The 57,255-nt window shown below is 43.5% G+C and carries 62 protein-coding genes, 1 tRNA gene, 3 pseudogenes, 2 riboswitches and 1 other annotated feature (1 of these 69 running past the window's edge); of the genes and pseudogenes, 42 read left to right on the top strand and 24 right to left on the bottom strand.

All coding sequences use genetic code 11. The annotated features are described in order from the left end of the window. From MOC09_RS01205 to MOC09_RS01215, 3 genes are all read left to right on the top strand, one after another. Positions 1-298, top strand: partial view of an ABC transporter permease gene (locus MOC09_RS01205; protein ID WP_014113363.1) — the final stretch only. Its footprint begins 653 nt before the window's first position; only the last 298 of its 951 coding nucleotides appear in the window; its start codon lies beyond the left edge, outside the window; it ends in the stop codon at positions 296-298. Between the two features lie 15 nt (positions 299-313). Further along, positions 314-1,228 (top strand): oligopeptide ABC transporter permease, encoded by a 915-nt coding sequence (gene opp4C, locus MOC09_RS01210; RefSeq protein ID WP_268369300.1) that lies wholly within the window; start codon positions 314-316, stop codon positions 1,226-1,228. A 206-nt stretch (positions 1,229-1,434) separates the two neighbouring features. Further along, positions 1,435-2,187: a YjbA family protein gene (locus MOC09_RS01215; RefSeq protein ID WP_268361655.1), complete on the top strand. Its 753-nt coding sequence runs from the start codon at positions 1,435-1,437 to the stop codon at positions 2,185-2,187. A gap of 37 nt (positions 2,188-2,224) precedes the next feature. Here the strand turns inward: MOC09_RS01215 and trpS are convergent, their stop codons facing one another. Further along, entirely contained in the window at positions 2,225-3,217 is a 993-nt protein-coding gene (gene trpS, locus MOC09_RS01220) for a tryptophan--tRNA ligase (protein WP_268362282.1), read from the bottom strand. Positions 3,218-3,275: 58 nt separating this feature from the next. After that, positions 3,276-3,489, bottom strand: a binding site (T-box leader). Positions 3,490-3,960: 471 nt separating this feature from the next. Between trpS and oppA the strand changes: the two genes are divergently transcribed. The 8 genes from oppA to spx all read left to right on the top strand — a co-directional run bounded on the left by oppA (position 3,961) and on the right by spx (position 12,183). Next, the gene (gene oppA, locus MOC09_RS01225) at positions 3,961-5,598 is read left to right on the top strand and encodes an oligopeptide ABC transporter substrate-binding protein OppA (protein WP_268362285.1); all 1,638 of its coding nucleotides are present in this window, start codon (positions 3,961-3,963) and stop codon (positions 5,596-5,598) included. Between the two features lie 107 nt (positions 5,599-5,705). Continuing rightward, complete coding sequence (gene oppB, locus MOC09_RS01230; protein ID WP_268369302.1) at positions 5,706-6,641, top strand: oligopeptide ABC transporter permease OppB; 936 nt, start codon at positions 5,706-5,708, stop codon at positions 6,639-6,641. Between the two features lie 3 nt (positions 6,642-6,644). Continuing rightward, a complete protein-coding gene (gene oppC, locus MOC09_RS01235) occupies positions 6,645-7,562 on the top strand; it encodes an oligopeptide ABC transporter permease OppC (protein ID WP_268362290.1) in 918 nt (305 codons plus the stop codon). A gap of 4 nt (positions 7,563-7,566) precedes the next feature. Next, complete coding sequence (gene oppD, locus MOC09_RS01240) at positions 7,567-8,643, top strand: oligopeptide ABC transporter ATP-binding protein OppD (protein WP_268362293.1); 1,077 nt, start codon at positions 7,567-7,569, stop codon at positions 8,641-8,643. A gap of 1 nt (position 8,644) precedes the next feature. After that, a complete protein-coding gene (gene oppF / locus MOC09_RS01245) occupies positions 8,645-9,562 on the top strand; it encodes an oligopeptide ABC transporter ATP-binding protein OppF (protein WP_003239287.1) in 918 nt (305 codons plus the stop codon). Between the two features lie 105 nt (positions 9,563-9,667). Continuing rightward, on the top strand, positions 9,668-10,882 hold the full coding sequence (locus MOC09_RS01250; protein WP_268369532.1) for an MFS transporter: 1,215 nt from the start codon (positions 9,668-9,670) through the stop codon (positions 10,880-10,882). A 146-nt stretch (positions 10,883-11,028) separates the two neighbouring features. Then, entirely contained in the window at positions 11,029-11,607 is a 579-nt protein-coding gene (locus tag MOC09_RS01255) for a GNAT family N-acetyltransferase (protein WP_003224597.1), read from the top strand. 180 nt (positions 11,608-11,787) lie between these two features. Then, positions 11,788-12,183 (top strand): transcriptional regulator Spx, encoded by a 396-nt coding sequence (gene spx / locus MOC09_RS01260; protein WP_003239281.1) that lies wholly within the window; start codon positions 11,788-11,790, stop codon positions 12,181-12,183. 42 nt (positions 12,184-12,225) lie between these two features. Here spx and MOC09_RS01265 read toward each other — a convergent pair whose 3' ends face one another. Continuing rightward, entirely contained in the window at positions 12,226-12,882 is a 657-nt protein-coding gene (locus tag MOC09_RS01265) for a TerC family protein (RefSeq protein ID WP_268362296.1), read from the bottom strand. A 184-nt stretch (positions 12,883-13,066) separates the two neighbouring features. Here MOC09_RS01265 and MOC09_RS01270 point away from each other — a divergent pair, with 184 nt between their 5' ends. The 4 genes from MOC09_RS01270 (at position 13,067) to pepF (ending at position 17,182) form a co-directional block, all read left to right on the top strand. Continuing rightward, positions 13,067-13,192, top strand: a complete 126-nt coding sequence (locus tag MOC09_RS01270; protein WP_119913679.1) for a hypothetical protein — start codon at positions 13,067-13,069, stop codon at positions 13,190-13,192. Next, entirely contained in the window at positions 13,159-13,815 is a 657-nt protein-coding gene (gene mecA, locus MOC09_RS01275; RefSeq protein ID WP_003239278.1) for an adaptor protein MecA, read from the top strand. Before MOC09_RS01270 ends, mecA begins: the two co-directional genes overlap by 34 nt. Before the next feature lie 156 nt (positions 13,816-13,971). Next, the gene (locus tag MOC09_RS01280; protein WP_268369303.1) at positions 13,972-15,123 is read left to right on the top strand and encodes a competence protein CoiA family protein; all 1,152 of its coding nucleotides are present in this window, start codon (positions 13,972-13,974) and stop codon (positions 15,121-15,123) included. Between the two features lie 229 nt (positions 15,124-15,352). Next, positions 15,353-17,182, top strand: a complete 1,830-nt coding sequence (gene pepF / locus MOC09_RS01285; RefSeq protein ID WP_168780813.1) for an oligoendopeptidase F — start codon at positions 15,353-15,355, stop codon at positions 17,180-17,182. A 37-nt stretch (positions 17,183-17,219) separates the two neighbouring features. Here pepF and MOC09_RS01290 read toward each other — a convergent pair whose 3' ends face one another. From MOC09_RS01290 to MOC09_RS01310, 5 genes are all read right to left on the bottom strand, one after another. Then, complete coding sequence (locus MOC09_RS01290) at positions 17,220-17,387, bottom strand: hypothetical protein (protein ID WP_268359528.1); 168 nt, start codon at positions 17,385-17,387, stop codon at positions 17,220-17,222. Between the two features lie 314 nt (positions 17,388-17,701). Beyond that, entirely contained in the window at positions 17,702-18,601 is a 900-nt protein-coding gene (spxH, locus tag MOC09_RS01295; RefSeq protein WP_268359530.1) for a protease adaptor protein SpxH, read from the bottom strand. Beyond that, complete coding sequence (locus MOC09_RS01300) at positions 18,598-18,996, bottom strand: thiol management oxidoreductase (protein WP_268359533.1); 399 nt, start codon at positions 18,994-18,996, stop codon at positions 18,598-18,600. Before MOC09_RS01300 ends, spxH begins: the two co-directional genes overlap by 4 nt. Positions 18,997-19,250: 254 nt before the next feature. Then, entirely contained in the window at positions 19,251-19,991 is a 741-nt protein-coding gene (locus tag MOC09_RS01305; protein ID WP_268369305.1) for a lytic transglycosylase domain-containing protein, read from the bottom strand. A 14-nt stretch (positions 19,992-20,005) separates the two neighbouring features. Further along, positions 20,006-20,578 (bottom strand): CYTH domain-containing protein, encoded by a 573-nt coding sequence (locus tag MOC09_RS01310; RefSeq protein WP_268369307.1) that lies wholly within the window; start codon positions 20,576-20,578, stop codon positions 20,006-20,008. Positions 20,579-20,701: 123 nt separating this feature from the next. Here MOC09_RS01310 and MOC09_RS01315 point away from each other — a divergent pair, with 123 nt between their 5' ends. The 4 genes from MOC09_RS01315 to MOC09_RS01330 are packed head-to-tail and all read left to right on the top strand — an operon-like array spanning position 20,702 to position 23,467. Further along, positions 20,702-21,070 (top strand): hypothetical protein, encoded by a 369-nt coding sequence (locus MOC09_RS01315; RefSeq protein WP_268369308.1) that lies wholly within the window; start codon positions 20,702-20,704, stop codon positions 21,068-21,070. Between the two features lie 28 nt (positions 21,071-21,098). Beyond that, a complete protein-coding gene (gene yjbM, locus MOC09_RS01320) occupies positions 21,099-21,734 on the top strand; it encodes a GTP diphosphokinase (protein WP_003245294.1) in 636 nt (211 codons plus the stop codon). 18 nt (positions 21,735-21,752) lie between these two features. Continuing rightward, a complete protein-coding gene (locus MOC09_RS01325; protein WP_003224622.1) occupies positions 21,753-22,553 on the top strand; it encodes an NAD kinase in 801 nt (266 codons plus the stop codon). Positions 22,554-22,567: 14 nt separating this feature from the next. Next, complete coding sequence (locus MOC09_RS01330) at positions 22,568-23,467, top strand: RluA family pseudouridine synthase (protein ID WP_268359541.1); 900 nt, start codon at positions 22,568-22,570, stop codon at positions 23,465-23,467. Positions 23,468-23,479: 12 nt separating this feature from the next. On the opposite strand, the gene prpE is transcribed toward MOC09_RS01330, so the two are convergent. Further along, complete coding sequence (gene prpE, locus MOC09_RS01335) at positions 23,480-24,214, bottom strand: bis(5'-nucleosyl)-tetraphosphatase PrpE (RefSeq protein ID WP_268369310.1); 735 nt, start codon at positions 24,212-24,214, stop codon at positions 23,480-23,482. A gap of 231 nt (positions 24,215-24,445) precedes the next feature. Between prpE and MOC09_RS01340 the strand changes: the two genes are divergently transcribed. The 10 genes from MOC09_RS01340 (at position 24,446) to cotO (ending at position 33,449) form a co-directional block, all read left to right on the top strand. Further along, the gene (locus MOC09_RS01340) at positions 24,446-26,290 is read left to right on the top strand and encodes a monovalent cation:proton antiporter family protein (RefSeq protein ID WP_268359546.1); all 1,845 of its coding nucleotides are present in this window, start codon (positions 24,446-24,448) and stop codon (positions 26,288-26,290) included. 61 nt (positions 26,291-26,351) lie between these two features. Continuing rightward, positions 26,352-26,460, top strand: a riboswitch (TPP riboswitch). An 80-nt stretch (positions 26,461-26,540) separates the two neighbouring features. Further along, complete coding sequence (tenA, locus tag MOC09_RS01345) at positions 26,541-27,251, top strand: thiaminase II (protein ID WP_268369312.1); 711 nt, start codon at positions 26,541-26,543, stop codon at positions 27,249-27,251. After that, on the top strand, positions 27,226-27,843 hold the full coding sequence (tenI, locus tag MOC09_RS01350) for a thiazole tautomerase TenI (RefSeq protein ID WP_268359551.1): 618 nt from the start codon (positions 27,226-27,228) through the stop codon (positions 27,841-27,843). Before tenA ends, tenI begins: the two co-directional genes overlap by 26 nt. Further along, the gene (gene thiO / locus MOC09_RS01355) at positions 27,827-28,936 is read left to right on the top strand and encodes a glycine oxidase ThiO (protein WP_268369314.1); all 1,110 of its coding nucleotides are present in this window, start codon (positions 27,827-27,829) and stop codon (positions 28,934-28,936) included. The genes tenI and thiO overlap by 17 nt, the downstream gene beginning before the upstream one ends. Next, a complete protein-coding gene (gene thiS / locus MOC09_RS01360) occupies positions 28,936-29,136 on the top strand; it encodes a sulfur carrier protein ThiS (RefSeq protein WP_268359597.1) in 201 nt (66 codons plus the stop codon). Before thiO ends, thiS begins: the two co-directional genes overlap by 1 nt. After that, positions 29,133-29,903 carry a thiazole synthase gene (thiG, locus tag MOC09_RS01365; RefSeq protein WP_072566102.1) on the top strand — a complete coding sequence of 257 codons (771 nt, stop codon included), beginning with the start codon at positions 29,133-29,135 and terminating at the stop codon, positions 29,901-29,903. The genes thiS and thiG overlap by 4 nt, the downstream gene beginning before the upstream one ends. Then, a complete protein-coding gene (thiF, locus tag MOC09_RS01370) occupies positions 29,900-30,910 on the top strand; it encodes a thiazole biosynthesis adenylyltransferase ThiF (RefSeq protein WP_268369316.1) in 1,011 nt (336 codons plus the stop codon). Before thiG ends, thiF begins: the two co-directional genes overlap by 4 nt. 18 nt (positions 30,911-30,928) lie before the next feature. Then, entirely contained in the window at positions 30,929-31,744 is an 816-nt protein-coding gene (thiD, locus tag MOC09_RS01375) for a bifunctional hydroxymethylpyrimidine kinase/phosphomethylpyrimidine kinase (RefSeq protein WP_268359558.1), read from the top strand. A gap of 135 nt (positions 31,745-31,879) precedes the next feature. Then, a complete protein-coding gene (gene fabI / locus MOC09_RS01380) occupies positions 31,880-32,656 on the top strand; it encodes an enoyl-ACP reductase FabI (RefSeq protein WP_003224643.1) in 777 nt (258 codons plus the stop codon). Between the two features lie 100 nt (positions 32,657-32,756). After that, positions 32,757-33,449 carry a spore coat protein CotO gene (cotO, locus tag MOC09_RS01385; RefSeq protein ID WP_268359560.1) on the top strand — a complete coding sequence of 231 codons (693 nt, stop codon included), beginning with the start codon at positions 32,757-32,759 and terminating at the stop codon, positions 33,447-33,449. A 90-nt stretch (positions 33,450-33,539) separates the two neighbouring features. Here cotO and cotZ read toward each other — a convergent pair whose 3' ends face one another. From cotZ to cotV, 5 genes are all read right to left on the bottom strand, one after another. Continuing rightward, positions 33,540-33,989, bottom strand: a complete 450-nt coding sequence (gene cotZ, locus MOC09_RS01390; protein ID WP_268359562.1) for a spore coat protein CotZ — start codon at positions 33,987-33,989, stop codon at positions 33,540-33,542. A 127-nt stretch (positions 33,990-34,116) separates the two neighbouring features. Then, positions 34,117-34,605: a spore coat protein CotY gene (cotY, locus tag MOC09_RS01395; protein WP_014113395.1), complete on the bottom strand. Its 489-nt coding sequence runs from the start codon at positions 34,603-34,605 to the stop codon at positions 34,117-34,119. A 151-nt stretch (positions 34,606-34,756) separates the two neighbouring features. Further along, positions 34,757-35,272 carry a spore coat protein CotX gene (cotX, locus tag MOC09_RS01400; RefSeq protein WP_268369318.1) on the bottom strand — a complete coding sequence of 172 codons (516 nt, stop codon included), beginning with the start codon at positions 35,270-35,272 and terminating at the stop codon, positions 34,757-34,759. 99 nt (positions 35,273-35,371) lie between these two features. Then, the gene (cotW, locus tag MOC09_RS01405) at positions 35,372-35,686 is read right to left on the bottom strand and encodes a spore coat protein CotW (RefSeq protein ID WP_268369320.1); all 315 of its coding nucleotides are present in this window, start codon (positions 35,684-35,686) and stop codon (positions 35,372-35,374) included. A gap of 39 nt (positions 35,687-35,725) precedes the next feature. Then, positions 35,726-36,112, bottom strand: a complete 387-nt coding sequence (gene cotV / locus MOC09_RS01410; RefSeq protein ID WP_268369321.1) for a spore coat protein CotV — start codon at positions 36,110-36,112, stop codon at positions 35,726-35,728. A gap of 159 nt (positions 36,113-36,271) precedes the next feature. Here cotV and yjcA point away from each other — a divergent pair, with 159 nt between their 5' ends. The 4 genes from yjcA to spoVIF all read left to right on the top strand — a co-directional run bounded on the left by yjcA (position 36,272) and on the right by spoVIF (position 37,736). Then, positions 36,272-36,628, top strand: a complete 357-nt coding sequence (gene yjcA, locus MOC09_RS01415; protein WP_268359570.1) for a sporulation protein YjcA — start codon at positions 36,272-36,274, stop codon at positions 36,626-36,628. 280 nt (positions 36,629-36,908) lie between these two features. Continuing rightward, positions 36,909-37,115: a hypothetical protein gene (locus tag MOC09_RS01420; RefSeq protein WP_268359572.1), complete on the top strand. Its 207-nt coding sequence runs from the start codon at positions 36,909-36,911 to the stop codon at positions 37,113-37,115. Between the two features lie 81 nt (positions 37,116-37,196). Beyond that, complete coding sequence (locus MOC09_RS01425; RefSeq protein WP_268359574.1) at positions 37,197-37,349, top strand: YjcZ family sporulation protein; 153 nt, start codon at positions 37,197-37,199, stop codon at positions 37,347-37,349. Between the two features lie 132 nt (positions 37,350-37,481). Continuing rightward, entirely contained in the window at positions 37,482-37,736 is a 255-nt protein-coding gene (spoVIF, locus tag MOC09_RS01430) for a sporulation-specific transcription regulator SopVIF (protein WP_268359576.1), read from the top strand. A gap of 73 nt (positions 37,737-37,809) precedes the next feature. Here spoVIF and MOC09_RS01435 read toward each other — a convergent pair whose 3' ends face one another. Next, entirely contained in the window at positions 37,810-40,089 is a 2,280-nt protein-coding gene (locus MOC09_RS01435; RefSeq protein ID WP_268369323.1) for an ATP-dependent helicase, read from the bottom strand. A 116-nt stretch (positions 40,090-40,205) separates the two neighbouring features. Here MOC09_RS01435 and MOC09_RS01440 point away from each other — a divergent pair, with 116 nt between their 5' ends. Then, positions 40,206-40,460: a hypothetical protein gene (locus MOC09_RS01440; protein ID WP_268369324.1), complete on the top strand. Its 255-nt coding sequence runs from the start codon at positions 40,206-40,208 to the stop codon at positions 40,458-40,460. Positions 40,461-40,532: 72 nt separating this feature from the next. Here MOC09_RS01440 and MOC09_RS01445 read toward each other — a convergent pair whose 3' ends face one another. From MOC09_RS01445 to MOC09_RS01455, 3 genes are read right to left on the bottom strand one after another with little or no spacing between them, the layout of a single operon-like run. Beyond that, entirely contained in the window at positions 40,533-40,955 is a 423-nt protein-coding gene (locus MOC09_RS01445; protein WP_268369326.1) for a GNAT family N-acetyltransferase, read from the bottom strand. Between the two features lie 5 nt (positions 40,956-40,960). Continuing rightward, positions 40,961-41,476, bottom strand: coding sequence for a YjcG family protein (locus MOC09_RS01450; protein ID WP_084991364.1), 516 nt, complete (start codon positions 41,474-41,476; stop codon positions 40,961-40,963). A 36-nt stretch (positions 41,477-41,512) separates the two neighbouring features. Further along, complete coding sequence (locus MOC09_RS01455; RefSeq protein WP_268359584.1) at positions 41,513-42,235, bottom strand: esterase family protein; 723 nt, start codon at positions 42,233-42,235, stop codon at positions 41,513-41,515. Between the two features lie 167 nt (positions 42,236-42,402). Continuing rightward, positions 42,403-42,525: riboswitch (SAM riboswitch) on the top strand. A 65-nt stretch (positions 42,526-42,590) separates the two neighbouring features. Here MOC09_RS01455 and metI point away from each other — a divergent pair. Both metI and metC read left to right on the top strand, forming a co-directional pair. Continuing rightward, positions 42,591-43,712: a cystathionine gamma-synthase/O-acetylhomoserine thiolyase gene (gene metI / locus MOC09_RS01460; RefSeq protein WP_268369534.1), complete on the top strand. Its 1,122-nt coding sequence runs from the start codon at positions 42,591-42,593 to the stop codon at positions 43,710-43,712. Continuing rightward, positions 43,705-44,877, top strand: coding sequence for a cystathionine beta-lyase (gene metC / locus MOC09_RS01465; protein ID WP_268369327.1), 1,173 nt, complete (start codon positions 43,705-43,707; stop codon positions 44,875-44,877). The genes metI and metC overlap by 8 nt, the downstream gene beginning before the upstream one ends. A 33-nt stretch (positions 44,878-44,910) precedes the next feature. On the opposite strand, the gene MOC09_RS01470 is transcribed toward metC, so the two are convergent. Together MOC09_RS01470 and MOC09_RS01475 are read right to left on the bottom strand one after the other, a co-directional pair. Continuing rightward, a complete protein-coding gene (locus MOC09_RS01470) occupies positions 44,911-45,453 on the bottom strand; it encodes a GNAT family N-acetyltransferase (protein WP_268369328.1) in 543 nt (180 codons plus the stop codon). A 65-nt stretch (positions 45,454-45,518) separates the two neighbouring features. Beyond that, positions 45,519-46,709 carry a DUF819 family protein gene (locus MOC09_RS01475; RefSeq protein ID WP_268369329.1) on the bottom strand — a complete coding sequence of 397 codons (1,191 nt, stop codon included), beginning with the start codon at positions 46,707-46,709 and terminating at the stop codon, positions 45,519-45,521. A gap of 173 nt (positions 46,710-46,882) precedes the next feature. Between MOC09_RS01475 and MOC09_RS01480 the strand changes: the two genes are divergently transcribed. Next, positions 46,883-46,955 (top strand) — tRNA-Val (locus MOC09_RS01480). Positions 46,956-47,233: 278 nt separating this feature from the next. On the opposite strand, the gene MOC09_RS01485 is transcribed toward MOC09_RS01480, so the two are convergent. Together MOC09_RS01485 and MOC09_RS01490 are read right to left on the bottom strand one after the other, a co-directional pair. After that, entirely contained in the window at positions 47,234-48,397 is a 1,164-nt protein-coding gene (locus MOC09_RS01485) for a tetratricopeptide repeat protein (RefSeq protein WP_268367025.1), read from the bottom strand. A 251-nt stretch (positions 48,398-48,648) separates the two neighbouring features. Next, a pseudogene (locus MOC09_RS01490) lies at positions 48,649-48,792 on the bottom strand (hypothetical protein); the annotation flags it as partial. Between the two features lie 371 nt (positions 48,793-49,163). Here MOC09_RS01490 and MOC09_RS01495 point away from each other — a divergent pair. From MOC09_RS01495 to MOC09_RS01510, 4 genes and pseudogenes are all read left to right on the top strand, one after another. Continuing rightward, positions 49,164-51,116 carry a BglG family transcription antiterminator gene (locus MOC09_RS01495; RefSeq protein ID WP_268369330.1) on the top strand — a complete coding sequence of 651 codons (1,953 nt, stop codon included), beginning with the start codon at positions 49,164-49,166 and terminating at the stop codon, positions 51,114-51,116. A gap of 151 nt (positions 51,117-51,267) precedes the next feature. Next, positions 51,268-53,220 (top strand): fructose-specific PTS transporter subunit EIIC, encoded by a 1,953-nt coding sequence (locus tag MOC09_RS01500; protein ID WP_268369332.1) that lies wholly within the window; start codon positions 51,268-51,270, stop codon positions 53,218-53,220. Between the two features lie 15 nt (positions 53,221-53,235). After that, positions 53,236-54,183 carry a mannose-6-phosphate isomerase, class I gene (gene manA, locus MOC09_RS01505; RefSeq protein ID WP_268367028.1) on the top strand — a complete coding sequence of 316 codons (948 nt, stop codon included), beginning with the start codon at positions 53,236-53,238 and terminating at the stop codon, positions 54,181-54,183. A gap of 215 nt (positions 54,184-54,398) precedes the next feature. Next, positions 54,399-54,880, top strand: a pseudogene (locus MOC09_RS01510) (YjdF family protein). A 27-nt stretch (positions 54,881-54,907) separates the two neighbouring features. Here the strand turns inward: MOC09_RS01510 and MOC09_RS01515 are convergent. Continuing rightward, positions 54,908-55,412 (bottom strand): annotated as a pseudogene (locus tag MOC09_RS01515) (GNAT family N-acetyltransferase). Positions 55,413-55,619: 207 nt separating this feature from the next. Then, complete coding sequence (locus MOC09_RS01520) at positions 55,620-56,015, bottom strand: hypothetical protein (RefSeq protein WP_268358854.1); 396 nt, start codon at positions 56,013-56,015, stop codon at positions 55,620-55,622. Positions 56,016-56,281: 266 nt separating this feature from the next. On the opposite strand from MOC09_RS01520, the gene ybaK reads away from it, so the two are divergent. Next, positions 56,282-56,764 carry a Cys-tRNA(Pro) deacylase gene (ybaK, locus tag MOC09_RS01525; RefSeq protein WP_268358853.1) on the top strand — a complete coding sequence of 161 codons (483 nt, stop codon included), beginning with the start codon at positions 56,282-56,284 and terminating at the stop codon, positions 56,762-56,764. A gap of 105 nt (positions 56,765-56,869) precedes the next feature. Here the strand turns inward: ybaK and MOC09_RS01530 are convergent, their stop codons facing one another. Beyond that, on the bottom strand, positions 56,870-57,199 hold the full coding sequence (locus tag MOC09_RS01530; protein WP_268358851.1) for a YjdJ family protein: 330 nt from the start codon (positions 57,197-57,199) through the stop codon (positions 56,870-56,872). Positions 57,200-57,255 lie beyond the last annotated feature (56 nt).

Raw genomic sequence — 57,255 nt, forward strand, 5'->3', positions numbered from 1 at the left:
AGCCCGGGCAAAAGGATTTAAAGAAAATAAAGTGATTTTCAAACATGGTTTGAGAAATGGACTTCTGCCTGTTATTACAATTTTCGGATTAATGATTCCATCATTTATTGGTGGTGCTGTCGTAGTTGAACAGATTTTTACTTGGCCGGGATTAGGAAAGTTATTTATTGATTCGGCATTCTCTCGAGATTATCCGGTTATTATGGCCATGACTGTTATTTCTGCTGTTTTGGTTGTTTTGGGGAACTTGATTGCGGATATTTTGTATGCATTAGTTGATCCGCGTATTGAATATTAAAAGGGGGAGACGCATATGGCACAATCAAACACTGTAGCTCCCTCTAATGAGGTAAAGCTAAAAGAAAATATTAGAAAAAAACCAGAAACAATGACTAGGATCTTTTTTGAGAAGTTCTTCAAAAATAAACTTGCAGTTGTTGGAGGTATCATTTTAACAGTTATCATTTTAATGGCAGTCTTTGCCCCTATTATTGCGCCTTACTCGCCTGAGAGTCAATCTCTTTTAAATAAACTGAAGCCGCCAAGTCCTAAAAATCTAATGGGGACAGATAAGTTTGGGCGCGATATATTTACAAGGGTATTGTACGGGGCTCGTGTGTCTCTATTGGTCGGTTTTGTTTCAGTAATTGGTGCCATCACTATAGGCACCGTTGTTGGCGCCTTAGCAGGATACTTTAAAGGGATAGTAGATGCTGTATTAATGAGGGCTGTTGATGTAGTCTTATCAATTCCGGATATTTTTCTGCTTATTACCTTAGTGACAATTTTTCAACCGGGAATGGATAAGTTAATTTTAATTTTTTCTTTGACGGGCTGGACTACAACAGCGAGACTAGTCAGAAGCGAGTTTCTGTCGTTAAGGTCAAGAGAATTTGTTTTAGCTGCTAAAACAATCGGCACCAAAAATTATAAAATTATTTTTTCGCATATTTTACCGAATTGTATTGGGCCCATTATTGTCTCGGCTACTTTGAAAGTAGGCAGTGTCATTTTAGCTGAATCAACTTTAAGCTACTTAGGCTTTGGTATTCAGCCTCCGATCGCAAGCTGGGGAAATATGCTTCAGGATGCTCAAAACTTTACATTAATGATTCAAGCATGGTGGTACCCATTATTTCCCGGGCTACTTATTTTAATGACCGTTTTATGCTTCAACTTTGTCGGTGATGGCCTGCGGGATGCACTGGATCCGAAAAATATTAAATAAAAATGAAAATAATATTTGTTACAAAACATAACGAAATCAGAAGAAAAGCAGATCTCTTTTTTGTCAGAAAATATACAAAGAGATCTGCTTTTTGTGATTTTTACATAAACCCAGTGATTCCAGATTTCCTCAATCTCTTTGGAATAATTTCTCTGTCCCTTGCCTATACTGTGGACAACAGTTTTTATAAAAGTGAGGGGTTAGAGATGTTATTTCTTCATGATGTGTGGGTCAATTGGTTTGAAGGGGAAGAAAATGGCTACAATGTATGCCACTTTCACGAATGGCGCAAGGAAGATACGGTTGAGCTTTTGGATCAGGTGCCGCTGTTAAGGGTGCCGTCGGTACTGTTTCATTACATAGAAAACGATCTGTCTGAGCTTCCGAAAGGTTTACTTGAAGACGTACATCAGAAATCGTACATTCGAAAAAATCACGAGCGGACAAAGCTTGAGTATTGTTTTGTTGTAACAGACGGAATTGGCATTTTGGCTGTCGACACGATTGGCTACACGATCCCTGTCAGAAAAAGCCGTCTGATCCCAAGGCAGGAGCAGCTCGTTTATGAAATGGTAAAGGATGTAGAGCCTGAAACATATGAATTTGAATCAAAGAAGCTGGAATCCTCTAAAGAATATCACATCTTATCATTGGCACCAGAACATGTCAGAGGATTGACAAGAAAAGAACGGCAAATCAAGCAGCTGATGTTTATGGCGCTTGACCAGTTAAAAGGGCTGAAAAATCGCGCTGAAATCGGCTACTGGTACACTGAGTGGAACCCGCATATGTATGAACAAATCAAACGGATGAGCTTTGAAGAGATTTGGGACATGCTGTATAACGAAACAATTGAAGGCTGGTCGGACAAGCACCTGGCTTTTTGCGAAAACCTGATAAAAGGACAGCCTTTTTTCGAAAAGCTATGGGAAATGGAAAACGAATCAAAGGTAAACTGAAAAAAACCGCTCTTTACAAAGAGCGGTTTTTTTTTGATCAGCGTCTTTTTCGGCCAAGTCCCATGGCGTTCTCCATTTTTTTCAGCATTTTGTTTGCTGTCCGGTTTGCCCGTTCCGCGCCTTCATCAAGAATCCGGTCTAATTCATCAGATTCAATCAGTTCATAATAGCGATCCTGGATCGGCTTTAATGCGTTAACCACGACTTCTGCCAAATCACCTTTAAACTCGCCGTAGCCTTTCCCTTCGTACTTTGCTTCAAGCTCTTCAATTGTTGTATTGCCGAGGATTGAATAAATCGTAAGAAGGTTTGAAACGCCGGGTTTGTTTTCCTTATCGAATTTGACAATGCCTTCAGAATCCGTCACAGCGCTTTTGATTTTCTTTTCAAGCTGCTTCGGCTCATCCAGCAATGTAATATAAGCTTTCTGGTTCGGATCAGATTTGCTCATTTTCTTCAGCGGATCATTCAGAGACATGATACGCGCCCCGACTTTTGGAATTTTCACTTCCGGAATCGTAAAGATGTCGTTGTATTTTTTGTTGAAACGTTCTGCAAGATTCCGCGTCAGCTCAAGGTGCTGCTTTTGATCCTCGCCGACAGGCACAAGATCCGTTCCATACAGCAGTATATCAGCGGCCATCAGCGGCGGGTACGTTAACAGGCCGGAGACGACAGCTTCATTGCCTTTGGATTTGTCCTTAAATTGAGTCATCCGTTCAAGTTCTCCGATATACGCAACACACTGCATCATCCATCCGGCCTGTGCATGCGCGGGAACCTCTGATTGAATAAACAATGTTGCTTTTTCTGGATCAAGTCCGACAGCTAAGTAAAGCGCCGCAAGACTTCGGATATTTTTTCTTAGCTGAAGCCGGTCTTGAGGCACGGTTATCGCATGCTGATCCACGATGCAAAAATAGCTGTTATAATCATGCTGCAGTTCGACAAACTGCTTCATTGCCCCGATATAGTTGCCGAGCGTAACGGAGCCGCTTGGCTGAATACCTGAAAAAATCGTTTGTTTCATGAAAACATCAACCTCATTTCTTAAAGCATAATAAAAAAGGCTCATTCTTCCCCTGTAAAAAAGGGACGAATGAACCGTGGTACCACCCTGATTATTCCATTAAAATGGAATCACTCTGACGTTTGTAACGGAGACTGCTCCGGCTGAGCCTACTTTTTCGGGTTCGGTCAGCTGCTCCAAAGTCCATTCCACATTGCCCGTTATCTGCTCCCAGCACCGCAGACTCTCTTCAAACGGGTGAAATGTGTACTACTCTTTTTCATAGCACGCTTTTCTTTTGATTGCTTCATTATAAATCAATTATAACCAATTGTCATCATGAAAAAACATTCTTTTTCCCGGTAATATTGTAATGATATAAATAACACGGGCGCTGTAAAACCCTAAATGATAACTGCTATCAGCGTAGAAACCGCAAGATATTATATGTAAAAAGCAATATGGCCGGAAAACTCGTAAAATAGTTTTTAATCAATTTATGCTTTAAATGGTAGAAGGATATTATGTTCGTGGAAGAAAAACTAACGAAGTTTAAATATTTAAAATTGATAAAATAATATTGCAATAAATTATTTGTTTCATTATAATGAACTTGTTCACTCTATTGTTACAGCTTTTTTACAAAAATAATCAGAAAAGACGGAACAGAATAAAAGTTATGGAAACTTAGGTTCATTTGTCTGATATTTCTGAGGATTTAGCCGTAAGGAGCTGAAAAAATTATTATTAGGGGGTTTGTGAATATGAAAAAACGTTGGTCGATTGTCACGTTGATGCTCATTTTCACTCTCGTGCTGAGCGCATGCGGCTTTGGCGGCAGCGGGTCAAACGGTGAAGGGAAAAAAGACAGCAAAGGAAAGACGACACTCAACATTAATATTAAAACTGAGCCGTTCTCCTTACACCCGGGTTTGGCAAATGATTCAGTATCAGGCGGTGTCATCCGTCAGACTTTTGAAGGATTGACACGTATCAATGCAGATGGTGAACCTGAAGAAGGCGTGGCTTCTAAAATTGAAACGAGCAAAGATGGAAAGACATATACATTTACAATTCGTGATGGCGCAAAATGGTCAAACGGCGACCCTGTAACAGCACAAGACTTTGAATATGCTTGGAAATGGGCGCTTGATCCTAATAACGAATCACAATATGCATACCAGCTCTACTACATAAAAGGTGCTGAAGCGGCGAATACCGGCAAAGGCAGTCTTGATGATGTGGCAGTAAAAGCTGTAAATGACAAAACGCTAAAGGTTGAATTAAATAACCCGACTCCATATTTCACTGAATTAACTGCGTTCTATACGTATATGCCGATCAACAAGAAAATTGCAGAGAAAAATAAAAAGTGGAACACAAATGCCGGAGATGATTATGTATCAAACGGGCCGTTCAAAATGACGGCATGGAAGCACAGCGGATCTATCAAGCTTGAAAAAAATGATCAGTATTGGGATAAAGACAAAGTCAAACTGAAGAAAATCAATATGGTCATGATCAATAATAACAATACGGAACTGAAAAAATTCCAAGCTGGCGAACTTGATTGGGCCGGTATGCCGCTCGGACAGCTTCCGACAGAATCTCTGCCTACCTTGAAGAAAGACGGTTCTTTACATGTTGAGCCGATTGCAGGTGTCTATTGGTACAAATTCAACACTGAAGCTAAGCCGTTAGACAACGTAAATATCCGTAAAGCTTTAACATATTCGATTGACCGTCAATCGATTGTCAAAAACGTTACTCAGGGAGAGCAAATCCCGGCAATGGCTGCGGTGCCGCCGACAATGAAGGGATTTGAAGATAACAAAGAAGGCTACTTCAAAGACAACGATATCAAAACGGCAAAAGAATACCTTGAAAAGGGCCTGAAAGAAATGGGCTTAAGCAAGGCATCTGACCTGCCGAAAATCAAATTGTCTTACAACACTGATGAAGCACATGCGAAAATCGCTCAAGCCGTACAAGAAATGTGGAAGAAAAATTTAGGCGTAGATGTTGAGCTTGATAACTCAGAATGGAATGTATATATCGATAAGCTCCACAGCCAAGACTATCAAATCGGCCGTATGGGCTGGCTTGGCGACTTCAATGATGCTATTAACTTCCTTGAATTGTTCCGTGACAAAGACGGAGGAAATAACGATACGGGCTGGGAAAACCCAGAATTCAAAAAACTTTTGAACCAGTCGCAAACTGAAACAGATAAAACAAAACGTGCAGAGCTGCTGAAAAAAGCAGAAGGTATTTTCATTGATGAAATGCCGGTTGCCCCAATCTATTTCTATACTGATACTTGGGTACAGGATGAAAACCTAACAGGTGTTATCATGCCAGGTACTGGTGAGGTTTATTTCAGAAACGCATATTTTAAATAAGGCTTCGTCTGAAAATAAAAGACCTCAAGGTATATGGGGAGAAAAGCCCCATATACCTTTCTTGCTGATGGAGTATAAAAAAGTAAAAACCATGGAGGTGTTCCCCCTTGCTAAAATATATCGGAAGACGCTTAGTCTATATGATTATCACATTATTTGTGATTGTAACTGTGACATTCTTCTTAATGCAGGCAGCACCGGGCGGGCCATTTTCAGGCGAGAAAAAGCTTCCGCCTGAAATTGAAGCAAACTTAAATGCGCATTATGGCTTGGACAAGCCGCTGTTTGTACAATACGTCAGTTATTTGAAATCAGTTGCAATGTGGGATTTCGGACCGTCATTTAAATATAAAGGTCAGAGTGTTAACGACCTGATCAGTTCAGGTTTCCCCGTTTCATTCACTCTTGGAGCAGAAGCTATTCTCCTCGCTTTAGCGTTAGGTGTATTGTTTGGGGTCATTGCAGCCCTTTACCATAATAAGTGGCAGGATTATACCGTCGCAATTTTAACAATCTTTGGTATATCAGTTCCGAGCTTTATCATGGCGGCTGTTCTGCAATATGTGTTCTCCATGAAGCTTGAGCTGTTTCCGGTCGCAGGGTGGGAGTCCTGGGCATACACCTTTTTGCCTTCAATCGCACTTGCTTCCATGCCGATGGCGTTTATCGCCAGACTTTCCCGTTCAAGCATGATCGAAGTGTTAAACAGTGATTATATCCGCACAGCGAAAGCAAAAGGGCTGTCCTGTCCGGCAGTTACAGTGCGGCACGCTATCCGAAACGCGCTTTTGCCAGTCATTACATATATGGGTCCGATGGCCGCACAGGTCTTAACGGGAAGCTTCATTATTGAAACCATTTTTGGTATCCCGGGGCTTGGTGCACACTTCGTCAACAGTATTACAAACCGTGATTATACAGTCATTATGGGTGTAACCGTGTTCTTCAGTGTCATCCTTCTATTGTGTGTATTAATCGTAGACGTGCTATACGGCATTATTGATCCTAGAATTAAGCTTTCCAAAGCAAAGAAAGGAGCCTAGGCCATGCAGAACATTCCAAAAAACATGTTTGAACCAGCCGCAGCGAATGCCGGCGATGCAGAAAAAATAAGTAAAAAGAGCCTTTCCCTCTGGAAAGATGCGATGCTTCGCTTCCGCAGCAATAAGCTTGCAATGGTCGGGCTTATCATTATTGTGCTCATTATCCTTATGGCGATTTTTGCGCCGATGTTCTCAAGGTATGATTATTCAACTACTAATCTCTTAAATGCAGATAAGCCGCCTTCAAAAGATCATTGGTTCGGAACAGATGACCTTGGACGCGACATTTTCGTCCGTACATGGGTAGGGGCGCGAATCTCCATCTTTATCGGTGTGGCTGCCGCTGTTCTTGATTTGCTGATCGGCGTCATTTGGGGGAGTATTTCAGGCTTCCGCGGAGGCAGAACCGATGAAATCATGATGCGTATTGCCGATATCCTTTGGGCAGTTCCTTCATTATTAATGGTTATCTTACTGATGGTTGTTCTGCCGAAAGGGCTATTAACCATTATTATTGCCATGACCATTACGGGCTGGATTAATATGGCCAGAATCGTACGCGGACAAGTGCTGCAGCTGAAAAATCAGGAATATGTGCTTGCTTCACAGACACTTGGTGCAAAAACATCCCGTCTCCTGTTTAAACATATCGTGCCAAACGCAATGGGTTCCATTTTGGTCACGATGACATTGACAGTTCCGACTGCGATTTTTACAGAAGCCTTTTTAAGCTATTTGGGGCTTGGTGTTCCGGCTCCGCTGGCAAGCTGGGGAACGATGGCTTCTGACGGATTGCCTGCATTGACCTATTATCCGTGGCGTTTATTCTTCCCTGCCGGTTTCATCTGCATTACGATGTTTGGTTTTAACGTGGTCGGCGACGGATTAAGAGACGCATTGGATCCTAAGTTACGTAAATAAGGGAGTGATACGGGTGACACGCCTATTGGAAGTAAAAGATTTAGCGATTTCATTTAAAACATATGGCGGAGAAGTTCAGGCGATCCGCGGAGTGAATTTCCATTTGGATAAAGGAGAAACGCTGGCCATCGTCGGGGAATCGGGTTCTGGAAAAAGTGTGACCTCTCAAGCGATCATGAAGCTGATTCCAATGCCTCCGGGTTATTTTAAACGCGGTGAGATCTTGTTTGACGGCAAGGACCTGGTGCCGCTGTCCGAAAAAGAGATGCAAAATGTCCGTGGTAAAGAGATCGGGATGATATTCCAAGACCCGATGACCTCTTTAAATCCGACGATGAAGGTCGGCAAACAAATTACGGAAGTTCTTTTTAAACACGAAAAAATTTCAAAGGAAGCAGCAAAAAAACGCGCCGTCGAGCTGCTGGATTTAGTCGGCATTCCGATGCCGGAAAAGCGGGTCAACCAATTTCCGCACGAATTTTCAGGCGGGATGAGACAGCGGGTAGTCATTGCTATGGCTCTTGCGGCGAATCCGAAGCTTCTGATTGCCGATGAGCCGACAACTGCTCTTGATGTAACGATACAAGCGCAAATTCTGGAATTGATGAAGGATTTGCAAAAGAAAATTGACACCTCCATCATCTTTATTACACACGATCTTGGTGTTGTGGCTAACGTTGCTGACCGCGTCGCTGTCATGTATGCGGGACAGATTGTAGAAACCGGCACGGTAGACGAGATTTTCTACGATCCGAGACATCCGTATACATGGGGGCTGCTTGCATCCATGCCGACACTGGAAAGTTCAGGAGAGGAACAGCTGACTGCAATCCCGGGCACGCCGCCTGATTTGACGAATCCGCCAAAAGGAGATGCTTTTGCGCTGCGGAGCTCTTATGCGATGAAAATCGATTTTGAACAGGAGCCGCCAATGTTTAAGGTGTCCGATACTCATTATGTCAAATCGTGGCTGCTTCATCCTGACGCGCCAAAGGTAGAGCCGCCCGAAGCGGTAAAAGCAAAAATGCGCAAACTGGCAAATACGTATGAAAAACCTGTCTTAGTGAGAGAAGGTGAATGAATTGACTGAGAAACTATTAGAAATCAAACATTTAAAACAGCACTTCGTCACGCCGAGAGGAACGGTTAAGGCTGTAGACGATTTGTCATTTGATATCTACAAAGGTGAAACATTAGGGCTGGTTGGTGAATCAGGCTGCGGTAAATCGACAACAGGCCGAAGCATTATTCGACTGTACGAAGCAACCGATGGCGAGGTGCTGTTCAATGGCGAAAATGTGCACGGGAAAAAATCGCGCAAAAAGCTGCTGGAATTCAACCGGAAAATGCAGATGATTTTCCAAGACCCATATGCATCCCTGAATCCGAGAATGACAGTTGCGGATATTATTGCTGAAGGCCTCGATATTCATAAACTCGCGAAAACGAAAAAAGAGCGGATGCAGCGGGTTCACGAACTTTTGGAAACAGTCGGTTTAAACAAGGAACACGCCAACCGTTATCCGCATGAATTTTCCGGTGGCCAGCGTCAAAGAATCGGGATTGCCAGAGCGCTTGCCGTTGATCCGGAATTCATTATCGCGGATGAGCCGATTTCTGCTTTAGATGTATCCATTCAGGCACAGGTCGTGAATTTAATGAAAGAACTGCAAAAAGAAAAAGGGCTCACATACCTGTTTATTGCCCACGATTTATCGATGGTCAAATACATCAGCGACCGCATCGGCGTCATGTATTTCGGAAAACTGGTTGAGCTTGCGCCGGCAGATGAGCTTTATGAAAATCCGCTTCACCCATATACAAAGTCATTGCTTTCAGCCATTCCGCTTCCTGATCCGGACTATGAGAGAAATCGCGTCCGCCAGAAATACGATCCGTCTGTCCATCAATTAAAGGATGGGGAAACGATGGAATTCCGCGAAGTTAAACCGGGGCATTTTGTGATGTGCACGGAAGCAGAATTTAAAGCTTTTTCATGATTCATCAATCCTTCAAGAGAAATATCTTGAAGGATTTTTTTTGCGTCTCATAGAAAGTGAGAATGAGAGCTTTACAATTAGAGGAAAAAGTGAAGGTGAAATAAGATTCAATTTCTGCATAACAAAAATGTTTTTGCACTGCTGCTGTCTCAATCTCTTCAATCTTTAGCAGGAGTCCTTGTCACAATCGTTTTAATGGTCCGGGTCTACAGAATGACAGACTCCGTCTTTTTGGCGGGTCTTGTTTTATCATTCATGTCGTTTGCGAGTATAGCGGCAAGCTTTTGCATCTCTCGAGTGATTCGCAATCTTGGTTTTAAAAAGGTGCTTGCGGGTGCCAATCTGCTGAGATCGGTCTTTACCATACTGATGGCATACAGTGTCAGTCATCATGGACAGGTTTTCTTTTGGGTAACGCTGTTGTTTGTCTTCTGTTTTTCCTTTGCGGGCGCCTTTTTTCAGCCTGCAAGATTTGCGCTGCTGCCAATTATTGTTCCAAAAGAGCAATATGTGAAAGCGAACGGTGTGATTTCGCTTTCGAATCAATTGTTTTTAACAGCAGGCTGGGGCCTTGGCGGCCTTCTGACGTATGCTGTGCCTTTTGAATTCATTGTCGGTGCAGCCATTTGCCTGTTTGTTCTTTCGGGTGCTTCTGTCAGTTTGCTTCATATAATTGAAAAAGGGACTGATGATGGAACTGCTGAAACAGCATCTGCTGGAGGCATATGGAAGGATGTAATGATCATCCCGGTTGTAAGAGACATTACGGTAATGGACATGATAGAAGCTTTGGCCGGTTCTGTTTGGTCGTCTGCCATTCTTCTCACATTTACAGCGGCTGTTTTACATGAAACAGAGGTATGGTGGGGGATGTTTAACGCCTCTTATTTTATAGGTGCAATTGCAGGCAGTGTGATCGCCATTCGTTTTTCTGCTTTTTTTGAGCGAAAAATGGGCTATGCGATTATGTACTGCTCGCTTGTGATGTTTGTGCTGACCCTTTTGTTTTCACTTTCTCCACTCCCGTTTGTATGTGCTCTGGCTTGCGCTGCAATGGGGCCTTTTTATCAGGTGCGTGATATTTGCCAAGAAACGGTGCTGCAGGAGGCTATTCCCGAGCAGAAGCGTATTGGGATCATGGCTGCCAAAAATGCGATTTTGACTCCGTGGTCAGGCGTCACTTACTCCATCATGGGGTTCGTGGCTGACGCCGCTGGTGCGAAAACAGCTTTTATCACGTCTGCTGCATTATATGGAGTGACGTTTCTTATTGCACTGGCGCAGCCCCGGCTGCTTCATTACAGGCGCACGTCAAAATGAACGGAGCAGCTGGCTCCGTATTTTGCAGAAAAAATTGAAACCATGGCGGAAGTTCGTACGTCTTTATAGATGTAAAGCTGTTTAAACAAGAAGAAATGGGGTATATCTAAAAGTATGAAGACAATGAACTCATAAGGAGCAAATCAATGAACTGGTACGAAAAGCTTAGCGAGTACTTTCCAATTGAAGAAATGAAATCAAAAGCGCATATGGAAGCCCTTCTGAAAGAGCGAAGCGATATTTATCATAAAGATGAAGGCAAACATCATATTTTAATGTTTGCGGAATTCGATTCTTTTATCTTCGTTGATTATCTGTATGTGTCAAAGGATGCAAGAGGGCAGGGGCTTGGCGGCAAATTGATCGCAAAGCTGAAAAAGAAAAATAAGCCGATCTTGCTCGAGGTGGAGCCTGTGGATGAAGATGATACAGATACAGAAAAACGCCTGAGGTTTTATCAAAGAGAGCATTTCAAGCATGCTCAGTCAATTGGGTACCGGCGCCGGTCATTGGCTACGAATGAAGTAAACAAGATGGAGATTCTGTACTGGTCACCGAAAACAGAATCAGAAGAAGAAATTCTTGAAGCCATGAAACAGACATATGAAAACATTCATACTTATAAAGATGAGAAATGGTACGGGGAATCGTACGAAAAAACAGATGAGGTCCTGAAACTCATTGATGAAGAAAAACAAAAAAACATTTTCGATCAGTTAAGCTAATTGAGAATCAGAACATATGATAAAAAATAAAAATTTGCTGGATTGACACATTTTTTTCTTAGGATACTGTTCACACTTACTTTTTTATAGTATAATACCTGTAAAGATTCCTTTTTTAGAGTAATTTCAATTTAAGAATAAAATAGATGTTCATCCTACTAATTAGAGGAGTGAAGATGAATGGTTACACTATACACATCACCAAGCTGTACTTCATGCAGAAAGGCGAGAGCGTGGCTCGAGGAGCATGATATTCCATTTGAAGAAAGAAACATTTTCTCTGAACCTTTATCAATTGATGAAATAAAACAAATTCTGCGAATGACTGAGGACGGAACAGATGAAATCATTTCAACCCGTTCAAAAGTATTCCAAAAACTGAATGTGAACGTTGAATCTATGCCGCTGCAAGACTTGTACCGCTTGATCAACGAACACCCAGGTTTGCTTCGCCGTCCGATTATCATCGACGAAAAACGTTTACAGGTCGGATACAACGAAGACGAAATCAGACGTTTCCTCCCAAGAAAAGTCCGCTCTTTCCAATTAAGAGAAGCACAGCGTTTGGCAAACTAATAGATCGTATCATAAAAGAAGGCTGAGTCATCAGCCTTCTTTTTATTTTTCAACCTGCTGATAATAAATACTGGCAAGGATGACAAATGCGACCGTTAAAATGGGGAGGAGCGTTTCGACTGCGGCGTGCTGCTCCATAAAAAAAGACAGTTTTTTGTCTCTGACAATCATTTCTCCGCCTGTATAAGCAAGCAGCCCGCTTCCCGCGTAAATCAGAAGCGGTATTTTCTCAAGGGCAATGTGGATGAGTTTGCTGCCCCAAATAATAACCGGCACCGATACACACAAACCTATGATAACAAGTGAAAACTCACCGTGAGATGCTCCCGCAACTGCTATGACATTGTCCAGCGACATAAAGAGATCTGCAAGTACAATCGTTCGTATCGCTCTCCATAAGGAGGTGCTGCTTTTGACATGCTGCGTGTCTTTTTTTTCAATCAGCAGCTGATATCCCAAATACAGCAGGAAAATTCCGCCGGCACATTGCAGGAAGGGAATATGCAAAAGATAAACCGCTGCACTCGTTAATCCGATTCTCATAGCAACGGCAATAAATGTCCCAAGAATAATGGCCTGCTGTCTTTGCTTGTCCGGCAAATTTCTGCTGGCCATGGCAATGACGACCGCATTATCTCCGCCGAGGATCAGGTCGATTCCAATGATGACAAGCAGAGAAATCAGATAGTCATGCTCCATGAATCGGCACCTCGCTTTCGTTCCATCGCTTGTACTACTACTATATGAGACAGGCCGCATTTTATGATATCAGCCGGAGATCTGCCGTTTTTTGGTCAAAGGTGCATTTTTATTTCTTTTGTGACTGTTTTATCATAAAATAGAAATACAAAGGAATTCACACTGGCCTTGCTTCAAGGTTAAGATGTGGACGGAATGGGTAAAGTGTAGTAAAGTACAATTAATCGGGAGCTTAGATGTCCCTTCAACATCTTATATAGAAGGGAAGGTTGGCAAATGGAAATTGAAAGAATTAACGAGCATACAGTAAAATTTTATATGTCTTATGGAGATATTGAAGATCGCGGTTTTGACAGAGAAGAAATTTGGTATAACCGTGAGCGCAGTGAAGAACTGTTCTGGGAAGTCATGGATGAAGTTCATGAAGAAGAGGAATTCGCTGTGGAAGGCCCTCTTTGGATTCAAGTTCAGGCACTGGACAAAGGATTAGAAATCATCGTCACAAAAGCCCAGCTTTCCAAAGACGGACAAAAGCTCGAACTGCCGATTCCTGAGGATAAAAAGCAAGAACCCGCATCTGAGGATCTTGACGCCCTGCTGGATGATTTCCAGAAGGAAGAGCAAGCCGTCAATCAGGAAGAGAAGGAGCAAAAGCTTCAATTTGTCTTGCGGTTTGGCGATTTTGAGGATGTTATTTCTCTATCTAAATTGAACGTTAACGGAAGCAAAACGACTTTATATTCGTTTGAGAACCGATATTATTTATATGTAGATTTTTGCAATATGACTGATGAAGAGGTTGAAAATCAGCTAAGCATCCTGTTGGAGTACGCAAATGAATCCTCAATCAGCATACACCGTCTTGAAGAGTACGGCAAGCTGATTATTTCAGAGCATGCTCTAGAAACAATAAAAAAACACTTTGCATCATAGCAAACCGATTTCTTTCCGGAAATCGGTTTTTTTATGCACTAAAAAGCCATTTTTGAAACAAGAAATCAAAAACATACATACGGGCTGACCATACAGAGAACAGGAGTTGGCCATCTTTTCCAGAAAGTATACTCATCTGGAAAGGAGAGATGAAAAGTGTTTAGTGCTGTGACTGAAGACGGCCGAATGGTTCACCTTCTAGGGGCTCAGCGAAGCCGGACATTAAAGCGGAGACGATTCTTCTGCCCGGCGTGCGGAGGAGAGCTTGATGTGAAGCTCGGATCTCAAAAAGCGCCGCATTTTGCCCATAAACAAAACAAGTCCTGCTCGATAGACATAGAACCGGAAAGCGCCTACCACTTAGAAGGAAAGAGACAGCTGTATGTATGGCTGAAAACGCAACAGGCTTCTCCGCTATTAGAACCATATATCAAGAAAATCAATCAAAGACCCGATATCATGGCAAAGATCAAGGGACGCTTGCTTGCTGTTGAATACCAATGTGCCACTCTTGCTCCAGATGTCTTTGAAATGCGTACAGAGGGCTTTAAACAAGAAGGAATCCTCCCGCAGTGGATTGTGGGAAACAGCCGCTTAAAACGAACTGCTCCATCCTTTTATCAGCTGTCTGCTTTTCATTGGCAGTTTATCAATGCAAGCCCAAACAAGGAAATGATATGTTATTGCCCGGAAACACGTTCCTTCCGCCGGCTCAGCCACATCATTCCGTTTTACACAAACCATTCTTATTCCTCGGTTCAAACGATTCCTATCCATCGGGCAGATGCAAATGATTTATTTTTCACTGATCCTACGCCTTCATTTGAATATTCCAGCTGGACGAAAGCGATTCACCGTTTTCGGCATAAACCTCATCGCTTCATCTCAAAGGAAACAAACCGCCTCAGGCAGCTATTTTATGAAAAGCGGCAGACGTCCCTTTCTTTTCTTCCGACCGAAGTGTTTGTTCCTGTAATCAAAGGGGCTGTTTTTAAGAGTCCGGTTTTTGTGTGGCAGGGGTTTCTTTATCTGTTTATTACAGATCTAGGTTATAAACGTGTGCCAATCCGCTTCTCAGCCATCCTGCATCAGTGCAAACTGCACATTCACAAAAAGAACATTGCGGTCAGGTCCAAATGCAAAGAAGATTGTCTTTCTGAAGCTGTTAGACAGTACATTGATTTTTTGTGCAAGAAGGGATTTTTAAGGGAGACTCAGAAAGAAGTATATGTGCTGAATCAGCCTGCAGAGGGCATACGCTCAATGCAGGATCTCATAGAAAGAGACCGCAGCTGTTTTATAGAATGAGTTTGTCTCATTTGGCTCACCCTAAGACAAAGGTGGTGGGCTGGCTGTGAAAGGCACAAAAGGAAGGATTTTTCGTGTTTTTACTGCTTTTTTGGCATTCGTTCTCTTCATTACTGCATATGATTTGACAAAAGGCAGTGAAAAACCGGAAGATATTCACAACACAAGTTTATTGAGAAACAGCTGTTTTTTCAATTGGCTTGAATCAAAGAAGACGAGGGGGATCACCATGGCTGAGGAAAAAAAAGCAAACCAACTGCCTGACAGAAGTGAGGTAAAGGCAGAAGACACATGGAGACTTGAGGATATTTTTCCTAGTGATGAGGCCTGGAATAAAGAATTTCAAGCTGTAAAAGAATTAATTCCGAATTTATCTAAGTATAAAGGAAAGCTGGCAGATTCAGCTGATCATTTATACGAGGCTCTTACGTATCAAGATAAAGTGATGGAACGGCTGGGAAGGCTGTACACATATGCGCATATGCGCTCTGACCAGGATACCGGGAACTCCTTTTACCAGGGGCTGAATGACAAGGCGGGAAACCTGTATACACAGGCCGCAAGCGCGACAGCTTATTTGGTTCCGGAAATTTTATCCATAGAAGAAGACAAACTGCAGCAGTTTATTCTTGAAAAAGAAGAACTGAAACTGTACTCCCATGCGATTGAGGAAATAACAAAAGAACGCCCGCACGTGCTGAGCGAGAAGGAAGAGGCTCTTCTTGCCGAAGCTTCTGAGGTACTGGGTTCATCCTCCAATACGTTCAGCGTGTTAAATAATGCCGATATTACATTCCCGTCCATTAAAGATGAAGATGGGAATGAAAAACAGATCACTCACGGCAACTTTATTAATTTCTTAGAAAGTGAAAACCGTGAAGTCCGCAAAAATGCGTTTGACGCAGTGTATAAAACATACGGACAATATAAAAACACAATGGCCACGACTTTAAGCGGCACTGTGAAAAAGGACAACTTCTACGCGAGAGTGAAAAAGTACAAGTCAGCGCGTGAAGCTGCGCTTTCTAACAACAGTATTCCTGAGGAAGTATACGACAATCTCGTCAAAACGATTAATAAGCATTTGCCGCTGCTGCACCGTTATATCGCGCTCAGAAAGAAAGTGCTTGAGCTTGATGAGGTGCATATCTATGATCTGTATACACCGCTTGTGAAGGATGCGGGGATGAAGGTCACGTACGAGGAAGCCAAAGATTACATGCTGAAAGGCCTTGCACCTTTAGGAGAGGAATACGCCTCCATCCTGAAAGAAGGGCTGGAAAACCGCTGGGTCGACGTTTACGAAAATAAAGGCAAACGCAATGGAGCTTATTCATCAGGAGCCTATGGCACGAATCCGTATATTTTGATGAACTGGCATGATAACGTCAATAATCTCTTTACGCTTGTGCACGAGTTTGGCCATTCCGTACACAGCTACTATACGAGAAAGCACCAGCCATATCCATACGGCAATTACAGCATCTTTGTCGCGGAAGTTGCGTCAACGACAAACGAAGCGCTCCTTGGCGAATACCTGCTGAACAATTTAGAGGATGAAAAACAGCGGTTATATATTCTCAACCATATGCTTGAAGGGTTCAGAGGAACGGTCTTCAGACAAACGATGTTTGCTGAATTTGAACACCTGATCCATACAAAGGCGCAAGAAGGGGAGCCGCTTACACCTGAGCTTCTGACGAATGTCTATTACGATCTGAATAAAAAGTATTTCGGAGACGGCATGGTGATTGATAAGGAAATCGGCCTTGAATGGTCGCGAATTCCGCATTTCTATTACAATTACTATGTGTACCAGTATGCGACAGGCTACAGCGCTGCCCAAGCGTTAAGCAGCCAGATTTTGAAAGAAGGAAAGCCGGCGGTTGACCGTTATATTGACTTCCTGAAAGCGGGAAGCTCGCAATACCCGATTGATGTGCTGAAAAAAGCAGGCGTTGATATGACGTCTCCAGAGCCGATCGAAGCTGCGTGCAAAATGTTTGAAGAAAAACTTGATGAAATGGAAGAATTGCTGATGAAAGTCAAGCAGTCCTAAAAAAAGAAAGCCTGTGCGAAATGATGCACAGGCTTTTTTAAAACCCTTTAAAGGTTTTCCGGTGGTTCAGGCGGTAGAGGGTAAACAAAATAGACAGAAACAGCAGGGGAGAGGTAATATAAAGCGGCAGCATATGCATCATGCCTAATAAATTCAAACAGAAAAAAACGGCTATGCACACAATTGAGATCACAGTATACATCATAGCGGTCCTCCTCGTCCTTGTTCCTTATTAGGATATGAGTGAATGTACTTCGTTATGTTTTGTGACAAAAATATGAACATTAAGCATAGAGGTTGTCAAAAGTCGACATCATTTGTTATCATAAGGATGTGAAATTGATCACAAACAAACATTACCCCTTTGTTTGACCGTGAAAAATTTCTCCCATCCCCTTTGTTGTCGTTAAGACATATGAAACCGCGCTTATCCCGGCGCGGTTTCTTTCATGTTTTTAACAGAACGTATGTTTGGTTACGGAGCAAAAAAAACAGCCTCAAGCATATATACGCCTGCGGCTATTTTTCACATGATTGATATTCATCAGAATAAGTGCTGAGGGATTTCCAAAACATTCCGTGTTTGGCTTCCACTTTGGCAACCTTTTTAGCAAACGCCAATTTTTTCATTTCTTTTTCTACCTCTTCAAGGCTCAGGTCATATACGAGAGCAATTTCCTTCGAGGCAACGAAGCGGAAATATTCAATAAAACATTCCAGAGGCGGTGTTTCCGACGGCTTCGGCTCGTCACCAAGCATCTCGAATAAAATTTCTTCATATACATCATATGAATAGCTGCCGGGTACTTTTAGTCCTTCGTCCTCATGCTGTGTATTGAAAAATGTCAGCGTCGGATTAATAGAAACATCCATCTCAGCGGCAATTTTCATGTCACATTGAAGCGCCTTGACCGCGCTTTGAGAATGCAGATCGTTTTTGAACTCCTCGAGATCGAGATTCGTTTTTTCCGCAATGTCCAAAAGCACATTTTCATCGGTAATGTTTTTCTTTGAAACAAACAGACTCTCCTGCATATTTCTGAGAAATTGCATGCCGGCTTTTCTTCCCTGCAGTTCGGCTGCTTTAAAAGCGAGTGCAGCCATGTAAGGCGAGGAAAGCGGCTGATCTTGCTCGAGCCAGACATTGCCGTCACACGACATGCCGGAGCGGCTTGCGATCTTTTCCCATGCCTCTGCGAGAAGATGCTTTTTCCGTTTCTTATTTAAAGCGGTAAGGCTTGCCGAAGCGATAATGCGTAAGGTGAAAAAGCGTCCGTATCTGATTTTCAGCTTTTTGATCACGGGCTCTAAGGACCAGCATTCAGGGCATAAAGGATCTACAAACATGTAAATTTCAAGCGGTTTTTTTGGATGACCGTGGCAATGGGCGAAGTATTGCTCATGCTGATAATTTGTCAAGATGATCGATCCTCCGCTTCCGTTTGATTCACCATATGCCTTGCTGTCAATTCCAGCCGGCCAAACAAAAACTCGCGAATATCGCCCTCCAGCCCTACATGGTCCATTGCCTCGTCCATACAGCTGAGCCACGCATCAGCTCTCTCGTTAGTAATTGGAAAGGGGAGATGCCTTGCTCTGAGCATGGGGTGGCCGTGTTCCTCCGTATAAAGCGGAGGCCCGCCTAAATACTGAGTCAGAAATTGTTTCTGTTTTCTGGCGGTTTCCGTTAAATCGCTCGGAAAAATCGGCTTCAGCAAAGGATGAGACGCGACACGCTCATAAAAAGTATCAACAAGTTGCGATAGAAGTTCCTCTCCAATCGCTTCATAAGGTGCGTTAAACGATTGTCCCATGTTGACTACTCCTTTAAATATGGCTAATAGGAATCATAAATCCTATTGCAAAAAGTAATTTTCTGTATTTCATCATTTCATCTATGATTTATTTTAGCAACAAGGCATCATTTCTACAAACAAACTGCCTTTACTGCGTTTGATGATAAGTTTCGGCGACAGCCGGGGTTTGTATTTCATATCATATCACATAAAAATCAGGAATGCGTAAGATTTCACTTCGCAAAAAAACCAGAGGGCAAGAGCCGCTCTGGTTACGCGTAATATGCTGAAGTTATTTTTTTTACATAGTTTTGCGTTTCCTGGAAAGGAGGAATGCCCCCATATCGGTCGACATTTCCCGGTCCGGCGTTGTAAGCCGCTAATGCCATAGACACATTGCCGTCGTATTTATCCAGCATTTGTTTTAAATATTTCGTTCCGCCCTCTACATTTTGCTGCGGATCCAACGGATTGGAAACGCCAAGTGAGCTTGCCGTTGACGGCATCAGCTGCATTAAGCCCATCGCACCTGCTCCGCTTACCGCTTTTGCATTAAAGCCTGATTCCTGCTTGATAACGGCACGGATCAGTTTCTCGTCAACGCCGTACTTATCAGCGGCTTTTTTGATCGCGCTGTCAATGGAGAAGTCTCCCGAACTGATCTGTTTTGCTTCTTGTTTGGTTGAAGAAGAATCTGCAGCAGCTGTTTCGGTGCTTTCTGCCGCCTTTGTGATATAACCTGAATTGCTGTTTGTAGATGGGTTAAGCCCATATGCTGAAAGCAGTGACGGCGCTGTTGAAGAAGCGCTGTTCAGCATGCTGAGCGGGCTTGACGATGCAGAAGATGCAGTTGGCTGCTGCTGCTGAGATGTCAGGCCGTTTGTATATTGGCTGAGCAGAGAGCTGAAGCTGGTGAGCGGGCTTTCCGCATTCTGAGTTCCTTTGCTGCTTGCATTAGATATGGACTGTAATGCCTGAAGCTGAAGTAAAGCTGCCCAATTCGTTACATTCACGATGTCATTCCACCTTATATAGACTTTCGTTTTTCTTCATAAAAACGAAGAATTTTATTTTTGGTTTCGCGCCGAGGAATGCTGAATTGCTGAAGCAGCTCCTCAAAGGCTTGTTTGCCCTCATGCCAGTCTGCCGCCTCAAATTCGATTTCATAGTCCTCTTGATTTAAATATCGGCTGTGGTCTAAAACTATTAAGCCTTTTTCTGTTACTTTTTCAGCGCGGTTTGTCGCTAAAGATCCAAAATATTGAATGGCGTCTGTATCGATCTGAAGCTTGTGAAGCTGGTCCTTCACAGGGCCTTCGGGAACTGTAAAGCCGGCAAGGTCTGATACCTCTGAAAGCGGCTGGTGCGTTTCCAGAAGCCCTACATCTGCCGGTTCTTTTAACGTCAGGACATACTCACCTTTTTTTCTACGGATTCGAAGCGCAGCGTGTTTTTGTTTCAGCGAGAAGTCGTCTGTGTCAAAATAGTGATTCTTTTGATCTATAAAATCTTTTTCTGTCAGCTGAAGTGCTGCTGTTATCTTTTCAAATTCAAGTTTGGTCAGCATGTTTTTAAATTCTATTTCAATTTCTTGGCTCATGTTGTTCTTCCTTTCCGCCCTGTAAATCTTATTTTTACTATTATCTCTTGAGATGTTAGGTTTATCAATATCGAGCTTGATATGATAAAATGAATCTGTACTTTGTTTAAAAAGGAGAGCATTATGCAAAACAGAATCGAAATCTTGAACGCCACATTATCGGATGATCAGCTTCGCCTTGCCTGTGAGACGGAAGGAAACGAAGCAGAACGCAAGCCGTCAGGTCAAATGCTTGTTGATTCTGACCACTTTGCTTTTGTATACATACTTGAATTAGCTGATTCTTTTGAATATGTCATTATAAAGGAACATGTATGGCCGGAACTGAAACAGGCCCATGCACAAAGAATTCCGGTTGTTTTAGAGGCAGGAGACGAAACGATTGAATGTGCAGGCCTGCATGAGGAACTGGAGTATCTTTTAGAAAATATTAAAGATAATGCGAACTACGGAGAAGAAATGGAAGAAAAAGTGAAGCGCGTGTTTTTATAGAAACTGGCTCGGAATTGGGGGATGTATGATGGATGACAAACAATGGGAGCGTTTTTTAGTGCCGTACCGCCAGGCTGTCGAAGAGTTGAAAGTGAAGCTCAAAGGGATCCGCACGCTATACGAATACGAGGATGACCATTCGCCGATCGAATTTGTGACCGGACGCGTCAAGCCTGTGGCGAGCATACTTGAAAAAGCGAGACGGAAAAGCATACCGCTGCATGAAATTGAGACCATGCAGGATATCGCAGGCCTTAGAATCATGTGCCAATTTGTTGATGACATCCAAATCGTGAAAGAGATGCTTTTTGCCAGAAAAGATTTCACCGTTGTGGATCAGAGGGATTATATTGCGGAACATAAAGAGAGCGGGTACCGGTCATATCATCTTGTCGTGCTGTATCCTTTACAGACGGTGTCCGGAGAAAAGCATGTTCTCGTGGAAATACAGATCCGTACGCTGGCGATGAATTTTTGGGCGACCATTGAGCATTCATTGAATTATAAATACAGCGGAAACATTCCTGAAAAAGTAAAACTAAGGCTTCAGCGTGCTTCTGAAGCGGCTTCCCGGCTTGATGAAGAGATGTCGGAGATCAGGGGTGAAGTACAGGAAGCTCAAGCTGCCTTTTCAAGAAAGAAAAAAGGAAGCGAGCAACAATAGGTAAAGGGGAAGAAAAGCATGAAATTTGCCGTATCATCAAAAGGAGATCAAGTTTCTGATACGCTGAAAAGCAAAATACAGGCGTATTTATTGGATTTTGATATGGAACTGGATGAAAATGAACCGGAAATCGTCATTTCAGTCGGAGGCGACGGAACGCTATTGTACGCTTTTCACAGATACAGCGACCGCTTGGACAAAACTGCATTTGTCGGCGTTCACACGGGTCATCTGGGGTTTTATGCCGACTGGGTTCCTCATGAAATTGAAAAACTTGTTCTCGCGATCGCGAAAACGCCGTATCATACAGTTGAATATCCGCTTCTTGAAGTGATTGTAACCTATCACGAAAACGAGCGGGAGGAAAGATATCTAGCCTTGAATGAGTGTACGATTAAAAGCATAGAAGGAAGCCTTGTGGCTGATGTGGAAATCAAGGGACAGCTTTTTGAAACCTTCCGGGGCGACGGCCTCTGCCTGTCAACGCCTTCTGGCAGTACAGCTTACAATAAGGCGCTGGGCGGAGCGATTATCCATCCGTCTATCAGGGCGATCCAGCTCGCAGAAATGGCTTCTATTAATAACCGGGTTTTCCGGACGGTCGGATCGCCGCTGCTTCTCCCTTCCCATCATGATTGCATGATCAAGCCGAGAAACGAAGTTGACTTTCAAGTGACGATTGACCATTTAACCCTTCTCCATAAGGATGTAAAGTCGATCCGCTGCCAGGTTGCATCTGAAAATGTCAGGTTTGCGAGATTCCGTCCGTTTCCTTTTTGGAAAAGAGTCCAGGATTCGTTTATCGGAAAAGGTGAATAGAAAGAGGACGTATCGTGGAGCATTTTTTTATCAAAAAGAACATCACTTCCGCTGAGGACGGGATGACTGTAAAAGAATATGCCGGTAAACTGGGAATTTCGAAACGTTTGCTCACTGATATCAAGTTTGGCGGGGGAGACCTGCTGATCAACGGCGAGCATGTAACGGTTAAATACGTTTTGAGAGCAGGAGATCTTTTTGCCGTGAAGTTTCCTGAGGAACAGGTGAGCGAGACGCTGTTGGCAGAGCCTGTTCCGCTCGATATCCTGTATGAGGATGAACACGTGCTTGTGATAAACAAGCAGCCATACGTATCATCAATCCCTTCGAGAGAGCACCCTTCCGGAAGCATGGCGAATGGAATTATCCATCATTATCAAAAAAACGGAGTGCAGGCGACAGTACATCTTGTCACCCGGCTAGATCGGGATACATCTGGTGTCATGCTCGTTGCCAAGCATCGTTTTGCCCACTCCATTTTATCATCGGCTCAAAAAAACGGGCTTGTGAAACGCAGGTATGCGGCAGTGGTCCACGGACGGATGACACAAGCGAAGGGAACAGTCGATGCTCCGATTGGCAGACATCCTGACAGTATTATTGAGAGGATGGTGACACCGGACGGCCAGAAGGCTGTTACTCATTTTTACGTTACACGTGCAACTGACGATATCACCTCGGTGACATTGCAGCTCGAGACTGGACGGACACACCAAATTCGTGTTCATATGAGCTACCTCGGGCACCCGCTGTGCGGCGATACACTGTATGGCGGTACAAGACAGGAAATTGGCCGGCAGGCGCTGCACAGTGAGCACCTTTCGTTTATCCATCCGCTGACGCAGGAAAAAATGACGTTTCATGCCTCACTGCCTCTGGATATGCAAAAACTGTTAAAAGGAGAGAATCAGTGATTCTCTCCTTTTTTATATGGGGCGAAATCTTGATTCGTCGTATGGCAGATAACTTGGAACAGATACGGTTTCTATTTCTGGAAAACGAAAGCCTGTCAGTTGATTTCCGAACACACAGCCTGTATCAATGTTGATGGTGCGCTTGACCTTTCGAGGCTCTTTCACAGGTGTATGGCCGTATACTACCCAAGCCTTTCCGTTATAGGCTGACGCCCAATCGCGTCTGACGGGTCTGCCGTCCGGATATGTTTCACCCGTCACATCTCCGTAAAGCACAAAGTCCTTCACTCTGCGGGTATATTTTCCGATATCGTCAGCTTTTATGCCAGCGTGTGCGACAACTAATTCTCCGTTATGTAAGATGTCGTAAAGCGGCGCCGTTTCGTACAGCTTCATAAACTGTTCACTGACCGCTTTTCTTTCTTCTCTAGAAAGTTCATCAAGCTCTGCCGCTGTTGTTTCGAGGCCATGCATGACTTTTACGGGATTTCCTTTTAAGTAGCGGTACAGCTTATTGCAATGATTTCCCGGGACATAACGTACAGCGCCTTTTTCGTAGGCACTGGCTACAAAGCGGATGACCTCTATTGATTTGGGCCCTCTATCAGTTAAATCTCCGGCAAAAACAAGCACCCTGTCTTCCTCGTGGACAGGCACTCCATTTTTGATTGTATAGCCAAGCTTTTGGATTAATGCAGTCATTTCGTCATAGCAGCCATGAATATCGCTGATGATATCGTAAGCCATGCGGTATCCTCCTTGCCGATTGTTTTATTTATTATGAAGCAAAGTTCTGTGAGTCATCACAAGCTTTTATGTGCAAATTATAGAAGAATCATTTTCTAAATAGGATTAAGGGCTTATTACTTTATTTTTCGTCTTAACCCTTGTTAAAATCGCGTTATGTTTTTGAAACATGAGGTTCTGTTTGTTAATTGAGAACTGACATAACCCTGATCTTAAAAGGAGGTTCTGATTATGGCGCATACATCTGTCGCATCTTTAGTTGTTGTACTAATCGTTGCATTTTTAACACCCATCCTTTTGCATCGGTTTAAACTCAGCATCCCGGTTGTTGTTGCTGAAATCATTATGGGGCTGATTATTGGTAAAAGCGGCCTTGATTTGGTTGTGGAGGGTGATACATGGCTTCAGACACTCTCTATGCTCGGATTTATCTTTTTAATGTTTTTAAGCGGGCTTGAAATTGATTTTTCATCATTTGAGAAAGGAAAGAAAAAGCAGCTTCTGCCGAACGGCAAGGAAGCGCCTAATACGTTTGCTGCGGCATCTATTATTTTTGCCGGTATTTTTATTTTATCATTGCTGCTGTCCTATGGGTTCGTCTTGGCAGGGTTTATCCAAAATGCTTTTTTAATGACACTTATTATTTCAACGATTTCATTAGGTGTTGTCGTTCCAACGTTAAAAGAAGAACGGATCATGAATTCAAATATCGGGCAGATTATTTTGCTCGTTGCTGTTATCGCTGATTTGGCCACGATGATTCTTCTAGCTGTTTTTTCTTCTTTATACGGAGAGGACAGCGGAAACATGTGGCTCTTGATGATCCTGTTTGCGGCCGGAGTGGTGCTTTACTTTTTCGGCCGGGTCTTTAAACATCGCTCTTTTGTTCAGTCCATGTCAAAAGGGACGATCCAGATCGGGACACGTGCCATTTTTACGTTAATTATTGTCCTTGTTGCCTTGTCTGAATCACTTGGGGCAGAAAATATTCTCGGCGCTTTCTTAGCGGGGGTTCTTGTTTCCCTTCTTTCGCCAAACAAAGAACTTGTTCAGCAGCTGGATTCATTTGGCTACGGGTTCTTAATACCGATTTTCTTTGTGATGGTCGGTGTGAAGCTGGATATTTGGACTCTTTTCCAGGATAAAACCATTTTAATTATGATTCCGCTTCTGCTTCTGGCGCTGTTAGTCAGCAAAATCATTCCTGTTATGTACCTAAAGAAGTGGTATGATAACCGAACCGTTTTCGCGTCTGGTTTCCTGCTGACATCAACGCTTTCGCTCGTGATTGCCGCTGCGACGATCGGCCAGCAGCTTCACGTGATCAGCGCAAATATGTCAGGAGCGCTAATTTTAGTAGCCGTCATTGCGAGTATTTTTACGCCGATCTGTTTTAAAAAATTGTACAAACGGGAAGAGCAGCCTGAGGAGAAAAAGACGATTACGTTCATCGGCGCCAATCAAATGACTTTGCCTGTTACACTTGAGCTGCCGGAGAACGAGTATGACGTGCGGGTTGTGCACGTTTATCAAGAGAATGCGGAGGAAAAGCTGTCAGAATCAGTGTTTACGGTTGAGACGATTGCTGATTATGAGCCTGAAACCCTAGATTCACTCGATATTTTTGATACGGATATCCTCGTTGTGGCGACAGGGAATGAAGACATGAATGCCGAGATTGCACTACTTGCAAAAGAAAAAGGCACAGAAAGAGTCATTGCCAGCGTCGGATCACCTGAGAATGAAGCAGCTCTGAAGGAGCAGGGGATTAGCATCTTTTCTATTCTGCTGTCGACAAAAACATTGCTTCGCGCGCTGATAGAAGCCCCAGGCGTCATGAAGCTGCTCACGAACCAAGAATCTTCGCTGTATCAAATTAATATGGAAAACAGCAAATACGACGGTGTCATTTTGCGGGAATTCCCTCTAACAGGCGACGTCATTTTTGTCAGGATTTTCAGAGGTGTGGACAGCATCGTTCCTCATGGAGACACAAGGCTGAAACTTGGAGACCGCTTAATTGTCACCGGATCTCGCGAGTACGTAACGGAGCTTAAGAAAACATTGGAAGGTTAAATCTTGACCAATTAGGGATTCGTGTTAATATAGAGGTGCAGAACAATTCAATATGTATTCGTATAACCACTAGGGGTGTCCTTCATAAGGGCTGAGATAAAAGTGTGACTTTTAGACCCTCATAACTTGAACAGGTTCAGACCTGCGTAGGGAAGTGGAGCGGTATTTGTGTATTTTACTATGCCAATTCCAAACCACTTTTCCTTGCGGGAAAGTGGTTTTTTTATTTATCAGACAGGGGGAATGATGTGTGAAGTTTTCAGAAGAATGCCGCAGTGCAGCCGCAGAATGGTGGGAGGGGAGTTTTGTCCATCCGTTTGTTCAGGGAATCGGTGACGGAACGCTTCCGATTGACCGTTTTAAATACTACGTGCTTCAAGATTCTTATTATTTAACGCATTTTGCGAAGGTGCAATCGTTCGGCGCCGCTTATGCGAAGGACCTTTATACGACGGGACGGATGGCAAGCCACGCCCAAGGTACATATGAGGCGGAAATGTCGCTTCATCGCGAGTTTGCCGAACTGTTGGAAATCAGTGAAGAGGAGCGTAAGGCGTTTAAGCCGTCTCCTACGGCGTACTCATATACATCCCATATGTACCGTTCGGTTTTGAGCGGGAATTTTGCTGAGATTTTAGCGGCCCTTCTACCGTGCTATTGGCTTTATTACGAGGTTGGCGAGAAATTGCTGCATTGTGATCCGGGGCATCCGATTTATCAGAAGTGGATCGGCACATACGGAGGTGACTGGTTCAAACAGCAGGTCGAAGAGCAAGTCAACCGGTTTGATGAGCTGGCGGAAAACAGCACGGAGGAAGTGCGCGCCAAGATGAAAGAGAATTTTGTCATCTCCAGCTACTATGAATATCAATTTTGGGGAATGGCCTATCAGAAAGAAGGCTGGTCCGACAGCGGCATAAAAGAGGTGGAGGAACTTGGAGCTTCACGCCATAACGGATGACTGCAAACCGGTTGAAGAGTTAGCGAGAACAATCATAGCTATTCAGAATGAAGTTGATTTTATACACATCCGGGAACGGTCAAAATCGGCGGCAGATATTTTGAAACTGCTTGAGCTTACGTCCGAAGGCGGTGTGGATAAACGAAAATTGGTCATGAACGGGCGGGTGGATATTGCGCTTTTTTCTACGATTCATCGCGTGCAGCTGCCGAGCAGCAGCTTTTCGCCGAAGCAGGTCAGAGCCAGATTTCCTCACCTTCATATCGGGCGGTCGGTGCATTCACTGGAGGAAGCGGTTCAAGCTGAAAAGGAAGACGCCGACTACGTGTTGTTCGGTCATGTGTTTGATACAGATTGCAAAAAGGGTCTTGAAGGCAGAGGTTTGTCTTTGCTGTCAGATATCAAAAAACGGATTTCTATCCCGGTTATTGCCATCGGCGGGATGGCGCCGGACAAATTAAGAGGCGTAAAACAAGCAGGGGCAGACGGTATCGCTGTCATGTCGGGAATTTTTTCTTCGGCTGACCCTTTGGAAGCTGCCAGACGATATTCCCGCAAGCTAAAGGAGATGCGCTATGAAAAGGCATTTTGATGCAGTTGTCATTGGAGGCGGAATTATTGGTTCCGCGATTGCCTATCATTTGGCAAAGGAAAATATGAGCACCGCATTGTTTGAAAGCGGAACAATCGGCGGCAAAACCACAAGTGCTGCTGCCGGAATGCTGGGTGCCCATGCCGAGTGCGAGGAACGTGACGAGTTTTTTGACTTCGCCATGCACAGCCAGCGTCTGTATAAAGGCCTTGGTGAGGAGCTTTATACGTTATCCGGCATTGATATCCGGCAGCATAACGGCGGTATGTTTAAGCTTGCGTTTTCTGAAGAAGATGTGCGGCGGCTGAGGAAAATGGATGACTTGGATTCAGTCAGCTGGCATGCAAAAGAAGAAGTGTTAGAAAAAGAGCCCTATACGTCTGATGCCATTCTAGGGGCATCCTTTATTCAGGATGATGTGCATGTTGAGCCTTATTTCGTTTGCAAAGCATATGCGAAAGCAGCGAAAGCGCTTGGGGCGGAGATTTTTGAGCATACTCCTGCCCTTCATGTCGAACGTGACGGTGAAGCTCTGTTGATCAAGACGCCGAGTGGTGGCGTATGGGCGGATCATGTTGCGGTTGCCAGCGGGGTGTGGAGCGGAATGTTTTTTAAACAGCTCGGCTTGAATCATGCCTTTTTTCCTGTAAAAGGGGAGTGCCTGTCTGTTTGGAATGATGATATCCCGCTGACAAAAACACTTTACCATGACCATTGCTATATCGTACCGAGAAAATGCGGAAGACTGGTTGTCGGCGCGACAATGAAGCCGGGTGACTGGAGTGAAACACCGGATCTTGGCGGACTGGAATCGGTTATGAAAAAAGCAAAAACGATGCTGCCTGCCATTCAGAATATGAAGGTGGATCGTTTTTGGGCAGGATTGCGTCCGGGGACAAAGGATGGAAAACCGTACATCGGCAGACACCCTGAGGACAGCCGTATTTTATTTGCAGCGGGCCATTTCAGAAACGGGATCCTGCTTGCTCCCGCAACGGGCGCTTTGATCGGTGATCTCATGATGAATAAAGAAGTCAATCAAGACTGGCTGCACGCATTTCGAATTGATCGCAAGGAGGCGGTTCAGATATGATGCTACAGCTGAACGGCAGAGACGTGAAGTGGGAAAAAGACACAGGCACTATTCAAGACCTGCTGGCGTCTTATCAGCTTGAAAATAAAATTGTTATTGTTGAAAGAAATAAAGAAATTATCGGTAAAGAACATTATCACGAGGTTGAACTTTGTGATCGCGATGTTATTGAAATTGTCCATTTTGTAGGAGGCGGATGAGCATGTTAACAATTGGCGGGAAATCATTTCAATCAAGATTGCTGCTGGGCACGGGGAAATACCCATCGTTTGAAATTCAAAAGGAAGCGGTGGCCGTTTCTGAGTCTGATATTTTAACATTTGCTGTGCGGAGAATGAACATCTTTGAAGCGTCTCAGCCTAATTTTCTGGAACAGCTTGATTTATCCAAATATACGCTTCTGCCGAATACAGCGGGCGCCAGCACCGCTGAAGAAGCGGTCCGGATTGCAAGACTGGCGAAAGCGTCAGGACTTTGTGACATGATTAAAGTCGAAGTCATCGGATGCAGCCGTTCTTTGCTGCCTGATCCTGTTGAGACATTAAAAGCGTCCGAACAGCTTCTAGAAGAAGGCTTTATTGTGCTCCCGTACACGTCAGATGATGTTGTGCTGGCAAGAAAACTCGAAGAGCTTGGTGTTCATGCTATCATGCCGGGTGCATCTCCGATCGGATCGGGCCAAGGAATCTTAAATCCTTTGAATCTGTCATTTATTATTGAACAGGCCAAAGTGCCGGTCATCGTGGATGCCGGAATCGGATCGCCGAAAGATGCGGCATACGCAATGGAGCTTGGTGCGGACGGCGTACTCCTTAATACGGCTGTATCAGGCGCGAATGATCCTGTGAAAATGGCTCGTGCCATGAAGCTCGCGGTGGAAGCAGGACGCCTTTCTTATGAGGCGGGCCGAATTCCGTTGAAGCAATACGGAACGGCAAGCAGTCCGGGAGAAGGTCTTCCTGTATGACGGACAGGTACTCCAGGCAGGAGCTGTTTGCTCCGATCGGCCCAGCCGGCCAGAAGAAACTGAAAGAAGCGCGCGCCGTAATTATCGGCGCCGGCGCGCTTGGAACAGCCAGTGCAGAAATGCTGGTCAGAGCGGGAGTCGGTTCTGTGAAGATTGCCGACAGAGATTACGTTGAATGGAGCAACCTGCAGCGCCAGCAGCTGTATACAGAAGATGATGTCAAAAAAGAAATGCCGAAAGCGGCCGCTGCTGAGCAGCGTCTCCGTTCGATTAACAGCGATGTTGATGTGACGGGCCTTGTCATGGATGTGACAGCTGAAAATATCTTCGAGCTGATTAAGGGCGCTTCGATCATTGTGGATGCGGCCGATAATTTTGAAACCCGCCTGATCGTAAATGATGCTGCTGTAAAAGAAGGGATTCCTTTTCTTTACGGTGCCTGTGTAGGAAGCTACGGTCTGACCTTTACCGTAGTGCCGGGATCGACCCCCTGCCTTCATTGCTTGCTCGATACACTTCCGATTGGCGGCGCGACATGTGACACAGCCGGCATCATCAGTCCGGCTGTTTTGCAGGTAGCAGTCTTTCAGGTGACAGACGCGCTGAAGCTGCTGACGGGTGAAGAATGCGAGCCGGTGCTGCGCTCTTTTGACTTGTGGAAAAATGAGCGGTCAGAGGTGAGAGCAGCGGGTCTCAAACATGACACATGCCCAAGCTGCGGCACAAAAGATTTTCCGTTTTTGTCATATGAAAACCAAACAAAAGCGGCTGTATTGTGCGGCAGGAACACGGTGCAAATCAGATCATCCTTTACAAAAGAAGCTGATCTTGAAGGGCTTGCCGGTCAGCTGAGACAGGCCGGGTTTGAAGTAGCTGCGAATCGGTATTTAATTTCCTGCCGCTCGGATGATATGAAAATGGTGCTGTTCCGGGACGGCAGAGCGCTGATCCATGGAACGAATGATATTGCCCGGGCAAAATCCATTTATCATAAATGGATCGGGTAATAAAAGGAGTGTAGTGTAATGAGTATATATAAAGCATTGACAATCGCCGGCTCTGATTCAGGCGGCGGCGCAGGGATACAGGCAGATATTAAAACCTTTCAGGAACTTGATGTTTTCGGTATGTCTGCGATTACGGCGGTAACCGCTCAAAATACGCTCGGTGTGCATGGGGTGTATCCGCTGACTGTAGAGGCGCTGAGACAGCAAATTGATGCTGTTGCCGAGGATTTGAGACCTGACGCCGTAAAAACGGGAATGCTCTGGAATGCCGAAATGATTGAAGAAGTGGCAAGAAAAATTGACGAGTATGAGTTTAACCGAGTGATTGTTGATCCAGTTATGATCGCAAAGGGCGGTGCATCCTTGCTGCACGATGAATCAGTTGCCACCTTAAAAGAGCTCCTCATTCCAAGAAGCTACGCGATTACGCCGAATGTTCCGGAAGCAGAAACGCTGACAGGAATGGCAATCCAATCGCTGGATGACCGGAAAAAGGCAGCGGAGAAGCTCGTCAAGATGGGGGCCAAGCATGTGATTATCAAAGGAGGGCACCAGCCTGAGGACAATCACATCACTGATCTTCTTTTTGATGGAAACATGTTTATGCAAATCAGCCACCCCTATATCGATACGAAGCATACGCATGGCACAGGCTGCACCTTTGCTGCCGCTTTAACAGCTCAAACGGCTAAAGGAGACAGCATCCATCAGGCATTCGAGGTAGCGGCAAACTTTGTCCGCGAAGCGGTGGAAAATACGCTCGGCATCGGATCAGGGCACGGGCCGACAAACCATTTCGCCTTTAAAAGAAACAGCTTAAACACAAGCCGATGAGATCACCAGTTGATGGTGGTCTCTTTCACGTTTGTCTATGGTAGCGCTTTTCATCTGGACAAGGTTATGATATGATAAGAATTAAGATCAGGTACTAATACTATGTCTTTATTAAATATAGGAGGCTTTATACATATGAATTTTTCACTTGAAGGCCGCAACATTGTTGTGATGGGGGTAGCAAACAAACGCAGTATCGCATGGGGGATTGCGCGCTCTTTACATGAAGCCGGAGCACGTTTGATTTTCACATACGCAGGCGAACGTCTGGAGAAATCTGTACACGAGCTTGCCGGTACGTTAGAGCGCAATGATTCCATCATCCTTCCTTGCGACGTAACAAACGATGCGGAAATCGAAACTTGCTTCGCAAGCATTAAGGAACAGGTTGGTGTGATCCACGGTATCGCGCATTGCATCGCGTTTGCCAACAAAGAAGAGCTTGTCGGCGAATACTTAAACACAAATCGTGACGGTTTCCTTTTGGCTCATAACATCAGCTCATACTCTCTGACAGCTGTTGTGAAAGCGGCACGTCCGATGATGACTGAAGGCGGAAGCATTGTTACTTTGACTTACCTTGGCGGAGAGCTTGTTATGCCAAACTACAACGTTATGGGTGTAGCGAAAGCTTCTCTTGATGCAAGTGTGAAATACCTGGCTGCTGACTTAGGAAAAGAAAATATCCGCGTCAACAGCATTTCTGCCGGCCCGATCAGAACATTATCTGCTAAAGGCATCAGCGATTTCAACTCAATCTTAAAAGACATTGAAGAGCGTGCGCCGCTTCGCCGCACGACAACACCTGAAGAAGTGGGCGATACAGCTGCGTTCTTATTCAGCGACATGTCCCGCGGCATTACAGGTGAAAATCTTCACGTTGATTCAGGTTTCCATATTACTGCCCGCTAAGCAGGATCTTTGCCAAGCAATCCCGAACAGGGATTGCTTTTTTATTTCTTCTGATTTTCAGCTTTCTGTCATATAGATAGAATATGACACAATCGGAGGGATGAAGATGTCTAATAAGAAAAGAAACGCGGACAAAAAACCGCTCATGTATATTGTTCAGCCGGATTATGCAGAAACCACAAGGTCATCCATGCAGGAGATTGTCATCAAAAGAAAGGTCAACAAACCCGCTCCGCCAAAAGCAGAGGAAAAGCCGGCTTACCATGAGAAACAGCAGGAGGAAGCTGTGGCAAAGGATGTCCAGCAAGCAGAACAAAAGCCTGCAGCTGAGCCAGTGAGTCAGCAAACACAAGAGGTGAGAGAACCAGAGAACACAAAGATCACAAAGAACCAGCAGGAGAAGAAAGCAGAGCCGCAGACTGTTGAAGAAACCGTCGAACACGAGCCGCCGAAAGCAGAAAAAAAGGAAGAGCCTGCACTTGAGGAACGAAAGCCAGAAAAAGAACCGGAAGCTGTCCATAATGCTGCCAAAGCGGAGGAAAAAGCACCGCCGGCAAGAAAAGTGAAAAAACCGATGAGCAAGATGACGATCCATGAAAAAATTGATTTTTTAACAAAGCTTCCCCATAACATGCCAAGAGCGCTCTGTCTGATTGAAGCCAATGGAAGAACGTATAGGGGTGTGATTGTTGGAAGAAGAAATGATTCCGTCCTGCTTCGAACAACCGGTAACGGAGCCCCGACTGAGCTGGCAATTGATGATATCACCTCTTTGCATCCGCTCGGTTTTTAATAAAATGTAAAAAGCTGCCCGGCAAATGCTCTCGGGCAGCTTTTTACATAGAGAAAAGCCTGCAGGCCTGCAAGCTTTTCAAGCTTATGATTAATGATGATGGTGCGTGCGATTGATTAATCGTGGATTTAAGCAGTTAATTGCGCAAAAGCAGTCTAAGTCCACTTCAATGCAGTAGTTCGTTTTTTCCAGTCGGAACACTTCACAAACCGTATCTGAATCGGTAAAGTCCAAAATGTGTTTGTGTTCGTCAAATGCGATTAATAATGATAGTGTTGCGCAGCTGTCATGAACTTTTTCCACTCTGAAAAATACTGTATTAAAGCAAGGGCCGTTATCGAGTTCGCCGACATTACCGAAGGCTACTAAGGGCTTTGATTTTGATGTAAATATTGCAAAAGGCACTGTATCGCCTAGCGAATGAGTTGGCGACAAAAGCTTTGAATGGCAGCTTGTCGGACAGTCCTCTTCAACAGCGTGTTGCAGTTCTTCAATATTTTCTACAGCTTCACGCACGCAGCTTGATGTTTTCTGGCTCATATTATCCCTCCTGCCTTATAAATTTGAGACTGGCGAAATGATGGAGAGTCAGCTGCCTCCCTCTGGAAGCAGCTGAATAATTTGCACCTGTAATAGAGTTTGGAAGGGGATTCCTCTTTACAAGTGTTTATCCATTGTGATGATGCTTTTTATCTCTGTTAGGGGATGTTCTGTCAACTAACTCTGGTGACAGGCATTGAATTGCACAGAAGCATCCGAGATCCACTTCTATGCAGAAATCCGTCTTTTCTAGCCCGAAGAAATCCGGGTCGCAAGGGTGGCAGACACTTAAAGTATCGCCTTTAACATCGACCGGGCGTAAAATAGAAAGTGTTGCACAGCAATCGCATAATTTTTCGACGCGGAAGAAAATGGATTCAAAGCATTGCATATCATCCACAAATCCCCCCACGTTTCCGAATGTGGAGAACAACCCGCCTTTTTTATCAAAAACGAGAAACGGAATTGTGTCTTTTCCAGCAATCGTAGGGTTTAAAAGGTTGGTATAGCAGCCAGTCGGACACTGTTCTTCAACTGCCTCCTGCTCTGCTAAAATCTTTTCCACTGCATCGCATACACAGTTCTCATGCCGGCCATGGGTTTTTCCGCAGCTCATTGATTTCAGCTCCTTCTTTATAGGGTATTTGACTTTAGTCCTTAACAACATATGTACCCGTGCCCCACTTGGTGTGGGTGAACGTCTATATATTCATCATATGCTTGGAAAATAAGAAAAAGCAGAGCGTTTTTAGCTCTGCTTTTAAGTCCTAGAGGACAAGAGTAATAACTAGGATAGCTACGAGGGTGTTTGTTGCTGTAGAGATAAGTGTTGCGATATCGGCATCTACTGTTGAGACGTTTACGCCACGGGAGCATTCGATGAGAAGTTTTTGGCGGTTAACTTGCTTGTTAGCTGTAAGCTGCAATAAATCTTGTGCGACTAATTCGGCAATTACGCCGTCTGCAATGGATGTGAGAGTAGCTGTAACTACAGCGGCATTAAGCGCTGTTACAACTGATGTTACTGCTTGAACGTCTGTAGATGTAACGTTAATGTCACAAGAATCTCTAATAATAATCGTCTCATCGGAGACTTGTTTGTTGAGATTTGCCTGAGCTAGATCTTGGTCGATGAAGGCGTTGTCGTTGCCAAAAAAACCATTTCCATTACAGCAAACATCGCAATGACATTTTCTTTCTTCTTTTTTTTCTTTATCTTTTTCGTCTAACGGATGGTCACAGTCAGGATCAAGTGCAACCCAAGAGTATGGTCTGCTTTCCATATTTATTCCTCCTTTTCTTTTACTGTTATTAAATGAGCGAGCCTCTTACTTTGACTGAGTCATATATCCTGATGAAGAACCCTATTTTTTTATGATTGGCTAATTGTTATTGTTTTTCCGTCTTTGTCTGAGCTGTTCAATTAGCTGCTCTCTGCGGCTTAGCGGTTTTGCGTTCTTTTGCTCTTGCTCCGATTCTTCTTTTTTCTTCTTTTGATTTTCAATTAAAGCTTCTGATTTAGCCTGCAAGTCTTTTACTAGATTTAAAAGCATTTCTTTTTCTTCATCTGATACTTTTTTCATTTTGTCTTTCGTGACACCATGTTTAAGAAAGATATTGTGGACCAGCATTTTTGTCATCGGATCAACTTCCGGAAGCTTTGCAAGCTCTTCTTTAATTTTATCGTTATCTGACATTTGTTCTCACCTCGGCTTTAAGTTTGTGAAAAGAAAGGGTTAAAGGACGTCAAGTTCATTGAGAATGCTGTTTAACACCTGAAGCAAGATTTGTACAAAGGTTATTATTTCATCGGCAGACAAAGTAATCTTAATGTTTCGGCTGTTGATAACTTTAATGATTGTTCTTTTTTTGATTTGAGAGCTATCGAGAACAAGAATTTCGCTTGCCACTGCGTCAGCCAAATCCTCGTCAGCGATGATGAGCTGTGTCGTCAGGATAATCATGGTTGTCACAAAGGCTTGTATAGAAAGGGCAGATGTTATATTTGATGTATCTATTGTGATATTTTCGCAATCAATGACTTCGATCTGCTGTTCGAATTCGCTTGATAATTGCTCAAATATTGCAGGGTGCAGAGATTCAATTTTTGCTTCAAATGACATAACCTTCACTCCTTTCTTATCCATACTCTATATAATGCAAATGGGGTGCAGAGCGGAATAATAAAAATAACCAATTTTGCGCCGGACAAGATACAATTCATGAAGAATAGGGTTTTTGCATATATGTGAAGGGATCATGATTGGCAAAGGAGTGAACAAGTGGTTATTAATGGGCTGACAATTGCTCTTCTTTCGCTTGCGGTCTTTCGGCTTGCCCGCCTGTTGGTGTTTGACACAATTATGGCGCCGCTTCGCAGCCTGTTTCACGAAGAGAAGGAAGAAACGGATGCGGATGGTAATAGTGAAACGTATATTGTGATTAAGGGAACAGGTGTGAGGGCGTTTATTGGTGAATTACTGAGCTGTTATTGGTGTACAGGCGTGTGGTGCGCCGGCTTTTTGATTTTATGCCAGGCATTGATCCCGCAAGCAGCGCAGTGGCTGATTTTGCTGCTGGCGATCGCCGGCCTTGCCGGCATTATTGAAACGCTCGTATCAAAATGGCTGCAAGAATGAGGCGTTCCCACCAGCAACTTTTTACTAACATCCGCATAAAGTAGCATATATGACATAAGGAAAGGAAGGGATCAAAGTGAATCAATTCAATAAACCTTCCCAAAAGACTCCATATACAGATTCATCGTATCAATCAAAAAAGATCAAAAAGAAAGGCTGCGGGTGCGGAAAGAAAAAGAAAAAGCCTCAATAGCCTGGCAAAGAAACCGGAGACCTCCGGTTTTTTGTTTGTTTAACAGGGCGGCCTCGCTCAGCATATATCATGAGTGGGGGGATGCAAGTGAATGAGTTTGAAAAATGGATAGAAGGAAGATATAAACCTCATGAACAAAAGCAAAAAGAGCATGATGACATCATGGGCAGCATAAGAAAAGACTTGGATGCATTTGATGAAGCCGGTCTGGCATTTGAAGAGGAGATGGAAGAGCTGGCTGAAAAAACCGAAGCCTTACTCAAAAAACACCAGGCACAGCACGAACCATCATAAATCCGCAATCGCCCTATGCGTTTATCCAAGCCGAATAAAGCGGCTCACATAGTGTATAGAGAGTAAAGGAGGTGCTTATCTATGGGCTTTGGATACGGATTCGGAGGCGGCTACGGCGGCTGCGGTGGCGGTTATGCTGGCGGTTACGGCGGCGGCTATGGTTCAACATTTGTTCTTTTAGTCGTATTGTTCATTCTCCTTATCATCGTGGGTGCATCTTTTTATAACTTCTAAGGTTTATTAAGGGGAGTACAGGTAATATCCTGTACTTCCTTGCCTTGTGTTTATTTTTTATTTTTGGAAAAAGCACATTGAACAATGGGTGTTCATACAATACCGTATCACTCCGCCAAAAGGAGGCGTATTATGGATAATCAATTTTTTAAGAACATCGAAAAGAAAACAGGTGTCAACATGCAGGATGTCATGAATCTTGCCGGCTCCCTTCAAAACGCCAATTTTAAAGACGAAAACACAGTGCGCAGTGTCATTAAACGTGTAGCACAGCTGGCAAACAGACGCGTGCCGAAAGAATTAGAAGATAAAATTGTACATTCCATTACAAGCGGAAAAGAAAAGCTTGATTTTAGTACGATTTCTAAAATGATGGATAATAAATAAAAAGAGGGCCTGGCTGACTCATTGCAGCAGGCCTTTTTTAAAAGAAAAAACCCGGCAGATCACTGCCGGGCTGTTAGTTATGCAAGGGCTGTTTTGCTTGTTTCAAAAGGGGATACAAAAATCTTGAACGGTGGGCCGTTTTGCCGCGCCTGTTTGCGGGACAAGACAAATATAAATGCTGTTTGGCCCGTGTCATCGCTACATATAACAGGCGTCTTTCTTCCTCCAAAGGAGCCTCATCTCCTTTTCTCGCTGTTTCTAATGAGAAATCGTGCGGGATCGAGCCGTCTACCGTGCCTAACACGTAGACGGTTTTAAACTCAAGACCTTTTGACCTGTGAATGGTCATCAGCTGTACGCCATTTTCATCTGTTCTGTTTTTCTCAGCGGCTCTCATATGGTCTACGTGGGCGAGAAAGTCAGGAATTGTTTTAAACTTCTTAGCGACGACTTTAATGTCGCGCAGGTCATCGGAGCCTTTTTCCAGTTTGTTGCCCTCATTGCCCCGTTTTTTTAAATACTCGGAGAAGCCCATTTTTCCTTCTGCAAAGGTGATCGCTTCCACGGGTTTCATCGTGCGGAGGCTTGCGAAAAACGGCACGATCTTCTTGATTTTGTCCAGCTGGAAAGGCTTTAGATCAGGCAGTTTGGCCAGCGCTTTGATCATCGAGCAGTCCTCCGTAATCGAGAGCGCCTTCAGCGTGTTCAAAGCGGACTGTTTTAAGAACAAGGCGGGAAGCAAGTGTTTAATCGCCTCAGTGTCATCCTCATTTTGGCTGGCGTACAAGTAGGCGAGAATCTGGCGGACGATCCGTCTGCTGTAAAACGATTGGACGCCGCGGTCAGCTGTATATGGAATTGACGAATGATGAAGCCTTTCATAAATGGCGCGGCCTCCGCTGTTTGTGCGGTAGAGAACCGCAAAGTCTTTAGGGTTTGCCCCGTTTTGAATTTTTTCCTTGATATCGGAAACGACCATTGTGGCTTCTTCCTCTTCGTCATAAGGATAAAACAGCACAGGGGCCTGGACGTCATCACGGGCCGCTTCAAGCATTTTGGCATACCTGTTTTTGTTCTTTTTCACGACGATATCAGCACTTGAGACGATGGGGTGCGTAGACCTGTAGTTCGCCGTTAAATAGATTGTCTTCGCTCCGGGATAATCCTTTTGAAAATCAAGAATAAAAGACGGATTGCTTCCCCGGAACGCGTAGATAGACTGGTCATCGTCCCCGACACAGCACAGATTTTGCTCCGGGCTTGCCAGCATTTGCATGATTTTATATTGAACTGGGTTAATGTCCTGAAACTCATCAATTAAGATATACGTAAATCGAGATTGATATTGTTCCAGAAGGTCCGGCCGATCGATAAACAATTCATAGCAGGCGGATGCCATATCATCAAAATCAAATTGATTGTGTTCTTTTTTCTGGCGCTCATAATGTTCATATAAACGATAGACTTGTTTTTCCCACTCATCCTGCAAAGGAATGCGTTCATTCGGAACATAAGTGTTTTTCCAGAAACCGATCTGCTGCAGGGCCTGATCAACGGGGAACTCTTTCTCATCTATGCCTTCTTCATAGAGTGCTTTTTTTATATATTGTTCCCGCTGCCACTCCATTTTCAACAGATGCTCGCCGTTCCATTTAGCAGAATCATAGTGATACAAGATTTTATAAAACAAGCTGTGGAATGTTCCGGTGACAAGCCGTCTCACTTTTGCAGGCTGTAATCCGTACTGCTTTGCCATGCGTTCTTTCATTTCGGCTACGGCTTTTGTCGTAAAGGTAACAAGCAGCATGTGTTCCGGCGGTATGCCTAAGTGTTCGATCATGTGAGCGGCGCGCGCAGTCAGCACACGTGTTTTTCCGCTCCCTGCACCTGCAAGCACAAGCAGCGGGCCTTCCGTTTCCGTGACAGCTTTCAGCTGATCCGTGTTCAAGCCGACAGACGGAAAAAGGCTTGTATCAGGTTCTATCGTTTTTTGAACAAATGGTGTTCCCGGTTTAATGCTTCTCGGACGCTGCCATTCCGTGACAGCTGGAGACGAATCAGCAGCGATCGTTTTCCCCTTGGGCAAACGAATGACACCAAATTCCTGATCATCTTCTTTTTTCTCCTCTTTAGCGGACTTCGGTTCGCACGCCGCCTCACATGCAGGAAAATCTCCTGGCTGGCGATGGATAAACTCTGGCGGATCGGAGATGTTAAGCCGTAACAAAACGGGCTTTCCGCAATGAGGACAAAATAAATGTCCTTTTATTCCCTCTTCAAAGAGGAATTGATAATGTTCTCTCGAATATGTATGTAAATGTATGGTTCGATCATTCAGTCGGGCGCATTTCAAAAAGGGGTCCTCCCAATCAAAAGGTGTTCATTACAGACAATGACTATCATATCAAAAGAAATGTGTTTCAAAAAGTAAGTTTAAGGGAAAAGAGACGGCAGAGGAGTGGGTATCGCATGATATATGCAGGTAAAATTCAGAACCACCAATACGCTCAATATGCAAATAGAACGATTGGGCATAAGCAGGATTATGCCGGAACCGAAAAAATCAGCTATGTCCCGTTTCAGCGGGTATACAAAGAACTGGAAAAGCAGCAGGAGAATCAAACGGCTGCTGAAAGAAAGGTAAACGAGACAAAACGTAAGCGCTCTCTTTATAAGAGATTGCGAGAAAAAGGAATGGGCACGTACATTAACCGATATGTATAAAAAACCGTTCACATCCAGGGAACGGTTTTTTATATGCGGAAAAATCCGGATCTCAATAGACCCGGATGCTGTTTAGTCCTTAATCATTTGTAAGTGTGGAATGCCGGCATCAAGGAATTCTTTTTCAGAAAGCACACGATACCCGTGTTTCTTGTAAAACGGCACAGCCTGTGTTTGTGCGTTTAAAATGAAACCGGAAGCGCCGCCGTCTGAAGCCGCTTTTTCGAGCGCCTTCATAATGATGCCGCCCACACCGGCTGAGCGGTGGCTTTTCAATACACAGATGCGCTCTAACTTGCCGTAGCCATCCTTCATGCGCCATCTTCCGGCGCCGACAGGCTTGTCGCCGTCATACACGACGATATGCTCTGACTCATTTTCAAGTTCGTCAATTTCTTCTTCAGCAGGCACGTTTTGTTCTTTGACAAAGACTTCTTCTCTTACATAAAATGCATCTTTCATTTGTTCTTCATTTTTTGCAATAACTGCTTTCAAGTCGATTATTCTCCTCCGCCTAGCAAGAAGGTTTCATACACTGTCCATGATCCGTTTTCCAGCTGATAAAGCAAGTGGAAGCGGTCAACGATTTCTTCATGTGACACTTCCTGCATTTTTAATTGTCCCAGCACATCCGAATGCTCGTCGTCGGAAAGATTTTGCCCGACCGTCACATGCGGAACGAAATTGTATTCCTGTTCACCAGCCAACACACCGGTGTATAACTTTTCATTGAGTGTTTTTAATTCTTCCGTCGGCTCTGCTTTGATGTAAATGACATTATTAACAGGCGCGAATGAGCTGTATTTTGTCATTTTGAGAACGATCGGATGGGACTCCTTCGCGATGTTTCTCAGATGTGATACAAGCTGATCCGCTTTCTCCTCCGCACATTCAAACGATGCTCTCAGTGTCAAATGGGGCGGGATCAGGGAATAGCTCGGGTCATAGCGCTTTCTGTAAGAGTTCGCAAGGTCTTGGAGTTTTTTTGATGGAAATAAAACGATTCCGTATTTCATATTATGTCCCTCCTGGAAATAAAGTATGATAGAGTATCAAAGCATTTTTTTCAGCGCCGGCGTGATGAGCGGCTGCCAGTATGTCCATTTGTGATCTCCGTCAAATGGCTCAAAATAATAATCGGAAAGCTTCTTCTCCAGCAGCTGTTTCAGCTCCTGATTCGGTTCTGTAAAGTCCAGAATGTTTCCGTCTGTCGTGTGGACGTCAGTTTCTTTTGTGCCGATTTGGTGGTAAATAGACAGGTGTTTGACATCGTCTGACTGTTTCACAGCTTCCAATACATGTTTGTCAACATAAGGAGACTGCATGATGATGTTGCCGAACATATTCGGGTAATCGAGCGCTGTCATTAGAGATATGGTAGCCCCGAGTGAATCTCCGATCAGCGTTCGTCCGTATCCGACCTGATAGGTTGGATACTCATCATCTACAAACGGAACGAGCTCATGGGCGATGAACCGTTTATACGCCGAAAATTTTGAGCCTTCCGGATGATACGTTTGTCTGCGCTCTTTTACATCCTTATAAGGAACACCGATAATAATGCTCCGGTCAATTTCCCGTTTGGAAAGCAATTCCTCGACCTGCCTGCCGATTCTCCCCAGCCTGAAATAATCGTGGCCGTCCTGCGCAATAATGACATGGTATTTATAAAGAGGGGAGTAGTTGGACGGCAGATAAACAAGCAAGGTCATTTCCTCGTTAAGCTCTTTCGAATAGAATTTCTTTTCTTGCACTGTGCCGTTTTTCGGTGCCATAATACATTCCTCCAGGACATCACTAGACTTTCTTGCTGTTTTCCATTATTGTACCATGAATTATTAGAAATTTCTCTCTTTAAACCGTTCGGAACTCGAAGAAAAAAGTGTTGAAATTAACTGCAAATTGCGCTAATATAAAACAATCAGAAAATTGAAATCGATATTTCTTATCGTGAGAGGTGGAGGGACTGGCCCTTAGAAACCTCAGCAACCGGCTTGTTTTGTATATGTGCAAAACGCCAAGGTGCTAAATCCAGCAAGCGTTTTTTATGCTTGGAAGATAAGAAGAAGCTAAACCCCTTCTTCTTATGAAGAAGGGGTTTTTATTATGAAAAGGGAAGGTGTCAGCTATATGTCACAGCACGTTGAAACGAAATTAGCCCAAATCGGGAACCGAAGCGACGAAGTCACCGGAACAGTGAGTCCTCCTATTTATTTATCAACAGCATACCGCCACAGAGGGATCGGAGAATCTACCGGATTTGATTATGTCCGCACAAAAAATCCGACACGCCAGCTTGTTGAGGATGCGATCGCCAGCTTAGAAAACGGCGCGAGAGGGCTTGCCTTCAGCTCGGGAATGGCTGCCATCCAAACGATTATGGCGCTGTTTAAAAGCGGAGATGAACTGATCGTTTCATCGGACCTATATGGCGGCACGTACCGTCTGTTTGAAAATGAATGGAAAAAATATGGATTGACCTTTCATTATGATGATTTCAGCGATGAGGACTGTTTATGCTCTAAGATTACGCCGAATACAAAAGCGGTGTTTGTGGAAACACCGACAAACCCCCTCATGCAGGAGGCGGACATTGAAAAGATCGCCCGGATTGCTAAAGAGCACGGCCTTCTGCTGATTGTAGATAATACATTTTATACACCGGTTTTACAGCGTCCGCTTGAACTGGGAGCTGACATTGTCATTCACAGCGCAACCAAGTATTTAGGCGGGCATAACGATCTGCTTGCAGGGCTTGTCGTTGTCAAGGATGAGCAGCTTGGAGAGGAAATGTTTCAGCATCAAAATGCGATCGGTGCCGTCCTGCCTCCGTTTGATTCGTGGCTTCTGATGAGAGGAATGAAAACGCTGAGCCTCAGAATGCGCCAGCATCAGGCAAACGCGCAGGGGCTTGCGGCGTTTTTAGAAGAGCAGGAGGAAATTGCGGATGTACTGTATCCCGGAAAAGGCGGCATGCTGTCCTTCCGTCTTCAAAAAGAAGAGTGGGTTAACCCGTTTTTAAAAGCGCTGAAGACCATTTGTTTCGCAGAAAGCCTTGGCGGGGTGGAGAGCTTTATTACATACCCCGCCACACAGACGCACATGGATATTCCTGAAGAGATCCGCATCGCAAATGGGGTCTGCAATCGTTTGCTGCGTTTTTCGGTCGGAATTGAACATGCGGAAGATTTAAAAGCGGACCTAAAACAGGCATTATGTCAGGTCAAAGAGGGAGCTGTTTCATTTGAGTAATCACAATTGGACGCTGGAAACCCAGCTCGTTCACAATCCATTTAAAACAGACGGCGCAACAGGGGCGGTCAGTGTACCGATTCAGCATGCATCAACCTTTCACCAATCTTCATTTGAAGAGTTTGGCGCATATGATTACAGCCGCTCAGGGACACCGACAAGAACAGCGCTCGAAGATACAATTGCCGCATTGGAAGGCGGGACGAGAGGATTTGCTTTCAGCTCAGGAATGGCTGCCATCTCAACAGCATTTTTACTTCTGTCACAGGGCGATCACGTTCTTGTGACAGAAGATGTATACGGCGGAACCTTCCGCATGGTGACAGAGGTGCTTACCCGGTTCGGCATTGACCATACATTTGTCGACATGACGGATAGTAACGAAGTAGCGCGGAATATCAAGCCGAACACAAAGGTCATTTATATGGAGACACCGTCAAATCCGACACTTGGGATCACTGATATTAAAGCGGTAGTTCAGCTTGCAAAAGAAAACGGCTGTTTGACCTTTTTGGACAATACATTCATGACACCTGCACTGCAGCGCCCGCTTGATCTCGGCGTGGATATTGTGCTTCACAGTGCAACAAAGTTCTTGAGCGGACACAGTGATGTGCTCTCAGGCCTGGCTGCTGTCAAGGATGATGAGCTTGGGAAGCAGTTATATAAGCTGCAAAACGCGTTTGGCGCGGTCCTAGGGGTGCAAGATTGCTGGCTCGTGCTGCGCGGATTAAAAACATTACAGGTCCGTTTAGAGAAAGCGAGCCAAACAGCGCAGCGGCTTGCTGAATTTTTCCAGAAGCATCCGGCGGTGAAACGCGTATATTATCCGGGGCTGTCTGATCATCCGGGGGCCGAAACCCATAAAGGCCAGTCAACGGGAGCGGGCGCTGTGCTATCTTTTGAGCTTGAAAGCAAAGAGGCCGTTAAGAAATTAGTAGAGAATGTATCACTTCCGGTCTTTGCTGTAAGCCTCGGCGCCGTGGAATCGATTTTGTCCTATCCGGCAACAATGTCTCACGCGGCAATGCCTAAGCAAGAGCGTGAAAAACGCGGCATCACAGACGGCCTGCTCCGTCTTAGTGTGGGAGTCGAACATGCAGACGATTTAGAACGTGATTTCGAACAAGCGCTGAAAGAAATTGCGCCAGTGGCGGTTCGTTAGAAAAAGAAGCCGGCGATAGCCCGGCTTCTTTTATTATTCATCATCACGATTCAGAATCGCGAGGACTTGATGATCCTCCCAAACGCCATTGATTTTTACATTTTTGCGGGCAATGCCCTCTTTATGAAATCCGGCTTTTTCCAATACACGCATGGACCCGAGGTTGCGGGGCATCACACCGGCTTCAATGCGATGCAGTTTCAATTCGTGGAACGCATAATCAACAACCAATCTGACCGCTTCTGTCATGAGTCCCTTTCCATTATGGGCTTTGTCTAAAAAATATCCGATGAACGCAGTTTGCAGCGCACCGCGGATGACTTGGAAGAGGGAAACCGTCCCGATTAATGTATCATCTGATGCTGTAAAAATGCCAAAATGATATTCTTCATCTTTCTCCAGCCTTTGCTGATACCCCCTTATTCGTTTTCTCTGACCCTCAATCGTATAATAATCGTCTGCGCGTATCATGGAGAACTGTTCAAAAAAGTCCCGATTTTCGCTTTGCAGCCGCAGATTTTGTTCGGCATCCTTTATTTCTAAAGGCCTTAGATAAATGGTATTTCCTTTTAACATACAGCGATCTCTCCATTCTCATGCCAGCATTCTTACATTATTCTAAGGAAAGTGTAAAAAACCTTTTATAAAAAGGAAGAAAACCAATTTCCCATAAAGGTGCCGACATAGTTTCCGATTAAGTACCCGAGCGTACCGACAAGCATGATCGGGGCGACAAGCTCCCGCCATCCCTTGGCAATTGCCATCGCAGCCGCAGTCGTTGGCCCTCCGACAGTAGCGTTGACGGCTAGCAGAATTTCTTCTAGCCGCACGCGGAACAATTTACCGATAGCTAAGGAAACCGCTAAATTGCTGATCGCAATGATAAACACAAATAATAGAATAAGAGGGGCATTGGAGACGATTAAGCGCAGATCTGCAGGAATGCCGATCACCACAAAAAATAAATAAATCAAAAAGGTTCCAAGCTCCTGAGAACCATTGAGCTTTTCAAAAAAACGCGGAAAAAGAAAAATGATAAGAACAGTCAGGGATGTAAGCATCAAATATTGATCGCCCAGCGTTCCGGTCAAAAGGGGATGAGAAAACATGCTTTTAAAATAGCCGGAAACCTTCACACTGACCGCAACAAGCGCAAAAGCAGTACCGGCATTATAAGCAATATCCTTTAAGGAAATTTCCTTCCGTTTCCAATAGCTTTCAGCACTGTTTTTCCTGTTTTCATCAGCTTTCACTTTCTCCTCAAAAGGCATGGCATAATGGCGCTGAAACCATTTGAGTGCAGGAATGCTGATTAAGATAAAAAACAAAAGCGCCATCATAAAATTATCCGCCACAACGGTAGCTGACACATATTCGCCAGGTGTCTCAAATTTTGCCGCCATCGCCGCAAAGTTGATCCCGCCGCCAATATAAGAAGCGCTGATCATCCCGCCGATTTTATCTAAATAAGGAATATGCTGTTTGAGTAGAAAAAAAGCGAGGATGCTGCCAAGCACTGTTCCAACGGAGCTTATCAGAAAAATAAAGAGCAAACGCCTGCTTTCCTTAAAAATCTGCCGCACATTGATCTGAAACAATAAAAGTGGTATCGCCAGTGGTACCACATAAGACCACACAGTGTCATACACAGGGGACTCAACAGGAAGCACTCCTACATTTGTAAACACCATAGCACCTGCAAGCGCAATAATAGCCCCAGACACAGCGGATGCCCACTTAAAGCGCTGCTCCAACCCGATGCTCACTGCCGTCCACACCGCAATAAACCCCCATAATACCCATACATCATCAGAAGAAATCAAAGAATGCAAAACCCCATCACCCCTATTGTTAGAAAATTAAGACATATTATAATAGCCGATGAACAGAACAGCAAGTCCGAAAAAAAGTTTTTCTGAAAAAGCAGTTGACGAATAGAGGAGGAGGTTATATAATAGAACTTGTCAGAAAGACAACAGCATACCCAGCAACACATACATATCATGATTCCGTAGCTCAGCTGGGAGAGCGCTACCTTGACAGGGTAGAGGTCGCTGGTTCGAGCCCAGTCGGAATCATAGCTTAAACCCTTGCGCAGTAAGGGTTTTTTCTTTTTATAGGGATTTTCGGTTTTATTAATGCAGTATATGATTTAAATGAAAACCCAAGAATAAAAATTGAATTGAGGAAGATAAAATAAAAACCCCATTTTTAAAGTTCAAAATGGGGTTATTTCTTGATATCATATTAAGTTGCTGCTCTATCTGCGACCTTATAAGTGGACTGCTCAGAAAGAGCGTATGAAGCGCTAGATACTCCAACAACACCAAGCAAGAGCGCTAAACAAATTGCAATTTTACATTTTTTCATTTAAATGTTTCCCCCTTTGAATTTGTTTGCGTGCTTCAATTGCCATTTGATAAAAATCGACCGCATCATGTCTGTCTTCTTTGTTGGTCAAAAAATCAGCAACAGCAACAGCGTATTCTTCCATATCACCGTAAAGGTTTTTCTCTTCGAAGAACTTGAACACTTCTCTAAGTGTTTGTAAGTCGAATGATAAATAAAGGCCTTTAACCAGTTTTAATTTCTCGGTTACTTCCTGGTTGTTGTGTCGGGCAGCAACCTTCTGACCTTCCTGGTATAATTCTAATGCAGCCTTTAAATCATTCTTCTTTGCTTTGACATATGCCAGATTAAAAATCGCTTTGGACTCATAAATGTGTTTTCGATCCTTATGAATTTCATAGGCGATTTGAAAATGTTTCTCAGCATTGTCAAGTTCTTCAAGGTTATTATAACATAATCCCACGTTAAAATGAGCTGAACCAATTAAATGTTGCTCCCCTATTTCTAGGGCATCTTTTAAAGCTTTTTCAGCTGTTTCTAAGGCATCCTCATAACACATTTTATCTAGCCAGTTCCCGAAGATAACAAACTGACACTGGACCATTTCTTTGCCATATGTAAGATTACCCTGAGCATCTTTTTGCTCTTTAAATATAGAGTATGCTCGCTGAGCATAATTCATGGAGAAATGAGTCTCTTTCATATAGTAATAGACCTCTGATACTTTAAAATAGAACTCGGCCTTATCTGTATTTGCATTTTCATCTAATAAATCAAGATATTTTTCAGCTTCACGGTAATATGTTAGGGCAATAACTAAATCTCTTGTTCTGAAGTGATACATACCGGTAAAAAAATGATAATAGAACTCTATTGTATTCGTAAGGGATTCAGGGGCCATATTCTCCCTTGTCTTTTTAAGATCAGAATAAACACCATCTATATTTTTAACAGAGTCAGGTTCAAGATACGACAGCATTATTTCATGCCGCAGCTTTAATAGCTGAAGATAGACTGCTACTTTTTCATTTTTCTCCATCATATCGAATTCTTTTTCAACTTTTCTTTTCATTTCTTTGGCTTTCTCAACTCGACCCTGCTTTATGACAACATACCAATGATTAATGTCTGTGGTTACATAATGATATGGAATTAAATCCGAAACAGACAATCAAATACCTCCTTTTATTTACATATATTTAATATTATACCACCAAGGACACCCTCTAATAGAATCATTTTTTTTGAAAAGTCTCTCTATTTAGACTGATAAAGGTCAGAATAAACATAAATAAGGACCATATGGTCTGATATGACCCTTTAGCTTGCTTAAGAATTTATAGAAAGTTGGTTTAAAAGGCTATCGATGTCGTTTAATGATTTATAAATGACATCTACATTTTTCAAGAAAATGTTATAATGAGCTGAATTATTTTTAACAGAACAGGTTTCTCCAACTTTCAGAGGCAAATTATAGTCCTGAATCTTGATAACATGTGAAGGTGAAATAGAAATGTTCTTTACTTCAGCAGGTGTAGAGTGTATTTCATGAGCTGAAGCTACCCAACACAGAGTTTGTGTTGAACATGCTTGAGAGAGTTTGGCCATCTTTGAAGTTGAGCATGTGGGAATTTGGTAACCTGCACTTTATCCCCGAAGCTATCAAATAACTTTTCTTCATCTTGTTCTTATTTTCGCACTCATACCATAGATCAAGAATTGGAGTATTCTTTTGAATTTCTGCTGGACCGCTATAAAAAAATACGATCATATAGCAAACTCTAAGAATATAAAAATCGCTTTTTTCCGGAAGCTTCGGTAAAAAACGAAACTTTTGGCTCTAGGATTCTACTTTATAATGAAAACGGTTTCTTATGTAGTATACTTATACTATCTAATTGTTCAAGTGGATACTGACAGGAAGGATAGAAAAACAGATGAAGTACATGAATACAAGACAAAAAGAGATTTTGTATCTGTTGTTATCTGAACCTGATGACTATTTAGTTGTACAAGATTTCGCAGACAGGGTACAGTGTTCTGAAAAAACGATCAGGAATGATTTGAAAGCGATCGAGGATTATCTTAATGAATATTCTCAAGCTAAGCTCATTCGGAAACCGGGATTAGGCGTTTATTTACATATAGAAGATCAGGAAAGGGCCTGGCTAAGCCAACAATTACATACTGAACATTTTCATTCAAGGCAGCGGACTGATGAAGAAAGAATGCTGCATATTGCTTATGACTTATTAATGAATCTAAAGCCTGTTTCTGCAAAAGAAATGGCCGCTCAGCATTTTGTCAATCGATCTTCCATTAAAAAGGATTTATGTGCGGTAGAAGTGTGGCTGAAGCGATTTGACCTCACACTGGTTTCGAAGCAGCGGCTTGGTTTAAAGGTTGAAGGGAACGAAAAAAATAAAAGAAAAGCATTGGCAAGACTAGCTGATTTGATTGACAATACGGAGAGTACAAGCCAATTTATTAAAAGTAAGTTTTTAAGTTATGAAGTTGATTTCGTAACGAAAGAAATCAAATCATTACAAAAAAAGCATTCTCTCTATTTCACAGATGAGACGTTTGAGAGTTTACTGCTGCATACATTGTTAATGATTCGCCGAATCAAAATGAAGCAGCCGGTCTCGGTCTCCCCAAGAGAACTGGAGGCAGTAAAAAAGAAAAAAGAATATCAATGGACTTCTGCTTGTTTGCAACGGCTTGAGCCGGTGTTTGCCCTTCGCTTCCCTGAAGTAGAAGCCGTGTATTTAACATTACATATATTGGGCGGGAAAGTTCGTTATCCCTTGCAGCATAAACAGACAAATGACCATGAAAATGCTGTGCTTCCCAAGGTTGTAAGGCACTTAATCAATCGTGTTTCAGAGCTGAAAATGCTGGATTTTCATAAAGACCAGGATTTGATCAACGGCTTGAACATTCATCTCAATACAGTGTTACAGCGGTTGAGCTACGATCTTTCTGTATCCAATCCGATGCTTCATGACATCAAAAAGATGTACCCTTATTTGTTTCATCTGATCATTGACGTTCTGGAAGACATCAATCAAACGTTTGATCTTTATATCCCTGAGGAAGAGGCAGCATATTTGACACTGCATTTTCAGGCGGCGATCGAACGGCTGCATCAGAGCAGCGAGACACATAAAAAGGCAATTATCGTTTGTCACATGGGCATTGGAATGTCACAATTGCTGCGAACAAAAATTGAACGGAAATGTCATCAAATTGCTGTAGCGGCCTGTATCGCTAAAGCCGATCTAAAGGACTACACAAAAAAGCATGAGGATATCGATCTCGTTATTTCCACCATTGAGCTGGAGAATATGACGATTCCCCATATTGTTGTATCACCGCTTTTGGAGCCTGGTGATGAGAAGAAATTAAGTGCATTTATGCGACAGCTTGACGAATCGCATAGCCAAAAACAAAAAAACTTTCAGATGCTGAACAATACGACTCCATTTTTGGTTTTTTTGCAGCAAGAGGCAGAGCATCGCTATAAGTTAATTGAACAGCTGGCCACAGCTTTGTTTGAGAAAGGCTATGTTGAAAAAGAATATGCGGTTCATGCGGTTATGAGGGAAAAAATGGCGGCGACGAATATTGGAGCAGGCATAGCCATCCCCCATGCAAACGCTAAGTATATTAAACAATCAGCAATCGCAATTGCCACTTTAAAAGAGCCTCTTGATTGGGGAAGTGAAAAAGTATCGCTCGTTTTTATGCTGGCGGTCAAACATGAGGATCAAACCATGACAAAGCAGCTGTTTAGTGAGCTTTCATACCTGAGTGAGCAGCCAGCCTTCGTCCAGAAGCTGACGAAAGAAACAAATGTCATGACATTTTTATCTTATTTGGATTATTAAAAGCAGGGATTCCTTCCTTGCTTTTTTTGTGTTTATAGGGAAAAATGCCGTGATTTCCGGAACTTATGGTAAAAAACGCGATTTTAACGGCATGATTTCGGTATACAGTTGAGACAAGACCTTATTATTCTCACATTTAAGGAGGCTTCATATGAAACTGTTAGCGATTACATCTTGTCCGAACGGAATCGCCCATACGTATATGGCAGCGGAAAATCTGCAAAAAGCTGCTGACAGATTGGGCGTTAGCATCAAAGTTGAGACCCAGGGCGGAATCGGGGTAGAAAATGAGCTAACCGCAGAGGAGATTCAGGAAGCTGATGCGATCATTATTGCAGCAGACCGCTCAGTAAACAAAGACCGGTTTATAGGAAAGAAACTGCTGTCTGTCGGGGTTCAGGACGGCATCCGCAAACCGGAAGAATTGATTCAAAAAGCACTTAGCGGTCATATACCGGTCCATCATTCTGCTTCAACATCGAAACCTAACAATCAACAGGAGAAGAAACAAAATCCGATTTACCGTCATTTAATGAACGGCGTTTCATTTATGGTTCCTTTCATTGTCGTCGGCGGATTATTGATAGCGGTTGCATTAACGCTTGGAGGCGAAAAAACACCTAAAGGCTTAGTCATTCCGGATGATTCTTTCTGGAAAACGATTGAACAGATCGGCAGTGCTTCATTTTCATTTATGATCCCGATTTTAGCAGGCTATATCGCCTATAGCATCGCTGATAAGCCGGGGCTTGTGCCTGGGATGATCGGGGGATATATTGCAGCGACTGGAAGTTTTTATGACAGCGCAAGCGGTGCCGGTTTCCTTGGCGGAATCATTGCCGGATTTTTGGCTGGCTATGCTGCGCTTGGGATAAAAAAAGCAAAAGTTCCAAAAGCAATCCAGCCGATTATGCCAATTATTATTATTCCGGTGTTTGCATCGCTGATTGTAGGTTTAGCGTTTGTGTTTTTGATCGGCGCACCTGTAGCTCAAATTTTCGCAACTTTAACGGTTTGGCTGGCGGGGATGAAAGGATCGAGCTCGATCCTTCTGGCATTGATTTTAGGCGCGATGATCTCCTTTGATATGGGGGGTCCTGTAAACAAAGTGGCATTTCTGTTTGGGTCGGCAATGATTGGAGAAGGAAATTACGAAATTATGGGGCCAATTGCCGTCGCCATTTGTATCCCGCCGATTGGCCTTGGGATTGCGACGTTCTTAGGAAAAAGAAAATTCGAGGCATCTCAAAGAGAAATGGGGAAAGCGGCATTTACGATGGGACTCTTCGGCATCACTGAAGGAGCCATTCCATTTGCGGCACAGGATCCTCTTCGGGTTATTCCTAGTATTATGGCAGGTTCTATGACAGGTTCTGTGATAGCGATGATTGGCAATGTGGGCGACAGAGTGGCGCACGGCGGGCCTATCGTTGCTGTGCTTGGTGCGGTTGACCATGTCTTGATGTTTTTTATTGCTGTGATTGCAGGATCCCTTGTCACTGCTCTATTCGTCAATGTACTGAAAAAGGATATTACGGCGGCGTCCCCTGTGCCCAGCGAAGCTGCACCGGCAAGTGAAGCTGCTGCGGCAAAAGAAATACCGCAGCCAACTCAAGCTGAAAGCCAGAAAGCTGAGATAACCGACATCAAAAAACTGTCGGACATCATCAGTCCAGAGCTGATTGAACCACATTTATCCGGAGAAACCAGGGATGACATTATTGATGAAATGATCCAAAAATTGTCCCGCGGAGGTTTGCTGCTTTCAGAAAGCGGATTTAAACAAGCCATTTTGAATCGTGAGCAGCAGGGAACAACGGCGATTGGCATGAATATCGCGATTCCGCACGGGAAGTCTGAGGCGGTCAGGGAGCCGAGTGTTGCCTTTGGGATTAAACGATCAGGTGTTGACTGGAACAGCCTTGACGGATCAGATGCAAAATTAATCTTTATGATTGCTGTACCGAAAGAGAGCGAGGGGAACCAGCATCTGAAAATATTGCAGATGTTATCTCGAAAACTAATGGATGACAGCTACAGGAAGCGGCTGCTCTCCGTGCAAACAACAGAAGAAGCATACAAGCTGCTGGATGAAATCGTATAATGCGGGGGGATTTTCATGACGACTGAACCGTTATTTTTCAAGCCTGTTTTCAAAGAGCGAATTTGGGGCGGCACTGCTTTAGCTGCTTTCGGCTATAATATCCCATCAGAACAAACCGGGGAGTGCTGGGCTTTTGCCGCTCATAAAAATGGGCAAAGCGTTGTTCAAAACGGCATGTATAAAGGATACAAGCTAAGCGAATTATGGGAACAGCACAGACATTTATTCGGACATCTTGAAGGGGACCGGTTCCCTCTTCTAACAAAACTGTTAGATGCAGACCAGGACTTATCGGTACAGGTGCATCCGAACGATGAGTTTGCCAAAACACATGAAAACGGAGAGCTCGGAAAAACCGAATGCTGGTACATTATTGATTGCGAACAAGATGCAGAGATCATTTACGGCCACAACGCAAAAACAAAGGAAGAACTGATCTCGATGATAGAGCGTGGAGATTGGGATGAGCTCTTATGCCGCATAAAGGTAAAGCCGGGGGATTTTTTCTATGTGCCAAGCGGTACTGTTCATGCAATTGGGAAAGGCATTCTCGTTTTAGAAACGCAGCAGAATTCAGATACAACCTATAGATTATATGATTATGAGCGAAAAGATGCAGAAGGCAAAATGCGTGAGCTTCATTTGGAAAAGAGCACAGAAGTGATAGAAGTTCCATTTATTCCAGATCAGCAAACTGTTCAATACGCTCAAATAGATGGTTTGCTTATAGCCACATTGATTGAATGCGCTTACTTTTCGGTGGAAAAGTGGAATTTATCAGGATCAGCAAGCTTACAGCAGCAAAAGCCATTCCTTCTTGTCAGTGTTATCGAAGGGGAAGGCCGAATATTCTCCGGTGAGCATGTCAATACATTCAAAAAAGGAGACCATATGTTGCTGCCTTACGGTTTTGGGGAATATAAACTGGAGGGGCAGGCAGAGTGTATTGTCTCTCATTTATGAAAATCAGTGCTATTCAGTTTTTTAATGCTTTAGTTCAATCCCCAGCTTCAAAAGATGTTCGGTGGCTTCATTCAACAGATAAAAAATCTTAAATTTTTGGGAAATCTGCTGAAGGAGCTGGAAAATAAATGTTAAATCCTTTTCTATATATGATAAACTTATGTCAGAGAATGAAAAAACACGATTCGGTTGGTAGTCCGGATGCATGAATGATCATGTCAGTAACCTTCCCCTCCTCGGGATGTCCATCATTCTTTAGTATTTTGTTGAGGAGGGAATCGTTATGAAATTAACGATTTACTATGATGGTCAGTTTTGGGTAGGCGTTATTGAAGAAATTAATAATGGAAAGCTGAGAGCCTTTCGTCACTTATTTGGAAAAGAGCCAAAGGACTCTGAAGTATTAGATTTTGTTCATGACCAACTCTTGACTATCATGTCCAAAACTGAGCAGGAAGGGATTCGTTTAAAAGGCCGACACCAAAAGAAGGTAAATCCCAAAAGATTGCAACGGCAGGTTTCAAAAGAATTGAAGATTGCCGGAGTGACTTCTAAAGCTCAAGAAGCAATGAAACTAGAGTTTGAAGCAAGAAAACAAAAGAAAAAACAATTAACAAAAGAACAGAGGGAAAACTTAAAAGAAAAAAAGGAACTTCTCAAAAAGCAAAAAGCGAAAAAGAAGCATAGGGGTAAATAAGTTAAAAGCAGGCATAGAGCCTGCTTTTTAAATTGTAACGTATCTCCAATGCATAAAGTCTACTGATTTATGCTCCAATTCAAAACCTAACTTCTTTAAAATATTTTGTGAACCAAAATGATTATGTTCACATCTTGCTGTGATGTGGTTCACGGTATCTTGGCTTAATGCCCAGTTTATGATTTTTTGGGCAGCTTCAACACAATATCCTTTGCGGCGATGGCTTTTATTTGTTGCAAAACCGATTTCGATCACGCCATTTGTGTCCGGGTTGCCTAAAAACCCGGTTCCGCCAATAATTTCATTATTGTCCTTCTTTAAAATAATCCATGAATCAAATCCTTTTGTTCCATTGTTCAACTAATTTCTCACGGAAATAAGGGATGGCTTCAAAAAAATCAGAATTTGGCCATTCACCATTTGTTTCATAGCCCAGGTCTTTAATGGCTTGATGATCTCGTCTAGATGCAGCGTCTAGAAGGGGAGCATCAATCGTTTTTATTCGTAACCGATTCGTTTCAAGAAGAACCATACGTAATCCTCTTTTCTTTTTCTGGTAGTAATCGTAGCATACTACAACCTTGATTTGACTAAAAGCTCCAAGGACATACGGTTTATTTGAAATGAATCGCTTTATTGAAACTGTATGGCAATTGACAAAGTGAGATAATGCCAGCTATAAAACGGGCAGGAAAACGTGGTTCATGAAACGCTCCTACCCGTTTTTAAACATATTATCTTACCTTTTCGCAATCAGATAAAGCGATATGGCTCTTTGGGTTTGAACAGGATTATGGATGATAATCACCCATTGGTTTCTTCTCCTTGGAAAGCTTGCGATTGCATACAATGGAGCAGTATCCCGTGTAACAAACCCGCCGTTAATGACTTTGATATCACGACCCTCAAGATGACAAACAAGGTATTCACCAGGATCAATTACCTGTTGGCCAGTCCATGCGAAGGAATAAAAACCATCTCCGAGATCCTCGGAAGAAGATGGAGGGATAAAGCCGTCTACAGTCAGTGTGATTTCTCTTCTTCTCTGCCTTTCTGAAAAGTCTTGATGTCTTTGAGGGGTATAAGGATGTGTATAGGAAGGAATTAACGCAGGACCATAAAAATAATGATACAAAGCAACCACTCCTTATTTTTACATTCATACAAATTGTATGTGGGTGTATTTGGTTCATTCCTATTTTGTTGTAAGTTGACTAAGACTGGAACTGAAGGGGTGTGATGCTTAACTTCATGTTTTATACCCGTTTTATTTGCTAAAGGGCAGTGCCTTGACTATGCAGGTCAGTAGAATCTGGCTGTCTCTGATGATAGAATTTATATGTTGATTGCAATAAGAAGACATACACAAATGCAGGTTTTTTGATAGTGGGGGAAAAGAGTATGGCGAAAAAAATGGCAAAAACAAATGCGGTTCGTTTGATAGAACAGCAGAACATCTCCTATGAGTTATTACGTTACAAAACAGAAGGCGGCCAGCCGGCAGATGGCATCTCTGTTTCAGAAAAAATTGGTTATCCTATGGAGCATGTATATAAAACATTGGTGACAACAGCAGGAGCAAATCATTATTACGTCTTTGTGATACCCGTTGCTGAGGAATTAGATCTAAAAAAGGCAGCAAAAGTAGCGGGGGAAAAGAAAATTGAAATGATTGCAATGAAGGAACTGTTAGGGGTAACTGGCTATATTCGCGGCGGCTGCTCACCAATTGGCATGAAAAAACTCTTCCCGACCTATATTGATGCAGCAGCTGAAACTCTTGATTATATCATTGTCAGTGCCGGAAAAATCGGCATGCAGCTAAAGGTAGCGCCACAAGATTTAGCGAAAGCATGCGATGCAGCATTTGCAGAAATTGTATAGATCCGCACGCAATGAATTATAAACGAAAAAGCTTAGTCGCCTAGACTAAGCTTATTTCTTGTTCTTCTTCATCTGCCATTATTCTTTTTCAATCATAATAAAAATCTAATTCACTTCATGAATCCTTTGCTTTTTGAACTTGACTGAGCAAATGAGCAAAAAAAGAGTTGCCAGAACAAATAGAAATGAAAGGATCATCAACATACTCATGACTGGATAATGTTTCGCAGAGTAGATAAAAAAATCAAGCTGTGAAATTTGCTTGGGGCTAGTAATGGTGTCAATTCCATTTAGGAGTTTTGACATTTTAGCAGTATAGTTCCAATCAAACCGATCTGAAATAAGTTCACTTCCTTGATACCAATTGACAGCAGCTAAAAAAAGAAAAACCATAAAAGAAAATCCAAGCTGTATGACTAAAAATGTCATTTTCATTTTAATAACCCCCAAATCTATGAATCTAGAAAAACTAAACAATATAACAGTAATAT

Source organism: Bacillus sp. N12A5, from assembly GCF_026790125.1.
Lineage (GTDB): Bacteria > Bacillota > Bacilli > Bacillales > Bacillaceae > Bacillus.

Excerpts from the sequence above, each read along its gene's own strand:
- opp4C (WP_268369300.1), top strand. The coding sequence starts at position 314 with ATGGCACAATCAAACACTGTAGCTCCCTCTAATGAGGTAAAGCTAAAA.
- MOC09_RS01215 (WP_268361655.1), top strand. The coding sequence starts at position 1,435 with ATGTTATTTCTTCATGATGTGTGGGTCAATTGGTTTGAAGGGGAAGAA.
- trpS (WP_268362282.1), bottom strand. The coding sequence starts at position 3,217 with ATGAAACAAACGATTTTTTCAGGTATTCAGCCAAGCGGCTCCGTTACG.
- oppA (WP_268362285.1), top strand. The coding sequence starts at position 3,961 with ATGAAAAAACGTTGGTCGATTGTCACGTTGATGCTCATTTTCACTCTC.
- oppC (WP_268362290.1), top strand. The coding sequence starts at position 6,645 with ATGCAGAACATTCCAAAAAACATGTTTGAACCAGCCGCAGCGAATGCC.
- MOC09_RS01255 (WP_003224597.1), top strand. The coding sequence starts at position 11,029 with ATGAACTGGTACGAAAAGCTTAGCGAGTACTTTCCAATTGAAGAAATG.
- spx (WP_003239281.1), top strand. The coding sequence starts at position 11,788 with ATGGTTACACTATACACATCACCAAGCTGTACTTCATGCAGAAAGGCG.
- MOC09_RS01265 (WP_268362296.1), bottom strand. The coding sequence starts at position 12,882 with ATGGAGCATGACTATCTGATTTCTCTGCTTGTCATCATTGGAATCGAC.
- MOC09_RS01270 (WP_119913679.1), top strand. The coding sequence starts at position 13,067 with ATGTGGACGGAATGGGTAAAGTGTAGTAAAGTACAATTAATCGGGAGC.
- mecA (WP_003239278.1), top strand. The coding sequence starts at position 13,159 with ATGGAAATTGAAAGAATTAACGAGCATACAGTAAAATTTTATATGTCT.
- pepF (WP_168780813.1), top strand. The coding sequence starts at position 15,353 with ATGGCTGAGGAAAAAAAAGCAAACCAACTGCCTGACAGAAGTGAGGTA.
- MOC09_RS01290 (WP_268359528.1), bottom strand. The coding sequence starts at position 17,387 with ATGATGTATACTGTGATCTCAATTGTGTGCATAGCCGTTTTTTTCTGT.
- MOC09_RS01300 (WP_268359533.1), bottom strand. The coding sequence starts at position 18,996 with ATGGGACAATCGTTTAACGCACCTTATGAAGCGATTGGAGAGGAACTT.
- MOC09_RS01310 (WP_268369307.1), bottom strand. The coding sequence starts at position 20,578 with ATGAGCCAAGAAATTGAAATAGAATTTAAAAACATGCTGACCAAACTT.
- MOC09_RS01315 (WP_268369308.1), top strand. The coding sequence starts at position 20,702 with ATGCAAAACAGAATCGAAATCTTGAACGCCACATTATCGGATGATCAG.
- yjbM (WP_003245294.1), top strand. The coding sequence starts at position 21,099 with ATGGATGACAAACAATGGGAGCGTTTTTTAGTGCCGTACCGCCAGGCT.
- MOC09_RS01325 (WP_003224622.1), top strand. The coding sequence starts at position 21,753 with ATGAAATTTGCCGTATCATCAAAAGGAGATCAAGTTTCTGATACGCTG.
- prpE (WP_268369310.1), bottom strand. The coding sequence starts at position 24,214 with ATGGCTTACGATATCATCAGCGATATTCATGGCTGCTATGACGAAATG.
- MOC09_RS01340 (WP_268359546.1), top strand. The coding sequence starts at position 24,446 with ATGGCGCATACATCTGTCGCATCTTTAGTTGTTGTACTAATCGTTGCA.
- thiO (WP_268369314.1), top strand. The coding sequence starts at position 27,827 with ATGAAAAGGCATTTTGATGCAGTTGTCATTGGAGGCGGAATTATTGGT.
- thiS (WP_268359597.1), top strand. The coding sequence starts at position 28,936 with ATGCTACAGCTGAACGGCAGAGACGTGAAGTGGGAAAAAGACACAGGC.
- thiG (WP_072566102.1), top strand. The coding sequence starts at position 29,133 with ATGAGCATGTTAACAATTGGCGGGAAATCATTTCAATCAAGATTGCTG.
- thiF (WP_268369316.1), top strand. The coding sequence starts at position 29,900 with ATGACGGACAGGTACTCCAGGCAGGAGCTGTTTGCTCCGATCGGCCCA.
- thiD (WP_268359558.1), top strand. The coding sequence starts at position 30,929 with ATGAGTATATATAAAGCATTGACAATCGCCGGCTCTGATTCAGGCGGC.
- fabI (WP_003224643.1), top strand. The coding sequence starts at position 31,880 with ATGAATTTTTCACTTGAAGGCCGCAACATTGTTGTGATGGGGGTAGCA.
- cotO (WP_268359560.1), top strand. The coding sequence starts at position 32,757 with ATGAAGATGTCTAATAAGAAAAGAAACGCGGACAAAAAACCGCTCATG.
- cotZ (WP_268359562.1), bottom strand. The coding sequence starts at position 33,989 with ATGAGCCAGAAAACATCAAGCTGCGTGCGTGAAGCTGTAGAAAATATT.
- cotY (WP_014113395.1), bottom strand. The coding sequence starts at position 34,605 with ATGAGCTGCGGAAAAACCCATGGCCGGCATGAGAACTGTGTATGCGAT.
- cotX (WP_268369318.1), bottom strand. The coding sequence starts at position 35,272 with ATGGAAAGCAGACCATACTCTTGGGTTGCACTTGATCCTGACTGTGAC.
- cotW (WP_268369320.1), bottom strand. The coding sequence starts at position 35,686 with ATGTCAGATAACGATAAAATTAAAGAAGAGCTTGCAAAGCTTCCGGAA.
- cotV (WP_268369321.1), bottom strand. The coding sequence starts at position 36,112 with ATGTCATTTGAAGCAAAAATTGAATCTCTGCACCCTGCAATATTTGAG.
- MOC09_RS01425 (WP_268359574.1), top strand. The coding sequence starts at position 37,197 with ATGGGCTTTGGATACGGATTCGGAGGCGGCTACGGCGGCTGCGGTGGC.
- spoVIF (WP_268359576.1), top strand. The coding sequence starts at position 37,482 with ATGGATAATCAATTTTTTAAGAACATCGAAAAGAAAACAGGTGTCAAC.
- MOC09_RS01440 (WP_268369324.1), top strand. The coding sequence starts at position 40,206 with ATGATATATGCAGGTAAAATTCAGAACCACCAATACGCTCAATATGCA.
- MOC09_RS01450 (WP_084991364.1), bottom strand. The coding sequence starts at position 41,476 with ATGAAATACGGAATCGTTTTATTTCCATCAAAAAAACTCCAAGACCTT.
- MOC09_RS01455 (WP_268359584.1), bottom strand. The coding sequence starts at position 42,235 with ATGGCACCGAAAAACGGCACAGTGCAAGAAAAGAAATTCTATTCGAAA.
- metI (WP_268369534.1), top strand. The coding sequence starts at position 42,591 with ATGTCACAGCACGTTGAAACGAAATTAGCCCAAATCGGGAACCGAAGC.
- MOC09_RS01470 (WP_268369328.1), bottom strand. The coding sequence starts at position 45,453 with ATGTTAAAAGGAAATACCATTTATCTAAGGCCTTTAGAAATAAAGGAT.
- MOC09_RS01495 (WP_268369330.1), top strand. The coding sequence starts at position 49,164 with ATGAAGTACATGAATACAAGACAAAAAGAGATTTTGTATCTGTTGTTA.
- MOC09_RS01500 (WP_268369332.1), top strand. The coding sequence starts at position 51,268 with ATGAAACTGTTAGCGATTACATCTTGTCCGAACGGAATCGCCCATACG.
- manA (WP_268367028.1), top strand. The coding sequence starts at position 53,236 with ATGACGACTGAACCGTTATTTTTCAAGCCTGTTTTCAAAGAGCGAATT.
- ybaK (WP_268358853.1), top strand. The coding sequence starts at position 56,282 with ATGGCGAAAAAAATGGCAAAAACAAATGCGGTTCGTTTGATAGAACAG.
- MOC09_RS01530 (WP_268358851.1), bottom strand. The coding sequence starts at position 57,199 with ATGAAAATGACATTTTTAGTCATACAGCTTGGATTTTCTTTTATGGTT.